At 67.8% G+C, this 57,449-nt stretch carries 47 protein-coding genes (2 of these 47 cut by a window edge); 19 read left to right on the top strand and 28 right to left on the bottom strand.

All coding sequences use genetic code 11. The features are described from left to right. The 3 genes from ABFG95_RS00205 to ABFG95_RS00215 all read right to left on the bottom strand — a co-directional run. A protein-coding gene (locus tag ABFG95_RS00205; protein ID WP_348995266.1) for a hemagglutinin repeat-containing protein crosses the window boundary here: on the bottom strand, positions 1-5,149 show its 5' portion. Its footprint begins 4,067 nt before the window's first position; the window shows 5,149 of its 9,216 coding nt (coding positions 1-5,149); the start codon lies at positions 5,147-5,149; its stop codon lies beyond the left edge, outside the window. A gap of 27 nt (positions 5,150-5,176) precedes the next feature. After that, the gene (locus ABFG95_RS00210; protein ID WP_348996073.1) at positions 5,177-6,826 is read right to left on the bottom strand and encodes a ShlB/FhaC/HecB family hemolysin secretion/activation protein; all 1,650 of its coding nucleotides are present in this window, start codon (positions 6,824-6,826) and stop codon (positions 5,177-5,179) included. A 293-nt stretch (positions 6,827-7,119) separates the two neighbouring features. Continuing rightward, positions 7,120-7,890: an SDR family oxidoreductase gene (locus ABFG95_RS00215; RefSeq protein ID WP_049073504.1), complete on the bottom strand. Its 771-nt coding sequence runs from the start codon at positions 7,888-7,890 to the stop codon at positions 7,120-7,122. Between the two features lie 279 nt (positions 7,891-8,169). Between ABFG95_RS00215 and ABFG95_RS00220 the strand changes: the two genes are divergently transcribed. The 5 genes from ABFG95_RS00220 to ABFG95_RS00240 all read left to right on the top strand — a co-directional run bounded on the left by ABFG95_RS00220 (position 8,170) and on the right by ABFG95_RS00240 (position 13,209). Continuing rightward, positions 8,170-8,895, top strand: coding sequence for a c-type cytochrome (locus ABFG95_RS00220; protein WP_068950312.1), 726 nt, complete (start codon positions 8,170-8,172; stop codon positions 8,893-8,895). Further along, positions 8,892-9,821 (top strand): c-type cytochrome, encoded by a 930-nt coding sequence (locus ABFG95_RS00225; RefSeq protein WP_348995267.1) that lies wholly within the window; start codon positions 8,892-8,894, stop codon positions 9,819-9,821. Before ABFG95_RS00220 ends, ABFG95_RS00225 begins: the two co-directional genes overlap by 4 nt. Before the next feature lie 188 nt (positions 9,822-10,009). Then, a complete protein-coding gene (gene gmk, locus ABFG95_RS00230; RefSeq protein ID WP_080977408.1) occupies positions 10,010-10,642 on the top strand; it encodes a guanylate kinase in 633 nt (210 codons plus the stop codon). Positions 10,643-10,688: 46 nt separating this feature from the next. Next, positions 10,689-10,892 (top strand): DNA-directed RNA polymerase subunit omega, encoded by a 204-nt coding sequence (rpoZ, locus tag ABFG95_RS00235; RefSeq protein WP_006394760.1) that lies wholly within the window; start codon positions 10,689-10,691, stop codon positions 10,890-10,892. Positions 10,893-10,914: 22 nt separating this feature from the next. Continuing rightward, positions 10,915-13,209 carry a bifunctional (p)ppGpp synthetase/guanosine-3',5'-bis(diphosphate) 3'-pyrophosphohydrolase gene (locus ABFG95_RS00240; protein ID WP_006394759.1) on the top strand — a complete coding sequence of 765 codons (2,295 nt, stop codon included), beginning with the start codon at positions 10,915-10,917 and terminating at the stop codon, positions 13,207-13,209. A gap of 135 nt (positions 13,210-13,344) precedes the next feature. Here ABFG95_RS00240 and glnQ read toward each other — a convergent pair whose 3' ends face one another. The 3 genes from glnQ to glnH form a co-directional block, all read right to left on the bottom strand. Further along, a complete protein-coding gene (glnQ, locus tag ABFG95_RS00245) occupies positions 13,345-14,073 on the bottom strand; it encodes a glutamine ABC transporter ATP-binding protein GlnQ (protein WP_049073501.1) in 729 nt (242 codons plus the stop codon). Beyond that, positions 14,070-14,726 carry a glutamine ABC transporter permease GlnP gene (gene glnP, locus ABFG95_RS00250; protein ID WP_035360348.1) on the bottom strand — a complete coding sequence of 219 codons (657 nt, stop codon included), beginning with the start codon at positions 14,724-14,726 and terminating at the stop codon, positions 14,070-14,072. Before glnP ends, glnQ begins: the two co-directional genes overlap by 4 nt. 168 nt (positions 14,727-14,894) lie before the next feature. Next, entirely contained in the window at positions 14,895-15,647 is a 753-nt protein-coding gene (gene glnH, locus ABFG95_RS00255) for a glutamine ABC transporter substrate-binding protein GlnH (RefSeq protein WP_020927507.1), read from the bottom strand. A gap of 165 nt (positions 15,648-15,812) precedes the next feature. On the opposite strand from glnH, the gene ABFG95_RS00260 reads away from it, so the two are divergent. Then, the gene (locus tag ABFG95_RS00260) at positions 15,813-16,874 is read left to right on the top strand and encodes a C45 family peptidase (RefSeq protein ID WP_263898922.1); all 1,062 of its coding nucleotides are present in this window, start codon (positions 15,813-15,815) and stop codon (positions 16,872-16,874) included. Between the two features lie 30 nt (positions 16,875-16,904). On the opposite strand, the gene ABFG95_RS00265 is transcribed toward ABFG95_RS00260, so the two are convergent. The 3 genes from ABFG95_RS00265 to nudC form a co-directional block, all read right to left on the bottom strand. Continuing rightward, the gene (locus tag ABFG95_RS00265; RefSeq protein WP_175146569.1) at positions 16,905-20,528 is read right to left on the bottom strand and encodes a hydantoinase B/oxoprolinase family protein; all 3,624 of its coding nucleotides are present in this window, start codon (positions 20,526-20,528) and stop codon (positions 16,905-16,907) included. An 84-nt stretch (positions 20,529-20,612) separates the two neighbouring features. Then, a complete protein-coding gene (locus ABFG95_RS00270) occupies positions 20,613-21,122 on the bottom strand; it encodes a winged helix DNA-binding protein (RefSeq protein WP_006388202.1) in 510 nt (169 codons plus the stop codon). A 201-nt stretch (positions 21,123-21,323) separates the two neighbouring features. Beyond that, entirely contained in the window at positions 21,324-22,094 is a 771-nt protein-coding gene (nudC, locus tag ABFG95_RS00275) for an NAD(+) diphosphatase (RefSeq protein WP_175204122.1), read from the bottom strand. Positions 22,095-22,378: 284 nt separating this feature from the next. Between nudC and ABFG95_RS00280 the strand changes: the two genes are divergently transcribed. From ABFG95_RS00280 to ABFG95_RS00295, 4 genes are all read left to right on the top strand, one after another. Continuing rightward, entirely contained in the window at positions 22,379-23,353 is a 975-nt protein-coding gene (locus ABFG95_RS00280; RefSeq protein WP_049073497.1) for a TRAP transporter substrate-binding protein, read from the top strand. A 7-nt stretch (positions 23,354-23,360) separates the two neighbouring features. After that, a complete protein-coding gene (locus ABFG95_RS00285) occupies positions 23,361-23,861 on the top strand; it encodes a TRAP transporter small permease (RefSeq protein WP_049073496.1) in 501 nt (166 codons plus the stop codon). Next, entirely contained in the window at positions 23,854-25,155 is a 1,302-nt protein-coding gene (locus tag ABFG95_RS00290) for a TRAP transporter large permease subunit (protein ID WP_049073495.1), read from the top strand. The genes ABFG95_RS00285 and ABFG95_RS00290 overlap by 8 nt, the downstream gene beginning before the upstream one ends. A gap of 338 nt (positions 25,156-25,493) precedes the next feature. Then, positions 25,494-26,561: a porin gene (locus tag ABFG95_RS00295; RefSeq protein WP_054416677.1), complete on the top strand. Its 1,068-nt coding sequence runs from the start codon at positions 25,494-25,496 to the stop codon at positions 26,559-26,561. Between the two features lie 90 nt (positions 26,562-26,651). On the opposite strand, the gene ABFG95_RS00300 is transcribed toward ABFG95_RS00295, so the two are convergent. The 13 genes from ABFG95_RS00300 to ABFG95_RS00360 all read right to left on the bottom strand — a co-directional run bounded on the left by ABFG95_RS00300 (position 26,652) and on the right by ABFG95_RS00360 (position 40,081). Next, positions 26,652-27,359: an ABC transporter ATP-binding protein gene (locus ABFG95_RS00300; RefSeq protein ID WP_049073493.1), complete on the bottom strand. Its 708-nt coding sequence runs from the start codon at positions 27,357-27,359 to the stop codon at positions 26,652-26,654. A gap of 4 nt (positions 27,360-27,363) precedes the next feature. Continuing rightward, positions 27,364-28,086, bottom strand: a complete 723-nt coding sequence (locus ABFG95_RS00305; RefSeq protein WP_278991054.1) for an ABC transporter ATP-binding protein — start codon at positions 28,084-28,086, stop codon at positions 27,364-27,366. Then, a complete protein-coding gene (locus ABFG95_RS00310) occupies positions 28,067-29,056 on the bottom strand; it encodes a branched-chain amino acid ABC transporter permease (RefSeq protein ID WP_278991055.1) in 990 nt (329 codons plus the stop codon). The genes ABFG95_RS00305 and ABFG95_RS00310 overlap by 20 nt, the downstream gene beginning before the upstream one ends. A 1-nt stretch (position 29,057) precedes the next feature. Then, positions 29,058-29,909, bottom strand: a complete 852-nt coding sequence (locus ABFG95_RS00315) for a branched-chain amino acid ABC transporter permease (RefSeq protein ID WP_049073490.1) — start codon at positions 29,907-29,909, stop codon at positions 29,058-29,060. A gap of 45 nt (positions 29,910-29,954) precedes the next feature. After that, a complete protein-coding gene (locus ABFG95_RS00320; protein WP_059270717.1) occupies positions 29,955-31,205 on the bottom strand; it encodes an ABC transporter substrate-binding protein in 1,251 nt (416 codons plus the stop codon). A gap of 300 nt (positions 31,206-31,505) precedes the next feature. Next, entirely contained in the window at positions 31,506-32,312 is an 807-nt protein-coding gene (locus ABFG95_RS00325) for a putative hydro-lyase (RefSeq protein ID WP_054416686.1), read from the bottom strand. A gap of 101 nt (positions 32,313-32,413) precedes the next feature. Then, positions 32,414-33,325 (bottom strand): LysR family transcriptional regulator, encoded by a 912-nt coding sequence (locus tag ABFG95_RS00330; protein ID WP_278991056.1) that lies wholly within the window; start codon positions 33,323-33,325, stop codon positions 32,414-32,416. A 183-nt stretch (positions 33,326-33,508) separates the two neighbouring features. After that, the gene (locus ABFG95_RS00335; RefSeq protein WP_348995268.1) at positions 33,509-34,855 is read right to left on the bottom strand and encodes an amidase; all 1,347 of its coding nucleotides are present in this window, start codon (positions 34,853-34,855) and stop codon (positions 33,509-33,511) included. 92 nt (positions 34,856-34,947) lie between these two features. Beyond that, a complete protein-coding gene (locus tag ABFG95_RS00340; RefSeq protein ID WP_278991059.1) occupies positions 34,948-35,631 on the bottom strand; it encodes a DUF2848 domain-containing protein in 684 nt (227 codons plus the stop codon). 71 nt (positions 35,632-35,702) lie between these two features. Beyond that, positions 35,703-36,986: a TRAP transporter large permease gene (locus tag ABFG95_RS00345; protein ID WP_049073484.1), complete on the bottom strand. Its 1,284-nt coding sequence runs from the start codon at positions 36,984-36,986 to the stop codon at positions 35,703-35,705. After that, complete coding sequence (locus tag ABFG95_RS00350) at positions 36,983-37,603, bottom strand: TRAP transporter small permease (RefSeq protein WP_100505163.1); 621 nt, start codon at positions 37,601-37,603, stop codon at positions 36,983-36,985. Before ABFG95_RS00350 ends, ABFG95_RS00345 begins: the two co-directional genes overlap by 4 nt. Before the next feature lie 87 nt (positions 37,604-37,690). After that, on the bottom strand, positions 37,691-38,737 hold the full coding sequence (locus ABFG95_RS00355) for a TRAP transporter substrate-binding protein (protein ID WP_054416692.1): 1,047 nt from the start codon (positions 38,735-38,737) through the stop codon (positions 37,691-37,693). A 435-nt stretch (positions 38,738-39,172) separates the two neighbouring features. Then, positions 39,173-40,081 carry a LysR family transcriptional regulator gene (locus tag ABFG95_RS00360; RefSeq protein WP_038503432.1) on the bottom strand — a complete coding sequence of 303 codons (909 nt, stop codon included), beginning with the start codon at positions 40,079-40,081 and terminating at the stop codon, positions 39,173-39,175. A gap of 86 nt (positions 40,082-40,167) precedes the next feature. Between ABFG95_RS00360 and ABFG95_RS00365 the strand changes: the two genes are divergently transcribed. After that, a complete protein-coding gene (locus ABFG95_RS00365) occupies positions 40,168-41,118 on the top strand; it encodes a DMT family transporter (protein ID WP_063588553.1) in 951 nt (316 codons plus the stop codon). A gap of 101 nt (positions 41,119-41,219) precedes the next feature. Continuing rightward, positions 41,220-42,416: an enoyl-ACP reductase FabV gene (gene fabV, locus ABFG95_RS00370; RefSeq protein WP_278991062.1), complete on the top strand. Its 1,197-nt coding sequence runs from the start codon at positions 41,220-41,222 to the stop codon at positions 42,414-42,416. A 92-nt stretch (positions 42,417-42,508) separates the two neighbouring features. Here fabV and serB read toward each other — a convergent pair whose 3' ends face one another. Beyond that, a complete protein-coding gene (gene serB, locus ABFG95_RS00375) occupies positions 42,509-43,243 on the bottom strand; it encodes a phosphoserine phosphatase SerB (RefSeq protein WP_175146563.1) in 735 nt (244 codons plus the stop codon). Between the two features lie 11 nt (positions 43,244-43,254). Beyond that, a complete protein-coding gene (locus ABFG95_RS00380) occupies positions 43,255-44,163 on the bottom strand; it encodes a LysR substrate-binding domain-containing protein (protein WP_054502662.1) in 909 nt (302 codons plus the stop codon). Positions 44,164-44,406: 243 nt separating this feature from the next. Between ABFG95_RS00380 and ABFG95_RS00385 the strand changes: the two genes are divergently transcribed. From ABFG95_RS00385 to ABFG95_RS00395, 3 genes are read left to right on the top strand one after another with little or no spacing between them, the layout of a single operon-like run. Then, entirely contained in the window at positions 44,407-45,483 is a 1,077-nt protein-coding gene (locus ABFG95_RS00385; protein ID WP_348995269.1) for an ABC transporter ATP-binding protein, read from the top strand. Between the two features lie 13 nt (positions 45,484-45,496). Next, positions 45,497-47,143, top strand: coding sequence for an iron ABC transporter permease (locus tag ABFG95_RS00390; RefSeq protein WP_049073477.1), 1,647 nt, complete (start codon positions 45,497-45,499; stop codon positions 47,141-47,143). A 22-nt stretch (positions 47,144-47,165) separates the two neighbouring features. Continuing rightward, on the top strand, positions 47,166-48,149 hold the full coding sequence (locus ABFG95_RS00395) for an ABC transporter substrate-binding protein (RefSeq protein WP_348995270.1): 984 nt from the start codon (positions 47,166-47,168) through the stop codon (positions 48,147-48,149). 106 nt (positions 48,150-48,255) lie between these two features. On the opposite strand, the gene ABFG95_RS00400 is transcribed toward ABFG95_RS00395, so the two are convergent. Beyond that, complete coding sequence (locus ABFG95_RS00400; RefSeq protein ID WP_059270739.1) at positions 48,256-48,927, bottom strand: ABC transporter ATP-binding protein; 672 nt, start codon at positions 48,925-48,927, stop codon at positions 48,256-48,258. On the opposite strand from ABFG95_RS00400, the gene ABFG95_RS00405 reads away from it, so the two are divergent. Beyond that, entirely contained in the window at positions 48,926-49,585 is a 660-nt protein-coding gene (locus tag ABFG95_RS00405; protein ID WP_059270741.1) for an arylesterase, read from the top strand. The two genes, ABFG95_RS00400 and ABFG95_RS00405, sit on opposite strands and share 2 nt — an antisense overlap. A gap of 43 nt (positions 49,586-49,628) precedes the next feature. Here the strand turns inward: ABFG95_RS00405 and ABFG95_RS00410 are convergent, their stop codons facing one another. Beyond that, the gene (locus ABFG95_RS00410; RefSeq protein ID WP_054416703.1) at positions 49,629-51,599 is read right to left on the bottom strand and encodes a SurA N-terminal domain-containing protein; all 1,971 of its coding nucleotides are present in this window, start codon (positions 51,597-51,599) and stop codon (positions 49,629-49,631) included. Between the two features lie 329 nt (positions 51,600-51,928). Here ABFG95_RS00410 and ABFG95_RS00415 point away from each other — a divergent pair, with 329 nt between their 5' ends. The 3 genes from ABFG95_RS00415 (at position 51,929) to rlmJ (ending at position 55,259) form a co-directional block, all read left to right on the top strand. Beyond that, the gene (locus ABFG95_RS00415) at positions 51,929-53,224 is read left to right on the top strand and encodes a M20/M25/M40 family metallo-hydrolase (RefSeq protein WP_348995271.1); all 1,296 of its coding nucleotides are present in this window, start codon (positions 51,929-51,931) and stop codon (positions 53,222-53,224) included. A 382-nt stretch (positions 53,225-53,606) separates the two neighbouring features. Further along, positions 53,607-54,356, top strand: coding sequence for a glycerophosphodiester phosphodiesterase (gene ugpQ, locus ABFG95_RS00420; RefSeq protein WP_006388171.1), 750 nt, complete (start codon positions 53,607-53,609; stop codon positions 54,354-54,356). A 12-nt stretch (positions 54,357-54,368) separates the two neighbouring features. Then, positions 54,369-55,259, top strand: coding sequence for a 23S rRNA (adenine(2030)-N(6))-methyltransferase RlmJ (gene rlmJ / locus ABFG95_RS00425; RefSeq protein WP_348995272.1), 891 nt, complete (start codon positions 54,369-54,371; stop codon positions 55,257-55,259). A gap of 64 nt (positions 55,260-55,323) precedes the next feature. On the opposite strand, the gene ABFG95_RS00430 is transcribed toward rlmJ, so the two are convergent. After that, entirely contained in the window at positions 55,324-56,760 is a 1,437-nt protein-coding gene (locus tag ABFG95_RS00430) for a dihydrolipoyl dehydrogenase (RefSeq protein ID WP_348995273.1), read from the bottom strand. Positions 56,761-56,963: 203 nt separating this feature from the next. Continuing rightward, positions 56,964-57,449 carry the 3' portion of a glutathione peroxidase gene (locus ABFG95_RS00435; protein WP_049073470.1) on the bottom strand. It continues 243 nt past the right edge of the window, so only the last 486 of its 729 coding nucleotides appear in the window; its start codon lies beyond the right edge, outside the window; its stop codon occupies positions 56,964-56,966.

Genomic DNA, 57,449 nt, shown 5'->3' on the forward strand with positions numbered 1-57,449 from the left:
TGTCGACGTTGTTTACGCCAGCCCGGACTTCCGTTATCTGTCCAGGGCCGATAGTGCCCGTGGCACGGACGAGGCCGCCCTCGATGGCGCTGCCGACCTGATGGTCCCGGCGGTCAGTCACCCTCAAGCCGCTGCCTGCGCCTGCGGCGTGTTGCGCGACGCTTGAAACATTGAGGTCGAACGTTGTCGCAATGTCCTTGGGGGCGTAGGCAATCTTTCCGCGCCATTTGCGCTGGTGGTAGCGTCTACCGCCACCGCGCCACCTTGAGTAGGTGTACTGGCTGGTGCCGGTCTGGTGGATTACGTGTTCGCCAACGGCGGCTACATTGTCGAGGCGATCCAGATCGCCCTGCAGAGTGGCGCCGGCGGCAATGCGGCTTTTGTCGTTGACAAGCCCGTCACCGCGCAGGGTCATATTGCCGCCCGCGCGGATGAGCGCCGGCGCGCTTTCGATCACCTGCGTTTGGTACTCGGTCTGCTTTACGTCGTATTGGGTCCAGTCGTGAATCTTCGCGCCAGTTTCCCTGTGGCGATAACGATTGGCATGGCTCCAGTGCTCCCAGCGGTATTCGCTGGCATCGTGTTTTTCGGGATCGCCTTCAGGCTGGATGTACAAATACCTGGTCGGGCCGCTGATCCGTGCCAGCTCCGTGCGGAAATGCAGGTTGCGATTAAGCAGGCGAGCGCTGTCGATGGTCAGCCCCCCCAGCGATTCGATGGTGGCGCTGTCGTTAAGGATGAGACTGGCGCGGCCAGCCGCCTGGGTGTCCGCGTCCAGCGTGCCGCCGATGTTCAAGGCATCGCTGCCGCCGCCCGCGCTGAATATCAGGGCATGCTCGCGGTTGTCGAGCGTGCTGGCGCCGATATCCAGCCGGCCGCGCGCGGCGATGACGGCGGCGCGGCCGCCTTCCTCGCGGTTGCTGACCGTGCCCCCCTTGATGGCCAGGTGGTCGCCATGGATGCGGCCGGTGCCGACGTTGTCGAGCGTGCCGGCCTCGATCCGGGCCTGGCCGCCGTCGATGAGGCCACGGTTGGTCAGGGTGTCGAGCGCAACGACCGTGGCGCGGCCGGCGCTCATTTCGCCGGTGGCGGTGTTGTGGACGTTGGCGCCGCGCGCTTCGAGGTCGCCCGCCCGAAGCAGGCCGCGGTTGGTCAGCAGGCCGGCGGTGCTGATGCGCGCGCGACCGTTGGCGGTGATCTCCTTGAGGTTGGTGAAGTCCTGCTGGAGGATGAGGCTCGAATCTCCCTTGGACAGCAGGCTGCCGTCGCCGCCCAGGCTGTCCGCGGTGACGCTGAGCGACTTGCCCGCCAGCAGCGTGCCGAGCGGGTTGAGCGCCCGGTTGACCCCCACCTCTATGCCGCCGCCGGCGGTGACGGTGCCGCGCGTGTTGTCCAGGACGCTGTCCGTGCCCGCGCCAAGGATCCCGACGTGGGTGTCGGCGACAATGGCGCCGGCGGTGTTGTCGATGCGGTTCGCGGACAGGGCCACGCTGTCGCCCTGCAAACCGAGGGGCTTGTTGGCCTGCGCGCCCTGCGTGTCGCGGTTGAAAATCCGCGCGGCGCTGACCGTCAGCCCGTCGCCGGCGGCCATCAGGCCAGCGTTGTTGTCCGCCACGCCTGATAGGTGGACGTTCAGGTCCCGGCCTGCCCGGACCCGGCCGCCACCGTTGCTGAGCGCGGCGCCAGCGATATCGACATGGGCATTGCCGCCCAGTTGGCCGGCAGTGTTGTCGATGCCGCCGCTACGGATGAGGGCATCGCCCTGGCTGTGCACGATGCCGCCGCGATTGTCCAGGCTGCCGCTGGCAAGCGCCAGCGCGTCGCCGCTGAGCACGCCGCCCGTGTTGCCGGCGCCGGTGTTGGCCAGCGACTGGCCGTGGGTGTCCACGCGCATCCCTTGCGCCGACTGCAACAGGCCGCCAGCGTTGTTCAGGACGCCGCTGTCCGCGCTGAGTGTGCCGCGGGTGCTGGCGATGGTGCCGCCGCCATTGTCGAGCGAGCCCAGCCGGGTATCGACTTCGACATTGGCCCCGAGCACCGTGCCACCGGCATTGCCGAGCCCCGCCGCGGCCACGCGGACATCGCCGCCGCCTTGCAGCGTGCCGCCTGCGTTCTCGATACGGCCCTGGGTATCCACGTCGAGCTTGCCGTCGGTGGAGACGATCAGGCCGGCGTCACGGTTGACCAGCGTGCCCGCCCTGACGGCGAGGTCTTCGGCGCTGACCAGCTTACCGCCCCGGTTGTCCACGGCATCTCGGACAATGGCGGTCAACGGGCCGGCGGCATTGACCGCGCCGCCACGGTTGTCCAAGGAGCCGGCGCTGACATCGGCCTTGCCGGCGCTGGCAACGAGGCCATCGCGCCGGTTGTCCAGCGTGCTGCCGATGTACACGGCCAGGCCGGCGGCGCTGGACGTCTGCACCTTGCCGCCCAGATTGGCCATTTCGCTCGCCGTGACGATGGCGGCGCCGGCCGCGACCAGGGCGCCACCGGTGTTGTCCAGCATGCGCGTCACATCGATGCGGGTCGCGGCATCGCCAGCCGCCCGCACCGTGCCGCCACGATTGATGAGCGCGCCAGCCTGGAGCGCCAGCGCGCCGTTGCCGGCCAAGGCGCCGTCAGTGTTGTCGAGTCGGTCAGTGACGGTGAAGTGGCTCGCGTCCGTGCCGGCGGCCGATACCGTGCCGCGGGCATTGTCGAGAGACTTGGCGCGGAGATCCACGGCGCCGTTGCCGGCGATAGTGCCGTCGCGGTTGTCCATCGCGCCGCGGACCGTGAGTTCCAGCGGCTGGCCGCCGCTGGCCACGAGCGAGCCCTTGGCGGTGGTCAGCGTGCCGGTGTTGACGGTGATGGCCTTGGCCCGCGTGGTGGCGCCGGTCAGGTCGGTCGTTTCGCCTTTCAGGCTCAACGCGCCGTGGCTGGCAATCGTGGCGTTCTCGCCGCGCAGCGTTTGGGCCTGGATGTCGAGGCGGCCGTCGCCAACTTCCAGGATGCCGCCCTCCGAATTGCGGAGGGCGCCGGCGCGAATGTCCAGGTCGGCATTGCTGGCGAGCGTGCCCCCGTTGCCGTTATCGAACATACCGGCCACGTCGATGCGGTTGGCCTGGTTGCCGCCGGCGAAGAGCTTGCCGCCACGGTTGTCGAATGACAGTGCAGCGAGGTCGATCCGGGCGGCGCTGAGCGTGGCCCTGCGATGGTCGCCGTCCCCCAGGCGCAGGGTGGCGGCACCGGCCGTGGCCGTCTCGCCGCCCACGCCGCTGAACGCGCCGGCATTGACCTGCAGGCCTCCGTCGCCGGCATGGGTGATGTGGCCACCGGTGTTGACCAACTGGCCGGCGTCCAGAGTCAGGCGCTTCGCATTGCTGGCCAGGGTGCCCTCGCTGTTGTCGAGTTGCCCCTTGACCTTGATGTGCGTGTCGGCCTCGTCGCTGTGCTGGAAGATGCCGGCGCGGTTGGAAAAGTCCTGCGCGCTCAGGGCAACGGGACCGGCCAGCTGCATCAGGCCGGCATCGTTGTTGAGTTGGCCCGCCGCGATGCGCGCCTCGGCGACCTTGAATTCGCCCTTGCGGTTGCCGAGGTCGCCGCCGCTCACGTCGAGCCGCCGCGCGCCAAGATGGCCGCCATCGTTGTTAAGGCCTGCCCTGGCCGTCACGTCGATATCGCCGCCGGCCAGGATGCGACCGCCGTCGTTGTCCAGCGCGGACGCGATGTTCAGCACGCCGCTGGCCAGCGGCGCGACGCCGGCGCCGGGCTGGCCACCGTCGCCGGTGCCTTCAGCCGGCGCACCGCTGCCGGTGCCCCCCGCTTTTCCGTCCGCTTCTCCGCCCGTGGCGCTGCCATTGCCCGTGTTGCCGTCGCTGTCCGGCGTAGCGCCGGTATCGGCTGCCGCCAGCCCGATACGGCCTCCATCGCGATTGCTCAGCCGCGCGGCGTGCAGCGCCATGTCCTGTGTGCCGGTCTGCTCGATGGCGCCGCCGCGGTTCTTCAGCGACTGGGCGTTGGCCTCGATACGCCGTGCATTGAGCGTGCCGTTGCTGTTGTCGATGTCCTTCGGCGTGCTGACCGCCAGTTCGCGGCCGGCGCTGACCGTGCCGGCATTGGCAAGGCCGCCGCTCGCGTCGATGCGGGTGTGGGTCCTGGCCTGCATCGTGCCGCTGTTTTCCAAGCGGCCATCGACGGTGACGACCAATTGACCGGCCTGAGCGCCGAGCGTGCCGGCGTTGCGCACGCCAACACCGTGCTCGGTGCCCACCAACACGATTTTCTGGCTGTACATGCCGCCGAGCGCGCCAACGTCCAGCGCGAAGGCCGGCGCATCGCCGCTGGCGGCGGTTTTCTGCACCTTGCCGTGGTCGGCGCTGACCTCGTTGGTCCCGGTGGTGACCTGGAGTTGCCGCGCCCAGATGCCGGCATTGGCCTCCACGGAACGGGCGATCAGGTCCGTATAGTTGGCGGCACTGGCGTCCATGCCTTTGCCGTCGACCCGGATGGCGCCGCCTGCCACGCGATAGCCTTCCAGCGATCCGCCGTTGATGATCGGCTTGCCGGTGGTGAGGGTGGCGCGGTCGGCGTTGATGAAGCCGCAGCCGTCGCAGGAAATGCCCGCCGGGTTGGCGATGACCAGTTGCGCGCGGTCGCCGGCCACTTCCACGTAGCCGCGCAATCGGCTCGGGTCGCTGGCGTTCACTTCATTGAGGATGACGCGGGCGGTGCCGCGCGCCAGCCACGGGTTGCCTTGTACCCAGCCGCCCAACTGCGTCTGCGTGTTGACGCGCGCGTTGTTGAGGATGGCGCCCTGCTGGTCGACGTCGAATTGCCTGTAGGTATTGCGCGAGACGCCAGCGGCGCTCGGCGTCTGGATGTTCACCAGGGGCACGCCGTTGGCGGCCTCCAGCACTGTCGGGCGCTGATTGCCGGGAGCGCCGGGGTCGGCCACGACCTGGGCGTTCGCCAGCGGCACGATGACGGCTTGGCCGAACGCGAGCGCCAGCGCAACGCGCAAGGGTCTTACTGTGGCAAGGAACCTGCTGCCGGCGGCGGCGACGTATGCGCGGCTCGCGCCCGGCCCATCGCGCCGGGCAATCTCCGCGACGACCTGGAACAGGCCCAACGCCAGGTTGAAAACGACGCGATAAAGGTTCTTGTTCATGTGATCACTGCCCTTGCCTGCGCGGATTCAGCAGGACCAGCCAAGGCTGAAGCCGACGGTGAGCGCGTCGGTCTTGAAGCCCTTGGGCCTGGAGAGCGGCGTGCCGGCGAAGAGGTCCCAATGGAATCCCTTGGCGCCGCCGCGCAGGCCAATGACCGAGCCGGCCAGGTTGCGGCCCCGCAGCCAGCGCGTTGACGGGCCGCCGACGTGGCCGTAGTCGGCGCCGAAATAGAGTTCCTGGCCGGCGCCAAGCAGCAGACCGAATTCGTTGCGCCAGACCCAGCCGCGCTCGCCCATCAGGGTCAGCTCACCGTCGAAGCCGCGCACGCTGTAGCGCCCGCCGATCGAGAAGCGATCCTGGGGCACCAACGGCGTGCGGTCCCATTGCGCCCGCCAGCTGCCGATGTAGCGGGCACGTTGCGACCCGAGCGACAGGGGAACCATGAGCTGGGCGTCGGCGGTGATGACCTTCATCCGCGAAGTGCCTTCGCCGAAGTCTTCCTCGGGCGCGGCCATCGCGTTGAAAGCACCGGTGCCGCGCCGGTAGGCCAGGCTCGCATCGAGCGTGCTTTCACCCAGGTATTCCCGGTGCGTCAGGCCCAGCTCCCAGCCGCCGGCGCGGCGGCGCTGGACCTCGATTTCCGTATCGTCGATGAAGTTGCTGGACCGGCGCAGCCAACCGCGGCCGTAGACGGCGGTCTTGCGCGTGGCATCGCGATGGACAAGCCGCGACAGGCGCAGCTCGGCGTTATGACTGGCGCCGCTGTAGACATAGTTCTGGCTATAGCCGGCGACCGCCTGGCGATACCCGTAGCCGCTGGCCGTGGCGCTGAGCGACCAATAGCCATGGGGCAAGCTGTAGTGCGCGGTGTAGCCCCTGGTGCCCTTGCGGTTGCCGTTGAACACGTCATGGCTGAGGTTGACGTAGAACAGGTCGTTCAGCATGAGGAGGCCGTCAAGGGAGACGGTCAACGCACCCTGGCGCTTGCCGGTCGCCTTGCTGCCGGCGTCATCCAGGGATGCGGACACGCGGATCGGGGGGGAGCGCTGCCGCCAGGCGATGACCAGGTCGCTTTGGCCGGGACGAGCATCTTCGCCAGCGGCGGGGACGATCTGGATGTCAGCCTCCACCGTCGGCACGCGCTTGAAGTTCTCCAGCGCCTGTTCGATATCGCGCAGATTGAGCAGGTCGCCACGCCCGACCGGCACGGCATTCCAGGCGGTGGCCGCGCGCGAAGTACCGGGCGCGAAAAAAATGGCGTGGATGCGGCCGGGCACGACGGTAAGCGTCAGCGTGCCGCTCGTCAGATCCTGGGGCGCGGCAAGGATGCGAGTGGTGACGAAACCCCTCGCAACGACGGCGTTCTGCACGCACGCTATGACCACGCTGATGCCCACGGCGCCAAGACAGCGCCCCGTGGCGGCGTCGCTCTCGGGGTCGGCGGCGCGCAAGGCCCAGAGAAAGCGCTGCGCGTCTTCGCCATCAAGACGGATACGGCCAATCGGAAAGCATGGCGTCTCGTCCCGAGGCAACAGGTCCGGCGATGGCGCGTGCGTCGACCGCGCCCGTACATTCGGCGCGGCTTCCTGCTGTTTGCGCAATATCCTTTCGCGCTCCTGCTGACGCAGCAGTTCCTGCGCGGCGCCAGCCTGCGTCTGTGCGGACGCCGACACCATGAACAGCAGCAGGCTGAACGAGATCCACGCGTGCTGCCACAACCAACCGACCATCCTCCCTCCCTATGTCTCCGTGCGCAGGTGTGCTTCGGGATTGGATGGCGGTAAGGCGGTTATGGGGATACGGCGAGCTGGTTTGTCAGACCAGGCGTTAGCCGTCACTAGCGATCTCGGATCACCTAACCTATCGGCGGTAAACTGCTGCCGCGCCGCAGGCGTCGGGCACGGCAAAAGAAAGCGACCCTCAACAAAAAAGCGCCCGAAGGCGCTTTTTGTTGAGGGCGAAGCCCCGGTCAGCCGCGGCCGACGAACGGCATGTTGGTCGCCATGATCGTCATGAACTGCACGTTGGCCTCCAGCGGCAGGCGCGCCATGGCGGCGACGGCCTGCGCGACGTGGGCGACGTCCATGCGCGGCTCGACCTTGGTGCTGCCATCGGCCTGCAGGATGCCGGCGGCCATGCGTTCGGTCATGTCGGTGGCGGCGTTGCCGATGTCGATCTGGCCGCAGGCAATGTGGTAGGGCCGGCAGTCCAGCGAAATCGACTTGGTCAGGCCGGTCACCGCGTGCTTGGTGGCGGTGTAGGCAATCGAGAACGGCCGCGGCGCATGCGCCGAAATCGAACCGTTGTTGATGATGCGCCCGCCCTGCGGCGTCTGCGCCTTCATGACCCGGATGGCGGCCTGCGCGCACAGGAACATGCCGGTCAGGTTGGTATCGACCACCTCGCGCCAGACCGCCACCGGCAGTTCCTCGATCGGCATGGCCGGCGCGCCGCGCCCGGCATTGTTGAACAGCACATCCAGACGGCCATATTCGCGCTGGGTGGTGTCGAACAGTTCGCGCACCGCCTGTTCGTTCGACACGTCGGTGGGCACCACCAGCGCCCGCACACCGTCCTCGCCCGCCGCCGTGCGCGTGGCCTCGAGCGGCTCGCGCCGGCGGCCGGCCAGCACCACGCGATAGCCTTGCGCCAGGAATTCCAGCGCCACCGCGCGGCCAATGCCGGTGCCGGCGCCGGTGACCAGCGCAACGCGGGGAGGGTCGATCTCGTTCGTGTGCATCGGATGCTCCTTGTTATCTGTCGGCGAAATGCTACCCGAATCATTCTGGCGATGGTGCAAGCGAACGTTCCATTCGCGACACGCGGCTCTCGGCCGGACAGAGGAGAAACCGGCGCCCGGGCCGGCGGGCGGATGACGCGCCGTCGCGTTGCCCGGTCGCCCTGTTGCGAATTGAGCGCAGGCAAATCAAGGGATCGAGCTTTGATCTGTCACAAATTTCCATATAATTTTGGGAAATTAACTTATTACCAAAATTCCAATAATCTTCGGAGTTCGACCATGGCATCACTGCCCTATTCCGCCATTCGCTGGGCGGGCGCGCTGGCCTTGGGGGCCGGCGCGCTCGGCGCATTGTCCGGTCCCGCGCAGGCCGCCGCCGACGGGCGTCAGATCAGCACCCAGGGCGCCAACGGCGCGCCGGCCTGTGTGACCTGTCACGGCGCCAATGGCGAAGGCAATCCCGCCGCCGGCTTTCCCCATCTGGCGGGCCTGGGCGCCGCCTACCTGGCCGAGCAGCTCGACGCCATGGCCAACGGCTCGCGCGTGAGCCCGGTGATGGCCGCCACCGCCAAGGCGCTGGACCCGGCGCAGCGCCAGGCGGTCGCCGCCTATTACGCCGGCCTGCCGGCGCCGTTGAACGTCGACCGGCTGGCGGCCACGGCCCTGCATCCGGTCAAGCCCGACGATACCGGCGCCTGGCTGGCCACGCGTGGCGCGTGGGACAAGAACGTCCCGGCCTGTAACCAATGCCACGGCCCCGGCGGCATCGGCGTGGGCGCCAATTTCCCCAGCCTGGCGGGTCAGCCCGCGGCTTACATCGCCGGCCAGTTGCGCGCCTGGCGCCAGGGCCAGCGTCCGCCCGGCCCGCTCGGCCTGATGCCGGCCGTGGCCACCCGTCTGACCGACGCCGAGATCGACGCCGTGTCCGCCTACTACGCGGGCCTGCCCAAGGCCGCCGACCTGCTTGCCGCGCAAGCCAACGCCGCCCCGGGAGCCAAGCAATGAATCCGATCCGCCACCCAATCGCCCGTCTCCTGCTCGCCGTCGCCGGAACCGGCGCGCTGCTGTCGGCCACGGCGGCCTTCGCCGCCGACACGCGTCCCGAATTCACGCCGCCCAGCGCCGCCTCGCTGCCCGACACGGAATTCGGCAAGATCGTTCGCCAGGGCGAACAGATCTTCCTGCACACGCCGCAGAATGCCGGCAAGTTCGTCGGCAATGACCTGAACTGCGCCAGTTGCCACCTGGACGCCGGCCGCCGCCCCGATTCCGCGCCGATGTGGGCGGCCTACGTGCTGTATCCCGCCTACCGCGCGAAGAACGGGCACGTCAACACGCTGGCCGAACGCCTGCAAGGCTGTTTCCGCTTCAGCATGAACGGCAAGCCGCCGGCGGCCGACGACCCGGTGCTGACGGCCCTGCAAACCTATATGTTCTGGCTGGCCAGCAAAGCGCCCACCGGCGTGCCGCTCAAGGGCCAGGGCTACCTCAAACTGCCCAAGCCGGCCCAGAAGGCCGACTACGTGCGCGGCAGCGAGGTCTACGCGCAGTACTGCGCCGTCTGCCACGGCGCCGACGGCAAGGGACAGAAGAACGGCGACCACTGGGTCTTTCCCGCGCTGTGGGGGCCGGATTCGTTCAACTGGGGCGCCGGCATGCACCAGATCGGCAATGCCGCCGGCTTCATCAAGGCCAACATGCCGCTGGGACAGGCTGGCATGCTGAGCGACCAGGAGGCCTGGGACGTGGCGTATTTCATGAACGCGCACGAGCGGCCGCAGGATCCGCGCTATACCGAGTCGGTGGCCAAGACCCGCGCCAAGTATCACGACTCCGAGGATTCGCTGTACGGCATCGAGGTCAACGGGCACCTGCTCGGCAGCGATTCGCCCGCCCCCGGCGGCAAGCTGGCGCAGGCGGCGGCGCGCTGACGCGGCCGCGCGCGGCGTCGGCCCGCCGGCGGGCCAGCGCCGCACGGGCCGCCGGACGGCCCGCCTCGATCGCCACCCCGTCCAGGTGGCGGCATGGCGCGGCGCGACAATGCGGCGGGGTTTTCCCCCTGCCGCGCCGCGCGATTTGCTATCCTTCGGGTCTCGGCATCACACGCTCGTCATATTCCATGCACGCCAATTCCGGCAATGTCTTCATGGTCGTCGCCCCCAGCGGGGCCGGCAAATCCAGCCTGGTCAAGGCCTTGCTGCAGCAAGACCCGTCCATCCTCCTGTCCGTCTCGTGCACCACGCGCGCGCCGCGTCCCGGCGAAGAAGACGGCCGCGAATACCGATTCATCGGCACCGACGAATTCAAGCAGATGCGCGACGAGCAGCGCCTGCTGGAATGGGCCGAGGTGCACGGCAATTTCTATGGCACGCCGCGCGACCGCATCGACGAAGCCACCCGCGAAGGCCGCGACGTGCTGCTGGAGATCGACTGGCAGGGCGCGCGCCAGGTGCGCCAGCGCTTCCCCGCCGCGATTGGCATTTTCGTGCTGCCGCCGTCCATCGAGGAACTCGAAAGCCGGCTGAAGGCGCGCGGCCAGGATGCGCCGCAGGTGATCGCGCGCCGGCTGATGGCCGCCGGCGGCGAAATCGCGCACGCGCCGGAATGCGAATATGTTATTATTAATCAAGAATTTAGCGTAGCCTTGTCGGAACTGACTCAAATCGTCAGCGCCGCGCGGCTGCGTTTTTCGTCTCAGGCCGCCCGGCACGCTGACTTGTTCGCGCAACTCGGCATCCCGGCGGCACACTGAAACGAAGCCGCATTCTCCCTTTCCACCATCAGCACCAGGTGTCCTAATGGCTCGCATTACCGTCGAAGACTGTCTGAATCAGATCCCCAACCGTTTCAAGCTCACGCTGGCCGCGACCTACCGCGCCCGCGAGCTGGCGCAAGGCCATGCCCCGCGCCTGGACAGCAAAGACAAGCCCACCGTCACGGCCCTGCGCGAAATCGCGGGCGGCCTCACCGGCGCGGAAATGCTGCGTAAAGTTCCCACCTGATATTTTCCGGGGGGCGGCAAGCATGGCTTTTCCCGGGCTGAAGTACGCTTCATCAGGTCTGCTTGCCGCGCTACGTGCCGGCTCCCGTCTCGGGCGCCGCACGGGCAAGAAAGACAAGAACTCCCCCACGCCAGCCTCCGTCGCCGCCCAAGAGGCGGCGGACGCGACCGCCTCGCCGGTCGCCTCGCTGGCGCCGCTGACCGAAATCATCGGCAGCTATCTCGACAAGAAAGATGTGGAGCGCGTGCGCGAAGCCTACCGCTTCGCCGACCAGGCGCACCTGGGCCAGTTCCGCGCCAGCGGTTCGCCCTACATCTCGCACCCCATCGCCGTCACGGAAATCTGCGCGGGCTGGAAGCTCGACGCGAACGCGTTGTCCGCCGCCCTGCTGCACGACGTGATGGAAGACCAGGGCATCGCCAAGCACGAGCTGGCCGAGAAATTCGGCCCTGAAGTCGCCGAGCTGGTCGATGGCCTCTCCAAGCTGGACCGCCTGGACTTCGCCACCAAGGCCGAGCAGCAGGCCGAGAGTTTCCGCAAGATGCTGCTGGCGATGGCGCGCGACGTGCGCGTCATCCTCATCAAGCTGGCCGACCGCCTGCACAACATGCGCACGCTGGACGCGGTCAACCCTGAAAAGCGCCGCCGCATCGCCCGCGAAACGCTGGACATCTACGCGCCCATCGCTCACCGGCTGGGCCTGAACCTGCTGTTCCGCGAACTGCAGGACCTGTGCTTCGCGGCCATGTACCCGAACCGCTATCAGGTGCTGTACAAGGCCGTGCTGGCCGCGCGCGGCAACCGCCGCGAGGTGATCGGCAAGATCGCCGATTCGGTGCGCGCCGCCCTGCCGGCCGCCGGCATCGAGGCCGAAGTCACCGGCCGCGAGAAGACGCTGTTCGGCATCTACCGCAAGATGGTCGACCAGAAGAAGTCGTTCTCCGACGTGCTGGACATCTACGGTTTCCGCGTCATCGTCCACACGCTGCCCGAGTGCTACCTGGCGCTGGGCACGCTGCACCAGCTGTACCGGCCGGTGCCCGGCAAGTTCAAGGACTACATCGCGATCCCCAAGGTCAACGGCTACCAGTCGCTGCACACGACGCTGGTTGGCCCCTACGGCACGCCGGTGGAATTCCAGTTCCGCACCCGCGACATGCATCACGTGGCCGAGGAAGGCGTGGCCTCGCACTGGCTGTACAAGGGCGCCGACCTGACGCTCAACGACCTGCAGAAACGCACCCACCAGTGGCTGCAATCGCTGCTGGACATCCAGAGCCAGACCGGCGATTCGGGCGAATTCCTCGAACACGTCAAGGTCGACCTGTTCCCGGACGCCGTTTACGTTTTCACCCCGCGCGGCAAGATCATCTCGCTGCCGCGCGGCGCGACGCCGGTGGACTTCGCCTACGCCATCCATACCGACATCGGCAACCAGGCGGTGGCCGCCAAGGTCAACGGCGAGTTCGTGCCGCTGCGCACGGAACTGAACAGCGGCGACACGGTGGAGATCGTCACCTCCCCCGCTTCGCGCCCGAACGCGCAATGGCTCAACTACGTGCGCACCGGCCGCGCCCGCTCGGAAATCCGCCACTACCTGCGCACCGTCAAGTACGAGGAATCGGTGGCCTTCGGCGAACGCCTGCTGGGCCAGGCCCTGCAGGAGCTGCACATGCCGCTGCCGGCCACCGACGATCCGGCCTGGCAGAAGCTGGCGCGCAGCACCGGCGCCAGCTCGCGCGAGGAAATCCTGGCCGACATCGGCCTGGGCAAGCGCCTGGCGGCCGTGGTGGCGCGCCGCTTCGCGCCCGAGCACCAACTGGTGGCCACCACCGCCGCGGCGGTGGACGAGCTGACCTCGGCCCGCAGCGCCCCGATCCTGATCCAGGGCAACGAGGGCCAGGCGGTGCAACTGGCGCCGTGCTGCGGGCCGCTGCCCGGCGACCCGATCATCGCCGGCATGCGCATGGGCCACGGCCTGGTGGTGCATACCGCCGACTGCCCGGTGGCCATGCGCCAGCGCCTGCGCGAACCGGAACGCTGGATCAACGTCGCGTGGGACGCCCACACCGCCAAGCACCTGGCCACGCGCCTGGACATCGTCACCCGCAACGAGCGCGGCGTGCTGGGCCGGCTGGCCGCGGAAGTCACGGCGGCCGACGCCAACATCATGCATGTGACGATGCACGATGACGCGGTCTCGACGGTGTCGCTGCACCTGACCATCCAGGTCGACAGCCGCAAGCACCTGGCGCAGGTGATCCGCGCCATCCGCCACGTGCCGCAAGTGCAGAAGATCGTGCGCGTGAAGGGCTGAGGGCGGAGCCCACCCCCGAAGCGCTGCGCGCTTCCCCCTCAAGGGGGCATGTCTACGGACCGGCGGAGCCGGATCCGTGACATCCCGCTTGGGGGCGCTCTCATTGCGGCCTTTGAAGCGTGGAGCGATCCGTGCTCAGGCCACGTGTTGCAGGAAGTCCTTCAGGCGCTGGCTGGGCGGATTGTCCAGCAGCTCGGCCGGCGGCCCGTCATGGGCGATCTTGCCGGCGTCGATGAAGATCAGGCGGCTGCCGACCTTGCGCGCGAACTCCATTTCGTGCGTGACCACCACCATGGTCATGCCCTCCTCGGCCAGATCGCGCATCACCTTCAGCACCTCGTGGCGCAGTTCCGGGTCGAGCGCCGAGGTCGGCTCGTCGAACAGCATCAGCTTGGGCTTGATGGCCAGCGCGCGGGCGATCGCCACGCGCTGCTGCTGGCCGCCGGACAGCTCGGACGGATAGTGGTTCATGCGCTCGCCCAGCCCGACCTTGCGCAGCAGCTGCTCGGCCAGTTCGCGCGCCTCGTCGCGGCCCTGGCCGCGCGTGTGGATCGGCCCGAACATGACGTTCTGCAGCGCGGTCATCTGCGGGAACAGATTGAACTGCTGGAACACCATGCCGGCCTCGCGGCGGATCTCGCGCACCTGGGCGGCGCCGCCATGCACGCTCAGGCCGTCGACCAGCAGGTCGCCGCCGTTGATCGTTTCGAGCACGTTGATGCAGCGCAGGAAGGTGGACTTGCCGGAACCGGACGGCCCCACCACCACGACCACCTCGCCCGCGTCGATATTGAGCGAGATACCGTTCAGGACCGTGGACTCGCCGAACGTCTTGGTGACGTCATGAAATTCAACCATGCTCATAGTATGCGCATCCTCTTTTCCACCAGGTGCAGGATCAGCGCCATCGTGCCCGTCAGGATCAGGTAGACGATGGCGATGGCCGACCAGATCTCGACCGCGCGGAAGTTGCTGGCCATGATCTCCTGGCCCTGGCGAGTCAGTTCCGCGACGCCGATCACGATGAACAGCGACGAATCCTTCAGGCTGATGATGCACTGGTTGCCCAGCGGCGGAATCATGCGGCGGAACGCCACCGGCCCGATGATGTGGAACAGGATCTTGTGAAACGGCAGGCCCATCGCCTGCCCGGCTTCCTTCAGGCCCTTGTGCACCGACAACAGCGAGCCGCGCACGATCTCGGAGATATAGGCGCCCGAGTTGATGATGAGCGTGACGATGGCGGCCCACTCGGCGTCCACCCGGATGTTGGCCAGCAGCGGCAAGGCGAAATAAATGAACATCACCTGCACCACGATCGGCGTGCCGCGGATCACCGCGACGTACACCTGGGCGATGCCCGACAGGATCGGATGCCCGTAGGCCCGGGTCACGCCGGAGAGCGCGCCCAGCAGGAACCCGCCGAACAGGCCCCAGAAAGTGATCTTGATGGTCATCTGCGTGCCCACCCACAGGTTGGGCAGCGCATCCATCACTACATTCCAGTCAAAATCCACGAATTACCCCTCAATGGCGCGCCTCGCGCGCCGCATCCTGGCGGGAACGCCCGGCGCCGCAAGCGGCTCGGGGCCGCCCCGTCCCGGGCCCGGCGTCGCCGGAGCGAAGCGCCGGGGCCCCAGACTGCCGGGCGGCCCCGAAATGCAACATCAATCCGGCGAAAAAGCTCAGGGCTTCTTGCCGAACCACTTTTCGTAGATGGCGTCGTACTGGCCGTTGGACTTGAGCGTGGCCAGGGCCTTGTTGACCTGCGGCACCAGTTCGCTGCCCTTGGGGAAGGCGATGCCGTAGAAGTCGCCGCTCTTGACCGAGCCGACCACCTTGACGCGGCCCTTGCCGGCCGTGTTGGCGTAGTACTGGACGTTGGGCGTGTCGTGCACGGCGGCGTCGACCCGGCCGGTGGCCAGTTCCAGGTAGGCGTTGTCGATGTTGGGGAACAGCTTGAGCTTGGCGTCCGGCACCTGGGCCTTCAGGAAGTCCACGGTGGCCGTGCCGGTCTTGACCGCGACGGTCTTGCCGGCCAGCGACTTGGCGTCCTTGATGTCGGTGTTCTTTTCGCCCACCAGGATGGCCAGGCCGCTTTCGTAGTAGGGATCGGAGAAGTCGATCACCTTCTTGCGGTCATCGCGAATGGTGATGCCGGCCAGCGCCACGTCGATGTTCTTGGTCTGCAGGCCCGGGATGATGCCGTTGAAGTCCATCGGCTGCAGCTTGTACTTGACGTTCAGTTCCTTGGCGATGGCGGCCCACAGGTCGACGTCGAAGCCGGTGTAGGTGTTGCCCTGCTTGAACTCGAACGGCACGAACGCCGTGTCGGTGGCCACCACCAATTCCTTGCCTTGGGCATAGGCGCCGGAGGCGGCGCCGAACATGGCCACGGACAGGCCGACCAAGGCGGCGGCGACTTTACGTTTAATCATGAAACTCTCCTCTTGGGGCTGATAGCGCCCGGGGTTGCAGTTGGAACATGATGCGCGGGCCACGCCGGGATCACCGGAGCAACTTACGGCGCATGTTAACGCATCCGTCCCCACCGCAGAGAGCTTAGAAAAATTACAATCCGCATGACACCCCGGAGAATCCCCATGCCCTACAAGTATGTACGCATCGCCGGCAACCGGCGCCAGGTCGGCGTGGCGCTGGGCAGGCTGGCCCGCCCGCTGATGGCGACCTACCTGGACCAGAGCGCCACTTGGAAGGCGCTGCGCCCCTGGCGCGGCCATCCTTACGTGACGGAACTGGGCGAGCAGGCGCGCGCCGCGCTGCCGGCGATCTGGGAGGAACTGGAGGGGCTGGCCGAAGGGCTGGGAATGCCGCTGGCGGACGTGTTGCTGTGGAATTGCCGGGGTGACTTGCTGCATAGCAGCGGCAGCGGCGACGGCTGCACCTCGGTGGCGCTGAAGGCGGCCGATGGCACCCGCTGGATCGGCCACAACGAGGACGGCGATCCGTTCCTGTACGGCCGCTGCCATCTGGTGGACGTGGCGCTGGACGACGCGCCGGGCTATCTGAGCTTCTATTACCCGGGATCCCTGCCCGGCCATACCTTCGGGGCCAATCGCGCCGGTCTGGTGCAGACCATCAACAACCTGCGCACGCGCCTGCGCCAGCGCGGCCTGCCGCGCATGCTGCTGGCGCGCGCCGTGCTCGACTGCGCCACGCTGGACGAGGCCGTGGCGCTGCTGCGCGACGCGCCGCGCGCGGGGGGCTTTCACCATACGCTGGGGTCGGCGGCCGACGCCCGCATCTTCAGCGTCGAGGCGACGCCGGGCGCCGCGTCAGCGCAGGAGATCGGCACCCGGTATGGTCACGCCAACCACATGGTGCATCAGGCCAGCCGGGGGCAATCGCAGATCATCACCGACTCGTCGCGCGAGCGCCAGCGCCGCATCGAGGGCATCGTCGACACCTGGTCCCCCGCCACCATTGGCGCCGACCTGCTGACGGCGCTGCATGACACCGAGGGCGAACTGCCGATCCTGCGCACCGATCCCAAGGACCCTGACGGCGAAAACACGCTCGCCACCGCGATCTTCGAGATCGGCGATGGCGAGGTGACGCTGCGGGTCTATGACCGCAAGGCCAAGGCGGACATTGTGCTGGATGTGATGAACGATCCGGACGATCCGGCGCCCGAACCCGCCTGAACGGGCTCGGGCGCCGATGACGGGCGGCGCTTAGGCCGCCCCGTAGCCCCCACCTCCCGGCGTTTCCACCACGAACACGTCGCCCGGATGTAACTGGGCGCTGTCCTGCGGACCGAGTTCCTCGACCGTGCCGTCCAGCCTTTCGACATAGTTGCGGCCCATCGCGCCCGGCTCGCCACCGGCCAGGCCGAACGGCGCATAGCGGCGGTTGTTGGACAGGATCGCGGCGGTCATGTCTTCCAGGAAGCGGATGCGGCGCACGCCGCCGTTGCCGCCCGGATAGCGCCCCGCCCCGCCCGAACCGTGGCGGATCTCGTACGACTCCAGCCTCACCGGGAAGCGGAACTCCAGCACTTCGGGGTCGGTGAGGCGCGAGTTGGTCATGTGCGCCTGTACCACCGAGGTGCCCGGGAAGCCTTCGTCGTGGGGACCGGCGGCATCGATGCGCACGGGACCGGCGCCGGTGCCGCCCGAGATGGTCTCGTAGTACTGGTGACGCGCGTTGCCGAAGGTGAAGTTGTTCATGGTGCCCTGGCTGGCGGCCAGCACGCCGAGCGCGCCATAGAGCGCGTTGACGATGCACATGGACGTTTCGACGTTGCCCGCCACCACCGAGGCCGGCGGGTTCGGGCGCAGCATCGAGCCTTCCGGCAGGATGATCGACAGCGGCACCAGGCAGCCGTCGTTCAGCGGGATGTCGTCGTTGACCAGGGTGCGGAACACGTACAGCACCGCGGCCACGGCGATGGCGCCCGGGGCGTTGAAGTTGTTGTCCAGCTGGTCCGAGGTGCCGGTGAAGTCGACCACGGCGCTGCGCGCCTGGTTGTCCACCCGCACCGCGACGCGGATGACCGCGCCGTTGTCCAGCGGATACTCGTAGCTGCCGTCCTTGAGCACCGAGATCACGCGGCGCACTGCTTCTTCGGCGTTGTCCTGCACGTGGCCCATGTAGGCCCGCACCACGTCCAGGCCGAAGTGATCGCACATGCGCAGCAGTTCCTGCACGCCCTTTTCGTTGGCGGCGATCTGCGCGTGCATGTCGGCGATGTTCTGGTCCGGATTGCGCGCCGGCCAGCGGCCCGAGCCGAGAATGTCGCGCGCGGCCTGTTCGCGGAACTCGCCGCCCTTGACCAGCTGGAAGTTGGTGAACAGCACGCCTTCGTCTTCGACCGTCTTCGAATCCGGCGGCATCGAGCCCGGCGTGGTGCCGCCGATGTCGGCGTGGTGGCCGCGCGAGCCGACGTAGAACAGGATCTCGCTGCCGTTGCGGTCGAACACCGGCGTGATCACCGTGACGTCCGGCAGGTGGGTGCCGCCGTGGTACGGGTCGTTGACCACGTAGGCGTCGCCCGGCTGCATGCGGCCGGCGTTGGCGTTCATGACGGTGCGCACCGATTCGCCCATGGAGCCCAGGTGCACCGGCATGTGCGGCGCGTTGGCGATCAGGCGGGCCTGGGCGTCGAAGATGGCGCAGGAGAAGTCCAGGCGTTCCTTGATGTTGACCGAGTACGCCGTGTTCTGCAGGCGGTAGCCCATCTGTTCGGCGATCGACATGAACAGGTTGTTGAACACTTCCAGCATCACCGGGTCGGCCTGGGTGCCGACAGCGCGGCGCTCCGGGCGGGCCTCGACGCGGCGGATCACGAAGTGGTCCTGTTGCGTCAGCTCGGCCTGCCAGCCGGGCTCGACCACGGTGGTCTGGTTCGGCTCGGAGATGATGGCGGGGCCCGCCACCACGTCGCCGCCGGCCATGTCTTCACGCACGTACAACGGCGTGTCGCGCCAGGCGCCGCCGCTGTACATGCGCACCGCGCGGCGCGGCGCCAGCGCGCCATCGCGGCTGCGCGAGGCGGGCGTCTCGGTGACGCGCTCGCCGCCGCCGGTGGCTTCCACCGAGATGGTCTCCACCACCAGTTCGCGGTTGGGCATGAGGAAGGAATAGCGCTGGCGATAGGCCGCCTCGAAGTCCTTGCGAGCCTGGTCCAGGTCCGAATACGGCACTTCGAGCGCGGTGTCGGTGCCGCGGTACTTCAGGTGCAGGCGGCGCTGCACCTGGATGTCGCTGTCGGCCACATGCTGGCGGCGCAGTTCGCCCACGGCCTGCTCGGCCAGCGCGTCCAGTTCGCCTTGCAGCTCGGCCATCAGCGCGGCGTCAAGCGTTTTTTCGACGGTCTTCTGGCGCATGTCGGTCTGGTCGGCCAGGCCCATGCCGTAGGCCGACAGCACGCCGCCCAGCGGGTGCGCGAACACGGTGGTCATGCCAAGCGCGTCGGCCACCAGGCAGGCGTGCTGGCCGCCGGCGCCGCCGAACACGGTCAGCGCGTATTCGGTGACGTCGTGGCCGCGCTGCACCGAGATGCGCTTGATGGCTTCGGCCATGTTGCCGACGGCGATTTCCAGGAAGCCTTCGGCCAGTTGTTCCGGCGTCATGTCGCGGCCGGTGGCGGCGCGGACCTCGTCGGCCATGGCCTGGAAGCGCTGCACGACCGCGTCGCGGTCCAGCGGCTCGTTGGCGTCGGGGCCGAAGACCTTGGGGAAGAAATCGGGCTGGATCTTGCCGAGCAGCACGTTGCAGTCGGTCACGGCCAGCGGGCCGCCGCGACGGTAGCAGGCGGGGCCAGGGTTGGCGCCGGCCGAATCCGGGCCGACGCGCAGGCGCGCGCCGTCGAAATGCAGGATCGAGCCGCCGCCGGCCGCGACCGTATGGATGCTCATCATCGGTGCGCGCATGCGCACGCCGGCCACCAGGGTCTCGAACTCGCGCTCGAATTCGCCGGCGTAGTGCGACACGTCGGTGGAGGTGCCGCCCATGTCGAAGCCGATGATCTTGTCAAAACCCGCTTGTTCGCTGGTGCGCACCATGCCGACGATGCCGCCGGCCGGGCCGGACAGGATGGCGTCCTTGCCGCGGAAGCGGTGCGCGTCGGTCAGGCCGCCGCTCGATTGCATGAACATCAGGCGGATGCCAGGCAGCTCGCTGGCCACCTGGTCGACGTAGCGCTTGAGGATGGGCGACAGGTAGGCATCGACCACCGTGGTATCGCCGCGCGAGACGTACTTGATCAGCGGGCTGACCTCGTGCGAGGCCGATACCTGGGTGAAACCGATCTCGCGCGCGATGCGGGCGGCGCGCTGCTCGTGGCCGGTGGCGTGCCAGGCGTGCATGAAGACGATGGCGACGGTGCGGATGCCGCTGTCGTACGCCGCCTGCATGTCGCGGCGCAGCGCCGCTTCGTCCAGGTCGCGGATCACTTCGCCATCGGCGGCGACGCGCTCGTCGGCCTCGACCACGGCCTCGTAGAGCATTTCCGGCAGCAGCACGTTGCGGTCGAACAGGCGCGGGCGGTTTTGGTAGGCAATGCGCAGGCCGTCGCGGAAGCCGCGGGTGGTGACCAGCAGCGTGCGTTCGCCCTTGCGTTCGAGCAGCGCGTTGGTGGCGACCGTGGTGCCCATCTTGACGCATTCGACCTGCTCGGCCGGCACCGGCTGGCCGGGCGCGATGCCCAGCAGCTTGCGGATGCCCGCCACCGCCGCGTCGCGGTACTGCTCGGGGTTCTCCGACAGCATCTTCGCGGTGGTGGTGGTGCCGTCGGGGCGGCGCGCCACGATGTCGGTGAAGGTGCCCCCACGATCAATCCAGAATTGCCACTTCATATTCATCCTCGGGTACAAGAAGCCGCCACGGCGCTGCCGGCCGCGGCGTGCGGGTGGTGGTACGGGAAGGATCCCGCGTATCGGTTACAGGGAGGTCGCGGCGCGCGCGGCCTGGTCGTACAGGCCGGACAGGGCGCGCAGCGTGTGCGCCAACTGGCGGCTGAATTCCAGGCCGCCCCCGCCCGGCGCGTCGAGGCCGGCGGTGAGGCATTGTTCGCGGATTTCGCCGTAGCGCTTGATGATGGCCGCGCCCTCGGGCGTGACGCTGTAGAACACTTCCTTGCTGGCGCGCTCGCCCTTGACCACGCCCAGGCGGTCGAGCTTTTTCAGCGCGTAATTGACGATGTGCGTGTCTTCGACATTGAGCGTGAAGCAGATGTCGGCCAGCTTCTTGGGGCGCTGGCGATGGAACACGTGGTGGAACACCATGACGTCGGTGGGCGTCAGGTCAGGCAGGCCCGCCGCCGCCATGCAGCGCACGGTCCAGCGGTCAAAGGCGTGGCTGGCGATCATCAGGCCGAATTCGACTTCGGACAGATCGGGCGCGCTGCCCCCGGCCAGGTGGGCCGACGAGGCGATCAACGTGGAGGTCATAACGGCCGCGCAACAAGTTTATCTGCGCGAAATACTAATAATTTATCTATATTTCATCAATAAAAAATAAATCAGGGACACAAAAAAACCCTCGTTTCGAGGGAATACCCTAGCTCCCGGCCCCCGGCTGACAGGACCGTCCGTTCCGCGCCAGGGCGTTCGCGGCAGAGGCCCACCGCGGCGCCTGCCCTCAACAAAAGACTACGGCGCGTCCCAGCCCGCCGGCAGATTCGCGCGGATCAGCGACCCCGCGATGGAGATGCGCGGCGCGATCTCGGGCATCGGGTCGCCCGGGCCGAACCAGCGCGCATCGGCGATCTCGTCCTCCTGCACGCGGATGTCGCCGGACATGTACTCGGCCGTGTAGGCCACCATCAGCGAATGCGGGAACGGCCAGGACTGGCTGCCGAAGTACTTGAGGTTGCCGACCTTCAGGCCGACCTCTTCCAGCACCTCGCGGTGCACCGTCTGTTCGATGCTCTCGCCCGGTTCGACGAAGCCGGCCAGCGCCGTGTAGCGCCCGGCGGCGTTGGCGGTGTGGCGCGCCAGCAGGATGCTGTCGCCCTTGCGGATCAGCACCATCATGGCCGGCGAAATGCGCGGATAGGCCGAGAAACCGCAGGCCGGGCAGCGCTGGCAGAACTCGCCGCTGACGCGCGTGGTGGGCGTGCCGCAGGCGCCGCAGAAACGGTGGGTGCGGGCCCATTCCGCGATCTGGTAGGCGCGCCCCGCGAGCGCCATGCGTTCCTCGTCCAGCACCCCGAACAGGGACCGCAGCTTCTTGAACGCGTAGCCATGCGGCGCTTCGATGCCCGGCTCGACATGCGCGGCGCGGGCCGGCGATTCCGGCGCGGCCCAGACCGGCTGCAAGGCATCGGCCCCAAGCCCGGCGCGCACACAGGCGTCCAGGTCCGGCAACACGCTGGTGGCTTCCTCGACCAGCAACTCGTCACGACGAAAAACGAAATTCACACGATCCTCTGCGGCACGACTGCGATGACGAGATCTTAGAAGAAAAAAGCCCCGCCGCAAGACTTCGTCCGGCCCGTGGGCACACTAGTTCAATCTTCAAGCAATCCGCGCGCGCCAGCCTAGGAATTACCCGTAAACGCGCATTTACAGGCACTTTGTGACCAATTGGCAACATAGAATGGCACGGCTTTTCAGCCTGGCGTCATGCCACGCCGCGCGCTCTTTTCGCAATGCCTAACCGGGCCAAGACGTCCCGCACTCCTCATTCGCAAAGAAGGACCATCATGTTCAAGAAGCTCTCGCTGTTGACCGGCAGCCTCATCGTGGCGTTCAGCGCCGGCGCCCAGGCCCAGACCAAGTGGGACCTGCCCAGCGCCTATCCCGCCAGCAACTTCCACGTCGAAAACCTGACGACCTTCATCAAGGACGTGGACACGCTGTCCGAAGGCAAGCTCAAGATCACGCTGCACAACAACGCCTCGCTGTACAAGGCGCCCGAGATCAAGCGAGCGGTGCAAGGCAACCAGGCCCAGATCGGCGAGATCCTGCTGACCAACTTCGCCAACGAAGATCCGATCTACGAACTGGACGGCCTGCCCTTCCTGGCCACCGGCTACGACGCCTCGTTCAAGCTGTACCAGGCGCAGAAGCCGTTCCTGGAAAAGAAGCTGAACTCGCAAGGCATGACGCTGCTGTACGCGGTGGCCTGGCCGCCCCAGGGCATCTTCGCCAACAAGGACATCAAGCAGATCAGCGACATGAAGGGCCTGAAGTGGCGCGCCTACAGCCCGGTGACGGCCAAGATCGCCGAGCTGGTCGGCGCCCAGCCGGTGACGGTGCAGCAGGCCGAACTGTCGCAGGCCCTGGCCACCGGCGTGATCGACTCGTACATGTCGTCGGCCTCCACCGGCTACGACACCAAGACCTACGAGTACATCAAGAAGTTCTACGACACCCAGGCCTGGCTGCCCAAGAACGCCGTGATCGTCAACAAGAAGGCGTTCGACGCGCTTGATCCGGCCACGCAGGAAGCCTTGAAAAAGGCCGGCGCGCAGGCCGAGGAACGCGGCTGGAAGCTGTCGCAGGAAAAGAACAAGTGGTACCAGGAAGAACTGGCCAAGAACGGCATGGAGACCATCAAGCCGACCGTCGAGCTCAAGGAAGGCCTGTCGGTGATCGGCAAGCGCATGCTGGATGACTGGCTCAAGAAGGCCGGCGCCGACGGCCAGGCCATGATCGACGCCTACCGGAAGCAGTGATACGACCATGCGCCGCTTTCTGGATGGACTTTACGGCGCGGCCGGCCTGCTGGCCGGCCTGTGCACGATCGGCGTGCTGGTGGCGGTGCTGGCCGCCATCATCGCCCGACAACTCGGCCTGAACATTCCCGGCACCGACGCCTACGCCGGGTATTTCATGGCCGCCGCGGGTTTCCTGGCGCTGGCCAGCACCTTCAAGCATGGCGAGCACATTCGCGTAACGCTGCTCCTGAACGCGCTGTCGCCGGCCGCCAGCCGCCGCCTGGATATCTTCGCGCTGGGCATCGGCTGCCTGATGGCTGCCTCTTTCGCCTTCTTCAGCGTCAAGCTGGCCTACGATTCCTGGCAGTTCAACGACATGTCCACGTCCAACGACGCCACGCCGCTGTGGATTCCGCAGCTGAGCATGGCCGTGGGCACGGTCCTGTTCCTGGTCGCCCTGCTCGATGAGCTGGTTCGCCGTTCACGCGGCCTGGCCGCCGCCACCTCGCAGCAAACCCATGAATGAACTTCTCGTCATTACCCTGCTGGTCGTCTCGATCTTCGCGTTCCTGGGATGCGGCGTCTGGGTCGGCCTGACGCTGGCGGGCACCGCCTGGATCGGCATGGAGATCTTCTCCAGCCGTCCCGCCGGCGATGCCATGGCCGTCACCATCTGGGGCGCCTCGTCGAGCTGGACGCTGACCGCCCTGCCCCTGTTCCTGTGGATGGGTGAAATCCTGTTCCGCACGCGCCTGTCGGAGGATCTGTTCAAGGGCCTGGCGCCGTGGCTCAACCGGCTGCCTGGCCGGCTGCTGCACACCAACGTGATCGGCTGCGCCATCTTCGCGGCGGTGTCTGGCTCGTCGGCGGCCACCTGCGCCACGGTCGGCAAGATGACCATCCCCGAGCTGACGCGCCGCGGCTACCCCGAATCGAAGATCCTGGGCACGCTGTCGGGCGCCGGCACGCTGGGGCTGCTGATCCCGCCGTCGATCATCATGATCGTCTATGGGGTAGCGGCGGACGTGTCGATCGCCAAGCTGTTCATCGCCGGCATCGTGCCGGGCATCCTGCTGGCGCTGCTGTTCATGGGCTACATCGCCTGGTGGGCGATCCGCAACCCGGACGAAGTGCCGGCCGCCGATCCCGGCCTGACGTTCATGCAAAAGCTGTCGCGTTCGCGCCACCTGATTCCGGTGATGCTGCTGATCGGCGCGGTGCTGGGCTCGATCTACACCGGCCTGGCCACGGCCACCGAAGCGGCGGCGGTGGGCGTGGTCGGGGCGTTGATCCTGTCGGGACTGCAAGGCTCGCTGAACCGTTCCACCTTCATGCAGTCGCTGCTGGGCGCCACCCGGCTGTACTGCATGATCGCGCTGATCCTGGCCGGCGCGCAGTTCCTGACGCTGGCAATGGGCTACATCGGCCTGCCGCGGGCGCTGGCCGAATGGATCGGCGGGCTGGGTCTGTCGCAGTTCGGGCTGATCATGGCGCTGATGGTGTTCTTCATCGTGCTGGGCTGCTTCCTGGACGGCATTTCCATCGTGGTGCTGACCATGGGCGTGCTGCTGCCGACCGTGCAGGCGGCCGGCATCGACCTGATCTGGTTCGGCATCTTCATCGTTTTCGTTGTGGAAATGGCACAGATCACGCCGCCGGTGGGCTTCAACCTGTTCGTGCTGTCGGGCATGAGCGGGCGCGAATTGCCCTACATCGCGCGCGCCTCGCTGCCGATGTTCTTCCTGATGATCCTGGCGGTGCTGCTGCTGTACCTGATCCCGGGCATCGCCACGTGGCTGCCGCTGCATATGACGCTCTGACCGGCCCCGGCCAATCCGAAACCCCGTTCCTGGAACGGGGTTTTTTTTGGAACAATCCAGGCATTGTTTCACCAATCGCCTTTTTTGCCATTCTGTAAACCCAGGGAAAACGCGAAAAAGATAAACGCACTACACAAGCCGTAACTTTTTTAGAATCCCCGTGGCATTGCCGTGCGGCACCAAGTTGGCGCATGGCATGCACACAGGGCCCACGCTCCGGACCCGCGCCAACCCCTGGCGTCGGTGCAACGGCCCAGCTCCAGGCGAACCGCCCGGCGCGTCCCGTCGAGCCACAAGCCCGACGCACGCTAAGAACAGAAACATTAGGAGAAGCCTTCGTGAAACGCATCACCCTCTCGCTCGCTGTTGCCGGCCTCGGCCTGGCCGGCGCCGCTTCGGCGGAAACCAGCGTCACCCTGTACGGTATTGCCGACGTCAGCATGCGCTACGTCAACACCAGCTCCGGTTCGACCGGCGTGGACGGCAGCCGCTTCTCGATGGAAAACGGCGCCATCTCCAACAGCCGCTGGGGCCTGCGCGGCTCGGAAGACCTGGGCGACGGCAACCGCGCCTTCTTCCGCCTGGAGCAAGGCTTCAACGTGCAGAACGGCCAGTCGTCCAGCGCTGGCAAGACGTTCAACCGCCTGGCCTATGTCGGTCTGGACGGTGGCAGCATCGGCGCCCTGACCCTGGGTCTGCAGAACACGGTGATCCAGGACCTGATGGCGGACTACTTCGATCCGCTGACCGTGGGTAACTACAACGAGAACTCGTGGCTGCCCGCCGCCATGGGCCGTGTGCGCAACAACAACACCGTGCGCTACTCGAACACGATCGGCGACCTGGCCGTGATCGCGTCGTGGGCCAACGGCGACCGTTGGGACGACAAGAAGGCTGGCCAGCAAATGGGCATCAGCCTGCGCTACACCGTCGGCCAGCTCGGCCTGGGCGGCGCGTTCATGAAGACGTACCAGGGCGACAACTCCGACCTGCGCCAGCAAGTATGGAACCTGAGCGCCTCGTACCAGTTCGAAAGCGCCAAGATCTTCGCCGGCTACTTCAATGGCAAGGACCAGACCGGTTGGGTCAACGCCGTCATGGGCGGCACCACCACCGCCAACCTGGACCGCAAGGACAACGGCTACTTCGCCGGCGTGACCTGGCAGGCCACCCCGCGCTGGGCCATCACCGGCGCCGCCTACTACGACCAGAGCAAGAACATCGTGGAAGATGGCGACAAGGGCAAGCGCTACGCCCTGGTGGCCGTGGCCGAGTACGCGCTGTCCAAGCGCACCCAGGTGTACGGCACCGTGGACTACAACAAGGTCCGCGACGCCGCCACCGGTGAAATCGCCGGCCGCACCAGCCAGGTTGGCGCCGGCGTCGGCATCCGCCACATCTTCTAAGTCCCGCGCGACTTACGGCCCGCCCCCGGCCGCATAGCAAAAAAGCCCGTCGCTCGCGCGACGGGCTTTTTCCTGGGCCACTGCCTCGGCCTACATCCCCAGATAGGCCTTGCGCACTTCGTCCGAGGCTGCCAGCTCGGCCGCGTCGCCCGATAGCGCCACGCGCCCGCTCTGCATGACGTAGGCGCGCGCCGCCACTTCCAGCGCCTGCGCCATGTTCTGCTCGACCAGCAACACCGACAGGCCGTCATCGCGGTTCAGCGCGGCCAGGGCGTCGAACACCTGCTCGACCAGCAGCGGCGACAGGCCCAGGCTGGGTTCGTCGATCAGCAGCAGCCGTGGCCCGCTCATCAGGGCTCGGCCGATGGCCAGCATCTGCCGTTCGCCGCCGGACATGGTGCCCGCCAACTGTTCGCGGCGCTCCTTCAGGCGCGGAAACAGCGTGTAGACCTTGTCCAGCCGCTCCTGGTAGACGCGTTCGTCGCGCACCGTGTAGGCCCCCAGGCGCAGGTTCTGCTCGACCGGCTGGCGCGCAAACACCCGCGCGCCTTCCGGAATCATCGCAATGCCCTGCTTGACCAGCTGGTCCGGCGGCGTTCCGGTGATGTCGCGCCCTTCGAAGACGACGCGACCTTCCCGGGGCTTGACCGAACCGATGATGGCCAGCAGCGTGCTGGACTTGCCGGCGCCGTTGGCGCCCAGCAGCGCGGCGATTTCCCCCTGGCGCACCTCCAGCGACAGGTCGCGCACGGCCTGCACGCCGCCATAGGCCACGCTCAGGTTCTCTACCTTCAACATCACGTCAGGCACGGTGCTTCCTCCCCAGATAGGCTTCGATCACGGCGGGATTGCGCACGATGTCCTGCGGCGCGCCCTCGGCGATCATCTGGCCGAAGTTCAGCACCAGCACCCGTTGCGCCAGCCGCATCACCACCTCCAGCACGTGTTCGACGATGATCAGCGTCACCCCGGCGGCGTGGATGCCGCGCAGGATCTCGGCCAGCGCGATGGCTTCGGCGGGGTTCAGGCCGCCGGCCACTTCATCCAGCAACAGCATGCGCGGCTCGGTCGCCAGCGCGCGCGCCAGCTCCACCCGCTTCTGCCCCGCCACGTTCAGCTCGGCCGCCAGCGTATCGGCCCGATCGGCCAGCCCCACCAGCTCCAGCACCCGCGCCGAGGCGCGACGCGCGTCGGGCAGGCGCGGATGGCGCAGCAGCGCGCCGACCATGGCGTTCTCCAACACCGTCATCTGGCCGAAGCTGCGCGGGATCTGGTAGGTGCGCACCAGGCCCATGGCCGCGACCTGCTCCGGCCGCCGGCCGATCATGGACTCGCCGGCGAACGCCACCGAGCCCGAGGTCGGCTCGTGATGGCCGACCAGGCCGTTGAACAGCGTGCTCTTGCCCGCGCCGTTGGGACCGATGATGGCGACGATCTCGCCCGCCTCGACCGACAGCGAGATGTCCTTGTTGGCGACCAGGCCGCCGAAGCGCTTGGTCAGGTTCTTAACGTCGAGCAGAGCCACGGCGCCTCCTCAATGTCACCAGACCGCCTGGCAGGAACAGGGTGACGAGCAGGATCGCCAACCCGAAAATCAGCAGGTCCAGGCCCAGGCCCGAACTGCCCCACAGCACCCGCGTGCCTTCCGACAGCGGCAACAGCACCGCGGCGCCCAGCCACGGACCGACCAGCGTGCCGACCCCACCCAGGATGGCCACCAGCACCACCTGCACCGACATCGTCAGGCTGAACATCGACTCAGGATCGATGAAGCCCACGTACATGGCGAAGAAGCCGCCCCACACCCCGGTCATGCCGGCGGACAGCACGAACGCCAGCATCTTGTAGCGGTCCGCCGGCACGCCCAGGCTGCGCGAGGCCGCTTCGTCGCCATTGATGGCGCGCCAATAGAAGCCGGTCTTGGAATGCACCAGGAAGTACGTGGCGCAGAACGTCAGGAACGCCAGCCCCACCGCGATCCAGTAGTACGGCACCTTGCTGCGGAACAGCAGCATCCAGGCGGCGTCGCCGATCGGCGCCTCCAGCCCGACCGCGCCGCCGGCCCAGTCCCAGTTGATCATCAGCAGCAGCCCGATCTGCAGCAGCGCGATGGTGGCCATGGCGAAATAGTGCCCGGACAGGCGCAGCGTCGGCCCGCCCACCAGCCAGGCCAGCGCCGCGCTGATCAGCCCGCCCAGCGGAATGCCAAGCAGCGGCGTCAGTTTCAGATGATGCAGCAGCAGCAAGGTGGTGTAGCCGCCCACGCCCACGAACACCGCGTGGCCGAAAGAGATACGCCCGAGAAAGCCGCCCACCAGGTTCCAGCATGCGCCCAGCGCGCCGAACATGATGGCCAGCAGCAGCACCTGCAGGGTGAACGAGTCGGTCACCACCAGCGGCACCAGCGCCAGCAGCACCGCCGCCGCCAGGGCCGCGGCCACCGGCCATTTCGGCACGCCCGATGAGGCGCCGTCGATTTTTCGTGTCGTCGTCATGTCACCACCGCCCGAACAGGCCGCGCGGCCGATACCAGAGAACCAGGATGAAAAGGATGAAGACGCTGACCGTCTTCAGCGCGGGCGCCACGAAATAGCCCGTCATGGCCTCGATGACGCCGATCAGGATGCCGGCGATGAAGGCCCCGGGCAGCGAGCCGAAGCCGCCCATGCAGACCGCCACGAAGGCCAGCAGGCCGAACACCGTTCCCACCGAGGGGAACACATAGAAGAACGTGGTCAGCAGCGCGCCGGCCAGGCCGACCGCGGCGCTGCCCAGCATCCACACCTGGGCGTTGACGCGGTCGGGCGAAATGCCCACCAGCGCCGCCACCTGGCGGTCTTCGGCCACCGCCTGCAAGGCATGGCCCCAGCGCGTGCGGTACACCAGCACGAACAGCGCGGCCACCACCACCAGCGCGATCAGGCCGGTCACCACCTGCGGACGGCCCAGCGAAATGCCGGCCACCGTGACGCTGCCGGACACCAGGGTGTCGGGCAGGCTGCGATAGTCCGGGCTGAACGCAATGAACGCCAGCTGGCGCAGCACCAGGCCCAGGCCGAAAGTGGCCAGGATCACCGCCATGGCGGGGCCTTTTTGCAGGCGCTTGATGATCAGCGCATAAGTGAGGAAACCGACGAAGGCCAGCACGATGGCGACCAAGGGCGCCGACAACGTGGGGTCGATGTGACCCAGGGTATAGAGCCAATAGGCGGCATACATGCCGAGCATCAGGAATTCGCCATGGGCGAAGTTGATGACGTCGGTAATGCCCCATATCAGCGCCAGCCCCACCGCCACCGCGGCATAGATCAGGCCATTGAACAGGCCTGCCGAGAGAGCTTCGAACATGGAGTGCTCCTGTGGCGGGCCCCCGCGGCCCGCCACGGCTGATGATTACTTCCAGGAGAACGGCAGCGTGGGCAGCGACTTGTCGGTGCGGTACTTTTCCGGCCATACCGTCTGGTAGGACGAGCCCTTCAGTTCCAGGATCAGGCCGGAACCCTTGGTGTTCTGGCCCTTGTCATCGAACTTCACGCCGGCCCAGGGCATGGCCACTTGCGCCTCGCCCAGATCGGTGGCCGCCAGCGCCTTGCGGATCGCTTCCGGATCGGTGGAGCCGGCGCGGTTGATGGCGTCGGCCAGCACCAGGACGCCCTGCATCGACCGGGCGTTGTTGCCGTTCAGGTCCTTGCCGGTCTTGGCCTTGTACATGTCGTTGATCTTCTTCAGGCCGGCCTTGGCGGCGGCGACGTCGTTGCCCCAGACGTCGCGCGTCAGCACGCCCTGCACCTGCGGACCCACTTCCTGCACGAAGCGCGAGTCGATGAAGCCGGCGTCGTTGGCCAGCAGCACCGGCGGCGCGTACTTGCTTTCGCGCATGGTGCGCACGAACAGCATGGCGTCCGAGGTATAGCTGGCGAAGATCGCCACGTCGGGCTTGGCCGCGGCCAGTTTCTGCACTTCGGCGGTGACCGAGGCCGAGCCGGCGCTGTAGGCGATATTGGCCACCACCTCGCGCTTGTACTGCTTGGCGAACTTCTCGACCGCCTTGTAGGTGTTGACGCCGAAGTCGGTGTTCTCGTAGACCACCGCGATCTTGGCGGTTGGCGTGCCCTTCACGCCGTCCAGGAACTGCATCATGTTCTCGACGAAGGTGTCGTCGTTGGGCGAGGTGCGGAAGAACCACTTGTAGCCGCGCTCGGTCAGGTCCGGGCTGCTGGATTCGCCGTTCAGGTAGGGAATGCCGCGCTGCTCGGCGATGCGGCTGGCGGTCTTGGTGACGGCCGACTGGTAGGCGCCGGTCAGGGCCACCACTTTCTCCTGGTCGATCAGGCGCTGCGCGTCGGCCAGGCCCACTTCGGGCTTGCCCTGCGAATCGCCGAACACCACCTCGATCTTGGCCCCGCCCAGCGCCGGCAGGCCGGCGCCCGCGGCCAGCGGGATCCCTTCGAGTTCAGGATGCGGATTATTGATGATGTCCACCGCCAGTTCCACCGCGGCCTTGATCTCGGCGCCGGTGGACGCCAGCGCGCCGGACAAGGGATAGATCGCGCCGATCTTCACGGTCTTGACCTGCGCCTGTGCCGGCGCGGCGGTCAACAATGCCAGACTCGCGGCGACACCCGCAATGAGCTTCATCTTCATTACCAGACTCCTGGAAAAATCCCACTGTGAAAGCAATGCAAAACGCGGGGCGCACGGCCCCGGGCCCGGTGGATCCGGGCCTGCGGCGATCCGCCACCCGCCAATCGGCCGGCGGGCGGTGGACCTTGAACTTTTGTCGCCTTTTCCCCTTGTCCTTTCATGGATCGTTCTGGAGGCAAAACCAAAGCTGCTGACGCGCCCGCGTCGCGGGCGCTTTGTAAAACGGGTACGGCTACGGCATCGAGACTGGGATTTCTAGCGTTTTTCCGCTGACGGTTGACTGAGATTGCAACGCGAGGATTACAGGATGGCCATCCGACTGTTGACGAGGTCCGTGACCAGCATGTGTCCGGGCGCGTGCGTGATGCAGAAATCGGGGCGCACCGCGGCCACCACCGATTGCGGCGTCACGCCGCAGGCCCAGAACACGGGCATTTCGCCAGGGCGGATTTCCACCGGATCACCATAATCCGGCTGGTGGATGTCGGCAATCCCGATCAACGCCGGGTCGCCGATGTGCACCGGCGCGCCATGCACCGAGGGAAAACGCGAAGTCACCTGGATGGCGCGGATGGCATCGGCGGCCTTCAGCGGCCGCATCGACACCACCAGCGGACCGCCGAACACGCCGGCGGCATGGGTCGGGATGTTGGTGCGGTACATCGGCACGTTGCAGCCCTGCTCGATGTGGCGGACGGGCAGCCCGTTGTCCAGCATCGCTTCCTCGAACGAAAACGAGCAGCCGATGAGGAACGACACCAGGTCGTCGCGCCACAGGTCGCGCACGTCGGTGGGCTCGGCCACGAGTTCGCCGTTCTGCCAGACGCGATAGCGCGGGATGTCCGTGCGGATGTCGATGTCATGGCCCAATTCGGGCAGCGCCGGGTCGCCCGGCTCCGACATCGCCAGCAGCGGACACGGCTTGGGATTGCGCTGGCAGAAGTGCAGGAAATCGGCCGCCAATGCGCGCGGCAGGATCGCCAGGTTGGCCTGCACATGGCCCGGAGCCAGGTTCGCCGTGGGGCCGGTCAGCTTGCCGCTGCGGGCATCGAGCCGCGCGCGGCGTGCCAGTTCCACGCTGCTGCGGGCCGCCGTATCCAGTGCCATGTCAATTCCCCTTGCTTCAATGTTGGAATGGGGACATTGCACAGGAAGTCGGCCGCAACGTCTAATCACATGTTGCGATAGACCCCGATCAGAATTCCTTATCAGGGTTTTGCCGGATGGCGCAGCGCCTCTTCGCGCGCGATCTGCTGCGCGGCCTCGGCCACGGTGCGCGGCACCTGGCTGTCGGGCCCCTGCATCCAGCAGGCGGTGTAGTGCAGCGGCGGCAGCGGCGGCGCCTTCACGTCGAGCAGCCGCAATTCGCCTTGCGCCAGTTCCTTATGCAGGATGACGGGCGCAATCACCGCCGTGCCGATGCCGTCCAGCGCCATCCGCACGATCACGCTCAAGGCGGAACTGCCGTACATGCGCGGCGCATCGACGCCGGCCTGCTGCAGCACGTGCCGCACCGCGCGGTGCGGATCGGTCGTGGACGAATAGGTGATCACCGGCCACTGCCCCAGCCGCTTCAGGCTGATCGGCTGGCGTCCCACCTTGAGCTTGGGGCTGGCGACCCAGCTGAGCGGGTAATTGCACAGGTACAGGTTTTCGATGCGCGGCTCTTCCATCGGCCCCAGCAGGAACGCCAGGTCGATCTGGCGCGAGGCCAGCTGGGTCTTGAGCATGGTGGTGGTGTCGACCTGGATCTCGACCATCAGCGCCGGATAGGCGTCGTGCAGATACTCCATGAGCGTCGGCAGCCAGGTGTGGACGATGGTCTCGGACACGCCGAGCCGCAGCGTGCCGCTCATCACGCTCTTGGCGCGCGCCGCCTCCTGCATGTCGCGCCGCAGCTGCAGCATGCGCTCGGCGTGCGACAGCAGCTCGCGGCCCTTGCCGGTCAGCTTGATGCCGCGCACATCGCGGTCGAACAGGCGGATGCCCAGGTCGGACTCCAGCGACGCGATGCGCTGGGAAATCGCCGGCTGGGTGGCGTTGAGCTTCTCGGCCGCGGCGCGAAAACCGCCCAGCGTGGCCACCCAGAAGAACGTCTCGATATTGCGCAGATCTATCATGGCGCCCGTATCCTGCCCCGTTGCGCGGCATGTCCAGCCGCCATCTTAGCGTCGCGGGGACAAAGCGGATATGGCGGAAAACACCGCCCTGCCCGCTCGCGCGGCGCGCTGCCGGACCCGCCGGCCGGCGCCGCGACGCTGGCGGCGAACCGCCGGGCCGCCCGAGCGCGGCCCGGCGCGCCTTCAGCCGGCGAGCAATTCCTCGACCGCCAGGCCAATCGCCAGCACTCGGCGATCGGCGCCGTTGCTGGCGGCGATCATCAGCCCGACCGGCGCGCTGCCGTCGGCGTGGCACGGCAGCGACAGCGCGCAGCCGTCCAGGAAATTGATCAGGGTGGGATTGCGCAGGATCAGGCCATTGGCGGCGTAATAGGCTTCGTCCGCGGCTTGCAGGTCGGCCACCGCCGGCGCCACGATGGGCGTGGTCGGCATGATCAGCGCATCGTAGCCGGCAATGCGGCGGTCGACCGCCGCCACCCAGGCTTCGCGCGCGTCCAGCAGGTCCAGGTAGTCGGCGGCGCTCATGTCCTTGCCGCGCAGGATGCGCGACACCACGCGCGGGTCGTAGCGCTTGCCGGCGCGCGCGATCAGGTCGCGGTGCCAGGCCCAGGCCTCGGCGGCCGTGAAGCCGCCCTTGGCATTGATGTTGGCCAGTTCGGCGAATTCCGGGATGGCGATCTCGTCGACCAGGGCGCCGGCTTCCTTCAGGCGCGCCACGGCGCGGGCGAAGGTATCGGACACGTGCTTGTCCATGCCGTCCAGCGCCAGCGTCCTGGGCACCGCCAGGCGCAGGCCGCGCAGCGGCAGCGCCTCGGGCACCGGGCCGCCGTCGCCCGACAGGATGGCGTCCAGTTCGGCGCAGCAGCGCACGCTGGCGGCAATGGGGCCGATGGAGTCCAGGTTGGCCGACAGCGGCAGCACGCCTTCCATCGACACGCGCCAGGCGCTGGGCTTGAAGCCGGTCAGGCCGCACAGGGCGGCGGGAATGCGCACCGAGCCGCCGGTGTCCGAACCGATGGCGGCCACCGCCATGCCGTCGGCCACCGACACCGCCGCGCCCGACGAGGAGCCGCCAGGAATGCGGCCCGTGGCGCGATCCCACGGGTTCAGCGGCGTGCCGTAATGGGGGTTGATGCCCAGGCCCGAATAGGCGAATTCGGTCATGTTGGTGCGGCCGATGATGACCGCGCCGGCGGCGATCAGGCGCTGCACCACTTCGGCGTTGGCGTCGGCCGCCGGTTCACCCTCGCGCGCCACCGAGCCGGCCATGGTGGTCTCGCCTTCGATGTCGAACAGATCCTTGATGCTGATCGGCAGACCCTCGATGGCCGAGCGCACGATGCCGGCCGCGCGCAGCGTGTCCGAGGCGCGGGCCTGGGCCAGCGCCGACTCGGCGTACAGGCGGGTGAAGGCGCGGGCGCCCTCGCCGGCCGGATCGTTGGCGCGCGCCAGGGCGGCCTCGGTCAGTTCAACGGAAGTGGTGCGGCCGTCGTTCAGGGCGGCGGTCAGGTCATTCAGGGTCGAAAGCATACGGTTCCAGGGGGCCGCGGGGCGGCATGAAAAGTGTTGGACCGGCGCGCCCCGCCGGGGCGCGTCATGGCAATCAGGGCGCCTGCCGGGCGTCAGGCCACCACCGGCAGGATCTCGACATGATACCGGTGGCGCAGGCTGCGTTGGCGGCGCGGATCGAACAGTTCCATGGTGAATTCGGCCGACGGGCGGATGCCGCCGATGGCGCCGACGGTGCCGCAGGTCATGCCGGCGCCTTCGGGCAGCGTGGCGGCGCCGCCGGTGTAGCCGGCGATCAGGTCCTGCGGCGTGCGCAGCGAGGCCAGCGGGCCTTCCTGGTACAGCACCTCGGCGCCGTTCTCGACGATGTACGAGCGGATCACCAGCTCGTCCCAGTATTCGGCCACGTCGGCCAGGCGCCAGGCCGAGGTCGCCACCGGCTTGACGCAGACCTGCTTGGACATGGCCACGCTGACCGTCTCCAGCTTGCGGTCGGTGTGGTCGGACGCGATGCTGACGTACATCTCGCCGTCGGCCGCGAACACGAAGGTCTCGACCTCGCCGGACGAATCGCCGCCCACCGCCTGCACCCGTTCGGCCTGGGTCAACTGGTTGTCGGCGATGCGGTAGTACAGCGGCACGCTGGTGGGACGCGGCACGCCGATGGCGGCCAATTCCTCGATGTGGTGCTCGATGGCGGCGATGTCGCGCCCGGCCCAGCCGGCCACGATGAGGGTATTGAAATCCACCTCGACCTGGCGGGGGGAATCGGCTTCGATCTGAAATATGGCTTTCATGAAAAGTCCTGCGGAGGTAAACGGGGAAGAATGGGCACGGCCGCGCGGCCGTGCCCGAAGGGATACCGGGGCTAGCCGAACACGCGCGGCAGCCACAGGGCCAGGTCGGGCCACCACGCCAGCAACGCCAGCATCACGAACATGGCCGCCACGAACGGCAGGCTGCCGGTGATCACGGCGCTCATCGAACCGCTCTTGCGCAAGCTCTGCACCACGAACAGGTTCAGCCCCACCGGCGGCGTGATCAGCGCGGCCTCGACCAGGATGATGATGATGATGCCCAGCCAGATCGGGTCGTAGCCCAGCGCGATCATGATGGGCGCGACGATCGGGATGGTCGTGATCATCATCGACAGGGTCTCCATGAAGCAGCCCAGCACCAGGTAGAACACGATCACGATCAGCAGCATCCAGCCCGGCGACAGGCCCAGCCCGGTAATGGACTGGGTCAGCGCGTCGGTCAGGCCGGTGGCGGACATGACGAAGTTCAGGAAGCTGGCAGCCACCACGATCAGCATGATCATGGCGGTCGAGCGCATGGTGCCTTCCATCGCCTCGCGCAGCATGGTCCAGGTCAGGCGGCGGAACCAGGCGGCCAGGATCAGCGCGCCCAGCACGCCCAGCGCGGCGGCCTCGGTGGGCGTGGCCAGGCCGGCGTAGATCGACCCCACCACCAGCAGGAAGATGCCCATCGGCGGCGCCAGATGCACCAGGCTGGCCAAGCGCTGGCCCCAGGTGGCCTGGATCTTCTTGCCGCCCCAGGACGGCTTGACCACGCAGGCGATCATCACCGTCAGCATGAACAGCGCCGCCATGGCGAAGCCCGGGATGATGCCGGCGAGGTACAGCTTCGGCACCGACGAATTGGTCAGCACGCCATAGATCACCAGGTTGATCGACGGCGGGATCAGGATGCCGAGCGTGCCGCCCGCGGCCAGGCTGCCCAGGAACAGCGGCTCGTTGTAGCCATACTTGCGGATCTGCGGAATCGCCACCGTGCCAACGGTGGCGGCGGTGGCCACGCTGGAGCCGGACGTGGCCGAGAACAGCGTCGAGGCGCCGATGTTGGCGTGCATCAGGCCGCCCGGCAGCCACGACAGCCACAGGCTCATGGCGCCGTACATGCGTTCGGCGAAGCCGGCCCGCAGCAGCACCTCGCCCAGCATGATGAACAGCGGAATGGCGACCAGCAGGAATTCGTTGTTGGTGCTCCAGGAGATCTCGCCGATCGCGCGCGACAGCGGCAGCATCGAGAACATCGGGTCCAGGATCAGGCCCAGCACCCCCAGGGCCGCGCCCACGGGGATCGACAGGCCGATCAGGACCAGCAACAGAGTCAGGGCGGTGGCGATCATGCGGCGGCTCCCTTGACCATGCGCTCGCCGGCGGCGGCTTCCTCGTCGGCTTCTTCCTGCGCGGAACGCACGCCGCAGATTTCCTTGACCAGTTCGATGTCGCCGGTCACCAGGGCGGCCGAGGCGCGCGCCAGCATCAGGGCGACGGTAATGCACATCCAGCCCAGGCCCAGCAGCCACAGGCCTTGGGGAATCCACAACGGCGTGGCCAGCGGCGTGTTGGCGGCGGACTTCTGCGCCCACGACATCTGCACCACTTCATAGGCGTAATAGGTCAGGAACACCATGAAGACGGCCAGCGCCACCATGGAAACCCAATCGAGCACGGCCGACACGCGCACCGGCAGCTTCTGGTAGAGCACGTCCACCCGCACGTTGGCGCGCTGCAGCGTGGCGAAGGCCAGCGCCCAGGAGGTGCTGATGGCGAAGGCGTAGCTGGACAGTTCGTCGGCGCCGCCGGTGGTAAAGCCCAGGAACTTGCGGGCCAGCACGTCGAAGGAAATGAGCAGCACGCTGGCGATGGTCAGCGCGCCGCCCGCCCACACCGCGACGCGCGAGAAGGTCTCGGCGCGACGCAGCAGCCCGCCCAGCAGGCGGAAGTGTTCGGATCGGGTCATTAGGGAACCTCTGGGGCCGGCACGGCGGCCCGGATGATGAATCGCAGGCGCGCCGCCGCCGCAACGGCGGACGGCGCGCGTTCTCGCTTACTTGCTGGCGGTCACGCCCAGCGTCTTGCCGACGGTGGCATTGAAGTCCTTGACGCACTGCGCCGAGCAACGCGCGGCCCACTTGGGCAACACGGCTTCCTGCGTCACCTTCTTGAGCAGTTCGCGGTCGGCGTCCGAAGGCTGCACCAGCACCATCTTGCCCTTGACCGGGAACGGGCACGCGGCCGCGCCGGTGTTGCAGTCATAGCCTTCCTGGGTCTGGCGCGCCGCGGCATCCCAGATGTTGTCGACCAGCGTCTTGACGTTGGCCTGCAGGAAGGTGCGCACGTTGGGGTCGAGCTTGTCCCAGGCCTTCTGGTTGACGGCGTGGATCTGCTGGTTCCAGTTGATCGGCAGCGCCACCAGGTGGGTCGACACTTCGTACCACTTGGCCGAGTAGCCCGACAGCGAGCCGGTGATGGCGCAATCGACCACCTTGTTCTGCAGCGCCGGCACCACTTCGCCGAACGCCATGGTGACGCTGGAGCCGCCCAGCGCTTCCACGAATTCGGCGGTGGTGCGGCTGCTGGTGCGGACCTTCTTGCCCTTGATGTCGGCCAGGCCCTTGATCTCAGCGTTGCAGAACAGCACCTGCGCCGGATAGGTGGAGATGCCCAGCAGCTTGACGTTGCTGCCCTCGCCATACAGGCGCGCGTAGACCGGCTCGAAGGCGTTGGTCACCTCGCGCGCCGTCTTCACGTCCGGCGCCAGGCCGGCCAGGTCGATGGCCTCGTTGATCGGGTTGTCGCTGGCGAAGTACGAGAGCGTGGCGGTGCCGAACTCGACCACGCCGGTCGACATCAGGCGCAGCAGTTCCGGGCCCTTCAGGCCCATTTCGTTGAAGCCCTTGATGTCCGCGGTGACCTGGCCCTTGGATGCTTCCGGAATGGTCTTGGTCCAGAACGGCTTTTCGTAATCGTTGTAGGCGGTCAGGTTGGACAGGCCGCCCACCACCTTCAAATGGGTCTTGGGCAGGTCTTGCGCCTGGGCGGCGCCGGCCAACAGGCTGGCGGCGATGGCGGCGAGAGCGAGCGACTTCTTCATGGACAAAACTCCTGGCTGGCGGGATGGTCTGGCGCGCGCGGGTCCCCGTTACCTTGAGCGCGCGGGTAGGAATCGGAACGTCAGAGGAGCAAAGGTTTTCCCCCGCGCCTGTGTTTCCAGGCGATCTTCTTGATGTGCCGCCATTGCAGCGTCAGGGGCGCCGAGCGTCCAATCGTATGTTGCGATGTGGGGGTATAAATATTTTTTGGGTCTCGCCGGCAAGCCGCCCGGCGCCGGCCGCAGAGCCAGCAACCATGCGGCCTGGCGCGGGATCGCGGGGTCTGACGCAGGCGCGCCGCGAGCGCTTCGCCTGACCGCCCGCGCGCGCGGCGCTGGGGAAAACACCTAGGCGCGCGCGCCCCGGCGGATCATGATGCGCGCCGTTGCCGGCGCGGCCCGGGGTCCGTGCGCGGCTTGCTTTCGCGCGGACAGGCCCTAGGACGACGCCACGCCGTCGCCCGCCTGCGCGGCCACTTTCTGCGCCATCTGCGCGATCAGGCGCGCCGCATGGCTGTCGGGTCCCTGCACCCAGGTGGCCGTGAAACTCAATTCGGGCAGCGGGTCGGCGTCGACCCGCAGGATGCGCAGTTCGCCGCGCGCCAGTTCCTTGCCCAGGAACACCGGCGCGATCACGCTGGTGCCGATGCAGTCCTGCGTCATCCGCACCACCATCGACATCGAGGCGCTGCCGTACATGCGCGGCGACACCACGCCGGCGCGCGTCAGCATGTCGCGCACCACCCGGTATGGCGCGCTGTTGGACGGATAGGTGACGATGGGCAGGCGGCCGATGCGCTCCAGCGTCAAGGGCTCGGGCCCCAGCTCGAGCAGCGGGCTGGCGACCCAGGCCAGCGGATAGGTGCACAGCGGCAGGTTCTCGACCCGCGCCTCCAGCACCGGCCCCATGAGGAAAGCCAGGTCGATCTGGCGCGACATCAGGTGCGAGCGCAGCACATGGGTGGTGTCCACCTCGATCTCCAGCACCAGCGCCGGATACGCGGCGTGCACCAGCTCGATCAGCGTCGGCAGCCAGGTCTGCACGATGGTCTCGGCCACGCCGATGCGCACCGTGCCCGTCATGACGTTCTGCTCGCGCGCCGCCTCGAACATGTCGCGCCGCACCTGCAGCATGCGCTCGGCGTGCGACAGCAGTTCATGACCCTTGGCGGTCAGCTTGACGCCGCGGGCGTCGCGCTCGAACAGGCGCACGCCCAGGTCGGCCTCGAGCGAGGCGATGCGTTGCGAGACCGCGGGCTGCGTGGTGTTGAGCTTGTCGGACGCGGCGCGGAAGCTGCCCAGCGTGGCGACCCAAAAGAATGTTTCTATGTTGCGTAGTTCGATCATGAACCTTTCCCCCTGCCGCGATGAGCGTATCATGTCAGCCGCCCCGTGGCCCCTCCACGGCCCCCTAGCGCACAAGGAGCCTGTCCATGTCCCCGGCCGATACCGGTCGCCCGCGTCCCGCCCCCAGCGGCCCGCTCGTCGGGATCCTGTTGCTGGTGCTGTCGATGTGGACGCTGTCCTGCCTGGACGCCAGCGGCAAATGGGTCATGAACGCGGGGGTGCCGCTGCTGGTGCTGTCGTGGTTCCGCTACGCCGTGCACCTGGTGCTGGTGCTGGCCCTGGTGCTGCCCACGCGCGGCACAGGCATCCTGCGCAGCAAAAAGCCGCGTGAACAGCTCCTGCGCGGCGGCTCGATGTTCCTGGCCACGCTGATGTTCTTCACCACGCTCAGCTACATTCCCCAGGCCGAAGCCACCGCCATCAACTTCCTGGCGCCCTTGCTGGTGCTGTCGCTGGCGCCGTGGATCCTGAAGGAGCCGGCGCGCATGTCGCGCTTTGTCGCCGCCGGCATCGCCTTCGTCGGCGTCATCATCGTCATCCGCCCGGGCGGCGGCCTGCATCCGGTCGGCACCATTTTCGGGCTGCTCACGGCCTGTTGCTTCGCGGCCCAGTTCATCGCCACGCGCCGCGTCGCGGGCGACGACCCGTTCACCTCGCTGATCTGGAGCGGCGCGGTCGGCACCGGCTGCCTGACGCTGGCCCTGCCCTTCATCCTGCCGCCCGCCCTGCCGGTGCTGCGGGCGCTGACGCCGCTGGACTGGACGCTGCTGATCTCCACCGGGGTCACCGGCGGCCTGGGCCACCTGTTCCAGATCGCCGCCTACCGCCGCGCGCCGGCCTCGACCCTGGCGCCCTTCATCTACCTGCAGATCATCAGCGCCACCACGGTCGGCTGGCTGGTGTGGGACCACTTTCCGGATCCCCTGACCTGGCTCGGCATCGCCATCATCTGCGCCAGCGGCATCGGCATCGGCCTGGTGGAGTGGCGCCGCAGCCGCGCCCAGGCGGCCGCGCCGGCGGGCGCCGGCGCGCGCTGACACGCCCCGGGCGGCCAGCGGCCGCCCCGCCTCCCGTACAATGCCCGGCGCCGCCCGCCTGTGCGCGGCGGTCTTCCCCGCATTTCCAGAACGAGGGCTCCATGATCATCAAACCCCGCGTGCGCGGCTTCATCTGCGTGACCACCCATCCCGTCGGCTGCGAAGCCAACGTCAAGAACCAGATCGACTACGTCCGCGCCCAGGGCCCGATCAGCGGTGGCCCCAAGCGCGTGCTGGTGATCGGCGCCTCCACCGGCTACGGCCTGGCGGCCCGCATCAGCGCCGCCTTCGCCTGTGGCGCCCAGACGCTGGGCGTGTTCTTCGAGCGCCCCGGCGAGGCCGCCAAGGCCGGCACCCCGGGCTGGTACAACAGCGCCGCCTTCGACAAGTTCGCCAGCGCCGAGGGCCTGTACGCCAAAAGCATCAACGGCGACGCCTTCTCCGATGCCATCAAGGCCCAGACCATCGCCGCCATCAGGCAGGACCTGGGCCAGGTCGACCAGGTGATCTACAGCCTGGCCGCGCCCCGCCGCACCCATCCGGTCAGCGGCACGGTGTTCAACTCGACCCTCAAGCCGGTCGGCCAGGCGGTCACGCTGCGCGGCCTGGATACCGACAAGGAAGTCATCAAGGAATCGGTGCTGGAACCGGCCACCCAGGAAGAGATCGACGCCACGGTGGCGGTCATGGGCGGCGAGGACTGGCAGATGTGGATCGACGCCCTGCTGGAGGCCGGCGTGCTGGCCGAGGGCGCCACCACCACCGCCTTCACCTACCTGGGCGAGAAGATCACCCACGACATCTACTGGAACGGCTCGATCGGCGCCGCCAAGAAAGACCTGGACCAGAAGGTGCTGGACATCCGCGCCAAGCTGGCCGCGCGCGGCGGCGACGCCCGCGTCTCGGTGCTGAAGGCGGTCGTGACCCAGGCCAGCTCGGCGATCCCGATGATGCCGCTGTACCTGTCGCTGCTGTTCAAGGTCATGAAGGAAAAAGGCACGCACGAGGGCTGCATCGAGCAGGTCTACGGCCTGTACCGCGACAGCCTGTGCGGCGCGGCGCCGATCCTGGACGACGAAGGCCGGCTGCGCGCGGACTACCTGGAACTGGACCCCGCCGTGCAGGCGCAGGTGCAGGCGCTGTGGCACCAGGTGACCGAGTCCAACCTGTATGAACTGACCGATTTCGCCGGCTACAAGCGCGATTTCCTGCGCCTGTTCGGGTTCGAGATCGATGGGGTGGATTACAACGCCGATGTCGACCCGGACGTGAAGATCCCCGGCCTGATCAGCGCCTGAGGCGAGTTCGGGTCCGCAGGGGGCCGCGTTCGCGCCTCGCTCGCGCCCCCTCGCGCCCCCTCGCGCCTCGTTCGCGCCGCGGTGGCGGCCTGTCAGCCCCGCGCCTGCGCCTTGCCGGCGCTGAACAGGCGCAGCAGCTGGTCCAGCCCGCCCTGGTCGATCGCCACCTTGGCCTCGCGCCGCACCGCCGGCTTGGCGTGATACGCCACCGATAGCCCGGCGGTTCGCAGCATCGGCAGGTCGTTGGCGCCGTCGCCCACCGCGATGGCGCGCTCCGGTCCGACGCCCAGCGCCGCGCACACCTCCAGCAACTTGCGGCGCTTTTCCTCGCCGTCGCACAGGTCGCCCCACGCTTGCGGCAGCAGTCGCCCAGTCAGGCGGCCATCGACGATCTCCAGCACGTTGGCGCGCACGTCGTCCAGCCCCAGGCGCGCGCGCAGCCGGTCGGTGAAGCAGGTGAAGCCGCCCGTCACCAGCAGGCAGAACAGGCCGGCGGCCTTGCAAGCCGCGATCAGCGTTTCCACGCCCGGGTTGAGCGCCAGGCGGTGTTCATACACCTCGTCCAGCGCCACCGCAGGCATGCCGGCCAGCAGCGCCACGCGCTGCCGCAGGCTCTGCTTGTAGTCGACGATCTCTCCCTGCATCGCCGCCTCGGTCAGCGCGGCCACCTCGGCCTTTTTCCCCATCAGGTCGGCCATCTCGTCCAGGGTCTCGATGGCGATCAGCGTCGAATCCATGTCGAAGGCGATGACCTTGTAGTCCGACAGTGTCAGCGGCGGCGCGATACCGCGCCAATGCAGGCCGGCGTCGCTCTGGAACTCTTGCATGGGCAATCCTTCTATTGCTCGGGTGGCGGATGGCCGGCCTCGCGGCCCAGCCAGTCGATGAAATGGCGCGCCGCGGCCGCGGCCGGCGCGTCCGGGCGGAACAGCGCATGCACGCCGGCGTTGGGCAGGCGCGGCTGCAGGAACAGCGGCCGCAGCCGGTCGGCGCGCAGGTCGTCCTGCAGCAGGCACCACGGCGCCAGGGCGATGCCCAGGTCGTTCATGGCGGCCTGCATGCACAGGAATTGATGGTCGAACACCGGCCCGGGCAGTTGCGCCGGCACGTCCACCCTGGCCAGCGCGAACCAGCGCGGCCAGTGGTCCATGCCGCCCGCGACCTTCAGCAAGGGGTGCCCCAGACAGTCGGCCGGCGTGGCCAGGCGGTTGCGCTCGATGAAGCGCGGCGACGCCACCGGCACGTGGAAGTCGTCCAGGCAGTGCACGCAGCTCATTTCGGCGTGCGCCACGAAGCCATGGCGGATCAGCACGTCGCCGCCGGCCTCGTCGCCGCGATCCAGGAACGAGCGCCCCTGCGTGGTCAGCTGCACGTCGATGCCCGGATGCAACGCCTGGAACGCCGACAGCCGGGGAATCAGCCATTTCATGGTCAGCGACGGCGTGGCGCTGACGCGCAGCACGCCGCCATGGCCAGGCGAGCGCAGCTTGGCGGTGGCCGCCGCGATGCGCTCCAGGCTGGCCTGGACCTCGGGAAAATACGCCTGCGCGCACGGCAGCAGCGTGACGCCGCGGGCCTCGCGCGCGAACAGCGGCTGGCCGACGTAGTCTTCCAGGATGCGGATCTGCTGACTGACCGCGCTGTGCGTGATGCTCAGTTCGTCGGCCGCCGCCGTGAAACTGCGCAGGCGCGCCGCGGCCTCGAATACCCGCAAGGCTTTCAGCGGCGGCAGGCTCGGGCCCGCCATCTCAGGCGCCGTCCGCCCGCGCGCGCCCCTGGCGCAAGGCTTTGCTGCGTGTTCCCACGATTTCCCTTGTCATCTGTTCTTGCCGGCGCGGGGCTTGGACCGCGCCGTTGCTATGAGCCGCATTCTAGGGGATTGCGGCGCCGCCGACCTCTTAGAAAAACTAACGCCAGCCCTTAAAAAACACCGCTGGTGGCGGCGCGGCCGGGTTCCTATGATGCGTCCAATCCCAGGCAGGAACCTTTCATGGCATCGATCACCGTAGACGGCATCATCAAGACATTCGGCGGCCAGCAGGTGCTGCGCGACCTGTCGCTGCACATTCCCGACGGCGGGTTCTACACGCTGCTGGGCCCCAGCGGCTGCGGCAAGACCACCCTGCTGCGCTGCATCGCCGGCTTCTACGCGCCCGACGGCGGCCGCCTGCTGTTCGACCAGGACGACGTCACGCACGTGTCGGCGCACCGCCGCGACATCGGCATGGTGTTCCAGGACTACGCGCTCTTTCCCGACAAGACCGCCTTCGACAACGTCGCCTACGGCCTGCGGGCCCGTGGCGTGGCGCGGGCCGAGATCAAGCGGCGCGTCGACGAGGCGCTCGACAAGGTCGGGCTGGCGGCCCTGGCCGACCGCTACCCGGCGCAGATGAGCGGCGGCCAGCGCCAGCGCGTGGCCCTGGCGCGCGCCCTGGTGATCCGGCCGCGCGTGTTGCTGATGGACGAGCCGCTGTCGAACCTGGACGCCAAGATGCGCCTGCAGATGCGCGACGTCATTCTCGACCTGGTGCGCGAGGCCGGCATCACCACCGTGTTCGTCACCCATGACCAGGAAGAAGCCCTGGCCATGTCCGACCGCATCGCCATCATGGACCACGGCAGCATCGCCCAACTGGGCACGCCCGAAGAACTGTACGGCACGCCGGTCAACGCCTATGTGGCCGACTTCATCGGTTCGGCCAACGTGATCCCGGTGCCGGCGCGCGGCGGGCTGCCCGGCGCGCCGGCCGGCCACGTGCGCTATGAGCTGTGCGGCCTGGGTTTCGACGGCACGCTCGGCAGCGACACGCTGGCCGAACGCGCGGTGCTGATCGCCCGCCCCGAGGAACTGGCCCTGATGGCGCCGGCGCCCTACGTGCCCAACACGCTGCCCGGCAAGGTGCTGCGGCGCCAATACCTGGGCTTCAAGACCGCCTACCGCATCGCGCTGCAGGACGGCTCGGAGATCCGCGTGGAGCTGCACGCGGGCAACATGGTGGCGCAGTTCCAGCCCGGCGAGGCCGTGCAGGTGCTGATTCCCGCCGACAGCCGCGTCGTCAACGCCTGAGGACCGCCACGCCATGAAAATCAAATGGTGGCCCTGGGGCATCCTGACGGCGATCAGCCTGGCGCTGCTGCTGTTCTTCGTGCTGTATCCGCTGGCGGTGCTGTTCAGCAACAGCGTCACCGGCCAGGACGGCGGTTTCTCGCTGGAGGGGTTCCGCGCCCTGCTGGCCGACTCGCAATACCTGGAGGCCTTCGGCAACACGCTGGTGCTGGGGCTGGTGGTGACCGCCTGCACCATCCTGGTGGGCGTACCGTTCGCCTACATGGTGGCGCGCTACGACTTCCCGCTCAAGAACCTGGTGGCGATCCTGCCGGTGCTGACCATCGTCATTCCCGAGATCATCGTCGGCCAGTCGTGGCTGCTGGTGCTGGGCAACAACGGCATCCTGACCAACCTGCTGGGCGACGCGGGCATCTCGCTGCCGTCGTTCTACGGCTGGACCGGCATGGTGTTCTCGATGACGCTGGTCTACTACACCTACATCTACCTGGGCGTGCTGGCCGCGTTGCGCGGCTTCGACGGCCAGTTGGAGGAAGCCGGCCTGAGCCTGGGCACGCCGCCGCTGCTGACCCAACTGCGGGTGCTGGTGCCGGTGCTGCTGCCGGCGGTGCTGGTGAACGCGCTGGTGGTGTTCACGCTGGTGGTCGGCAACTTCGCGCTGGCGATGCTGCTGGGCAGCCGCGTGCCGCTGCTGTCGGTGATGACCTACAACACCTTCGTCAGCGAAATGGGCGGCAGCCCGACGCTGCAGAGCGCCATGTCGGTGGTGTCGATCGCCATCGTCGCCATCGTGCTGTTCGTGCAGAAGCGCGTGGTCGAGCGCAAGGTCTACACCATGACCCAGGGCCGCGCGCCGGCGGCGCGCCGGGTGCGTTCATGGCAGGCCATCCTGTACACCGGCGGCGTCGGCCTGGTGATCCTGCTGTCGCTGCTGCCGCTGATCGTGGTGTTCATCGCCGCCTTCACCAAGACCAGCGGGCCGGTGATGCACTGGGGCTCGTGGTCGCTGGCCAGCATGCAGCGCGCTCTGCACGGCGCGCCCGAGCCGATCCTGAATTCGCTCAAGTTCGCCTCGCTGGCCACGGTGACGGGCGTGGCCTTCGCGGTGCTGGTGAGCTACCTGACCATCAAGAAGCGCAGCGCCTTCACCCAGGTGCTGGACTACATCGTGGTACTGCCGCTGACCATCTCCGGCACGGTGCTGGGCATCGCGCTGGTGCAGACCTTCAACACCGGCTGGCTGGTGCTGGCCGGCACCTCCGGCATCATGGTGCTGTGCTACGCGGTGCGGCGCCTGCCCTTCGCGGTGCGCAACGCCTCGTCGGTGCTGTTCAACATTCCCGACTCGATCGAGGAAGCCTCGATCAGCCTGGGCGTATCGCCGCTGATGACCTTCTTCAAGGTGATTCTGCCGGCCATGAAGGCCTCGATCATCTCGGCCGCCATCCTGATGTGGCTGACCACGATTTCCGAGCTGTCGGCCTCGATCGTGGCCTACAGCGGCGGCCTCGAAACCATGCCGATCGCCATCTTCCGCCAGGTCGACGGCGGGCGCCTGGGCATGGCCTCGGCCTATGGCGCGGCGCTGGTCACGGTGATCGTGCTGCCCATCATCGTGTCGGTCAAGGCATTCCGCATCAAGCTGTTCTCCGGCAAATAACCCGCATCCACAAAGGCTCACCATGCACCTCAAACACTTCCTGCAAACCGGCCTGCTGGCCGCCACCCTGGCCGCGGGCGCCGCGCAGGCACAGAACGTGGTCCTGTACTCGTCCAACAACACCGAGACCATCGAGACCGCGCTGGACGCCGTCAAGAAGCAGTCGCCCAAGCTGAACGTGCAACCGGTCACCGGCGGCACCGGCACCATGATGAAGCGTATCGAGGCCGAGGCCCAGAACCCGCGCGGCGACCTGTTCTGGAGCGGCGGCTTCGGCACGCTGGGCGCCTACCGCCAGCACCTGCAGCCCTACCGCCCGGCCGATATCGACAAGATCCCGGCCGAGTTCCGCGGACCGGACGATCTGTGGGTCGGCACCAACGTCCACATCATGGTGCTGATGGTCAACGAACGGCAGTTGAAGGGCCTGGCCGCGCCGGCCACCTGGTCCGACCTGATGCAACCGCAGTGGAAGGGCAAGTTCGCCATCACCGATCCGTCCAAGAGCGGCACCGCCTACATGCTGGTCTACGGCCTGTATAAGCAGTTCGGCCAGGAAGGCCTGGACAAGATCGCCGCCAACGCCGTGGTCACGGCCTCGTCCGGCACCACCTACAAGGGCGTGGCGGCCGGCGAATACGCGGTCGGCATGACGCTGGAATACGCCGCCCAGGAATACGTGGCCGGCGGCCAGAAGGAGATCAAGCTGGTCTACCCGACCGAGGGCAGCTACCTGGCGCCGGAAGGCATGTTCATCATCAAGGGCGCCAAGAACCCGGAGGCCGCCAAGGCGCTGTACGACGGCCTGCTCAGCAAGGAGGCGCAGGAAGCGCAACTGGTGAAGAACTTCCGCCGCCCGACCCGCAGCGACATCGCGGTGGCCAGCCTGACCACCCTGCCCGACTTCAACAGCATCAAGATCTTCCCGGTGAGCCAGGACGCGGCAGCCAAGGAGTACGAAGCCGTCGTCGCCGCGTGGAACCAGGCCGTGGCCAAGGCCAAGTAAGGTCCGCGCCAGAGGTCTGCGCCAAGCAAAAACGCCACCTTCGCGTGGCGTTTTCGTTTCAGGCTTGCGCCGCTGGCGCGGGCCGCAGCGGCCGGTCGCATCCCGACTACGCGGCCATGCGCCCGGCCGCCAGCACCACCTGGCGGCTGCAACGCGCCGCCAGCTGCGGGTCGTGCGTCACCAGCACCAGGGTGGTGCCGTGCTCGCGGTGCAGGTCGAACATCAGGTCGATGACCGTGACGCCGGTGGCGGCATCCAGGCTGCCGGTGGGTTCGTCGGCGAACAGCAGGTCCGGCTGCACCACGAAGGCGCGCGCCAGCGACACGCGCTGCTGCTCGCCGCCGGACAGGGTGCGCGGATAGTGATGCAGGCGCGCCCCCAGCCCGACGCGCTCGAGCATGGCCTGGGCCGCCTCGCGCGCCGGCTGGCCCGCCAGTTCCAGCGGCAGCATCACGTTTTCCAGCGCGGTCAGGTTCGGCAGCAACTGGAATGACTGGAACACAAACCCCACGTGATTGGCCCGCAGGCGCGCGCGGCCGTCCTCGTCCAGGGCGAACAGGTCCTGCCCGGCCAGGCGCACGCTGCCCGCGCTGGGAACATCCAGCCCGGCCAGCAGTCCCAACAGGGTGGACTTGCCCGACCCGGAGCTGCCGGTGATGGCCACGGCGCTGCCCGCCGCCACCGTAAAATCGATGTCTTCCAGGATAGACAGCGTCCCGCCGGCATCGGCCACCCGCTTGCCCAGCCCTTTCACCTCGATCGAATTCTTGCTATCCATGCGCCTGATTCCCCTGATTCGCCGTTCACTACTAATATCCACGCTGGCCACGGCCACCCTGATGGCGCCCGCCCACGCTCAGACCGCCCCGGCGGCCCAGGGTTCCGCGCAACGCACCGTGCTGGTGGTGGGCGACAGCCTGGCCGCCGAGTACGGCATCAAGCGCGGCACCGGCTGGGTGCCGCTGCTGTCCGCGCGGCTTTCCGAACAATACCCGAAGTACAAGGTCGTCAACGCCAGCATCAGCGGCGACACCACCAGCGGCGGCGTCGCGCGCCTGCCGGCGCTGCTGCGCCAGCATGAACCGGCGGTGGTGGTGCTGGAGCTGGGCTCGAACGACGCCCTGCGCGGGCTGCCGCTGAACATGACGGAGCAGAACCTGCGCACCATGGCGCAGGCGGCGCGCAAGGCCGAGGCCGAGGTGGTCATCGTCGGCATGCAGATCCCGCCCAACTACGGCCGCGACTACACCCAACGCTTCGCCCAGGTGTTTCCCACCGTCGCCAAAGACGAAAACGCCCGGCTCGTGCCCTTCCTGATGGAAGGTATCGCAACGAACCGGGCGATGTTCCAGGCCGACGGCATCCATCCCAACGAGGATGCCCAGGCCCAACTGCTGGACAATGTCTGGCCGGCGCTGCGACCCTTGCTGCAGTGACTTGACGCGGGCCTGGGCGGCCCGCGATCCGCCTCGCGGAAGATCAGCCCGCCGCCTGCTGCGAGGCGTCGCCGCCGCGGATGGCGTCGGCGGCCGCCGGCAGCACCTGCACCTTGTATTCCTCGCGCAGCATGCGCACCAGCGCTTCGTTCTCGGCCTGGCCCCAGGCGCCCGCCAATTGCTGCGCCAGGCGTTCCTTGTCGGCGGCCTCGACCGTGCCGGCCTCGACCTTTTCCAGGCGCACCAGCGTGTAATCGGCGCCCGACTGCACGCCGGTGTAGGCCGGCAGCTTGGCGGCCGGCAGGCGCATCACGGCGTCCAGCACCGAGCGCGGCAGGTTCTTGGGATCCTGGCGCGACACCACCAGCGGACCACCGAAGCCTTCCGGCGCCGCGGCCGGGTTGGCCTGATCGGCCGCCAGCGCGGCTTCGCCGGCTTTCTTGGCGGCTTCGGCCGAACGCTCGTCCAGCAGCTTGGCGCGGATCGAATCGCTGACCTTCTCCAGCGCCGGCACGTGGGCCGGTTCCACGGCGGCCACGCGCACCGCCAGCATGGTGTCGGGCGACAGCTCGATCACGCCGGAGTTCTGCTTTTCACGCAGCACGTCGGGCGAGAACAGCACCTGGCGCACGCGCGGGTTGTCCAGCAACGACGCGTCCGGGCTGTCCACGGCGGAACCGGGGCCGGCCTGGTCGGCCGGCAACAGGCCTTCGCGCGTCACGCCCGAGGCGGTGCGCAGCTTCAGGCCCACCGCGTCGGCGGCCGGCTGCAGGCTGTCGCGCTGGTCGTAGACCTGCTTGTTCAGCTGGCTGGCCATCTCCGAAAAGCGCACGGCGGCCAGTTGCTTGCGCACTTCGGCGGTGATCTGGTCCTTCACCTCGGCCAGCGGCTTGATCGCGGCGGGCTGGATCTCGGTGACCTTGACCACGTGGAAACCCGACGGGCTTTCGACCACGCCCGACACCTGGTCCTTGGACTGGCTGAAGATCGCCTTTTCCAGCGGGCCGGACAGCATGCCCGGCGCCAGCCAGCCCAGGTCGCCGCCATTGGCGGCCGAACCGGCGTCCTGCGAATTCTTGCGGGCCAGCTCGGCGAATTGCGCCGGGTTGGCGGCGGCCTGCGTGGCCAGGGCCTCGGCCTTGGCGCGGGCGGCCTTGCGCGCATCTTCCGAGGCGCCGGCGGGCACTTCGATCATGATGTGGCTGGCGCGGCGGCGCTCGGGCTGGCCGAAGCGGTTCTTGTTCTGTTCGTAATACGAAGCCAGGTCCTCGTCCTTGACCTGCACGCCCTCGGTCGCGGCGGCTTCGTTCAGCACCAGGTACTGCACCTGGACCTGCTCGGGAATCTGCAATTGCTGCTTGTTGGCGTCGTACCAGGCCTGGATGTCGGCCGGGGTGACGGTGACTTGCGAGCGGAAATCGGCGGCGGCGAAGCGGCGCAGTTGCACCGTGCGCTGCTGCGTCAGGGCGGTTTCCAGCGACGCCACCACTTCGGCGGGCGCGCGGGCCGACTGCCCGACCGGTTCCAGCACGCGGGCCACGGCCAGGTCACGGCGCAGGCCGGCCTCGAACGAGGTGGGCGACATGCCCTGCGCCGCCAGCACCTGGCGATAGCGCTCGGGCGAGAAGCGGCCGTTGTCCTGCACTTCCGGAATCGCGGCAATGGTATTGCGCAGCGTTTCGTCGGACACCGAGAAACGGTTGTCCACGGCCACGTTCGCCAGCAGGCGCTGGTTGATCAGCTGGTTCAGCAGCGCTTCGCGCAGCTGCGGCGTGTCGATCACGGCCGGGTCGAACTGCGCGCCCAGGCGCTGGCGGTATTGCTCCAGCTGGTTGCGGTGCGCCTGGTCGAACTCCGCGCGGGAAATCGGCTGGCCGGCGACCGTCGCCAGTTCCGGCTCCTTGCGCATGAAGCTCTCATAGCCCTGGATCCCGACGAGGAAGAAGGACGGCACAATCAGAAGCAGCAGGATGAACTGCATCCAGCGCCGGTGGCTGCGAATAAATTCGAACATGGAATCCCTGTTGCCGCACTCGGGAGGAAACTTCCGCCCGGGGCGCACGAAAACGCATAAAAAAAGGCGAATCTTATTCGCCCTATTCCCATACCGGTCAAACCGGGTCAGCGGGCGGATTTTAGCATTTCTCATTCGTCCCGCAGCGTCTGCTTACATCGGCCCGCCCGTCGCCTGCGGCGAGGGCTTTTCCCCGCATGGAAGCGGGCCCCGGTCAACCGGGGAAACCCCGGTTCCCGCCTTCCGTCCCCGCTCGTATCGTCAAAGCCGGACCCGACGCCGCGCCGCCGGCTCCCCCCTTCCCCCCTTCCATGCAGAGGTGACTTTCGATGCCGTTCCCGCTCCCACGTCCGCTTGTCCTGCGTGCCGCGCTCGCCCTGGCCTTCCTGGGCGGCGCCTCCTGCGCCGCGCTGGCCGCCCCGGTCGCCGCCGTGCACGACGCCGCCGAGCAACAGAAGCAGGCCATGCTCGACACCATGCGCGACCTGGTCAATATCGAATCGGGCAGCCGGGACGTGGAAGGCGTGGAACGCATTGCCGCCCTCATCGGCGAGCGTCTCAAGGCCCTGGGCGGCAAGGTCGAAATCCTGCAGCCCACCGGCATCTCCCGCCTGGACGACACCCCCGAGCGCGTCGGTCCCATGGTGCACGCCGAATTCAAGGGCAGCGGGCAGAAAAAGATCATGCTGATCGCGCACATGGACACCGTCTACCGCAACGGCATGCTCAAGGACCAGCCTTTCCGCATCGACGGCGACCGCGCCTATGGCCTGGGCATCGCCGATGACAAGCACGGCGTCGCCCTCATCCTGCACACTGTGGCCCTGCTGCAAAAACTGGAATTCAAGGATTACGGCACCCTGACCGTGCTGATCAACGGCGACGAGGAAATCAGCTCGCCGGGCGCCCGCGCCACCATCACCCGCCTGGGCGCCGACCAGGACGCCGTCTTCTCCTTTGAAGGCGGCGGCGCCGAGGGCCGCCTGACCCTGGCCACCAGCGGCATCGGCGCCGCCTACCTGACCGTGCAGGGCAAGACCTCGCACGCCGGCGCCCGTCCCGAGGGCGGCGTCAACGCCCTGACCGAGCTGTCCCACCAGATCCTGCAACTGAAAGACCTGTCCAAACCCGAGGAAGGCCTGAAACTGAACTGGACCGTGGCCCAGGCCGGCACCAACCGCAACGTCATCCCCGGCCAGGCCACCGCCCAGGCCGACGCCCGCGCCCTCAAGGTGTCCGACTTCGACGCCCTCGAACGCACCCTGCAGGAACGCATCCAGAAGAAACTGCTGCCCGAGGCCAAGGTCAGCGTCAAATTCGAAGTGCGCCGCCCACCGCTGGAAGCCACCCCCGCCTCGCGCGCCCTCGCCAACCACGGCGTCGCCATCTACCAGGAACTCGGCCTGCCCATGAAAGTCATCGACCGCGCCAGCGGCGGCGGCACCGACGCCGCCTTCGCCGCCCTCAAGGCCCGCGGCCCCGTCATCGAAGGCATGGGCCTGAGCGGCTTCGGCGCCCACTCCAACGACGCCGAGTACATCCAGATCCCCTCCATCGTCCCCCGCCTCTACCTGGCCGCCCGCATGATCATGGACGTCTCCCAGGACAAGGCCCCGATGAAATAAGCGCCGGGCGTCTGCGGCGGTCCCCGCCCTCCCAACCCGCGGGCGCCGGACAGACGGCCCCAGCAAGCAGTCCCTCCGCCATCAACTCCCCACCTCCCCCGGGAGGATGCGCCCACCGCAAGCAACCCCCACGTATGTCCGGCCAGGCCGCGCAGGGCGGCCTGGCCGGACGGGCGCCAGCAAATCTTTCAGCCCCCCAACCCTTCCCACAAAGCCCAAGCACACCGCCCGCCCCAGCGACGCCCCGAACTTTCCCCACCGCGCCAAAAGAACCGAACCCGCGACACAGGCACGAAGCAAGCCCCCCGCACGACAGGAAAGGAACCCCCAGAACAGAGTATCCTTCCACCCTGTCCCAAAGAACCCCAAAAGCATCAAAGAAATGACCGCATCCCTCCCCACCTGGCCCTATTCCCGCCACATCGCCCACCGCGGCGGCGGCCGCCTGGCCCCGGAGAACACCCTCGCCGCCATGCGCGTCGGCGCCGAACACGGCTTCACCATGTTCGAATACGACGTCAAGCTCAGCCGCGACAACGTCCTCGTCCTGATGCATGACGACGACGTCGACCGCACCTCCAACGGCCACGGTCCCGCCGCCGCCAAGACCTTCAGCGAACTGGCGCAACTGGACTTCGGCAGCTGGCACTCCGCCGCCTACGCCGGCGAACCCCTGCCCACCTTCGCCGCCGTGGCCCGCTACACCGTCGCCAACGGCATCGCCAGCAACGTCGAAATCAAGCCCTGCCCCGGCCGCGAGGCCGAGACCGGCGCCGCCGTCGCCCTGGCCGCCCGTGAACTCTGGAAAGGCGCCGCCGTGGCCCCGCTGCTGTCCTCCTTCGCCGAGGAAGCCCTGCAGGCCGCCAAGGACGCCGCGCCCGAACTGCCGCGCGCCCTGCTGGTCGAGAAGGTGCCCGCCGACTGGCTCGACCGCCTGGTCAAATACGACTGCGTCGCCCTGAACATCAACCAGAAGGACGCCACGCGCGAACTGATCGACGCCGTGCACGCCGCCGGCTACCGCATTGCCGCCTGGACCGTCAACGACCCCGAGCGCGCCCGCCTGCTGCTGGACTGGGGCATCGACGGCATCTTCACCGACGAACTGGCCGCCATCCGGCCGGCCGCCTGAGGCCCCCGCCCCGTGTTCAGCTATCGCCACGCCTTCCACGCCGGCAACCATGCCGACGTGCTCAAGCACGCCATCCTGGTCCACACGCTGGACTACTTCAACCGCAAGGACGCGCCCTACTGGGTCATCGACACCCACGCCGGCGCCGGCCTCTACAGCCTGGACAGCGACTGGGCCGCCAAGACCTCGGAATTCGCCGACGGCATCGGCCGCCTGTGGGAACGCGACGACCTGCCGCCCCTGCTGGCCGACTACGTCGCCCGCATCCGCGCCTTCAACACCAACGGCCGCCTCAAGCGCTACCCCGGCTCGCCCTGGCTGACGCTGGACGCGCTGCGCCCGTCCGACCGCCTGCGCCTGTTCGAAATGCACCCGACCGAGATCGACACCCTGGTCGGCAACCTCGAACACATGGACCGCACCGCGCAGCGCCAGACCACCATCTACGGCGACGACGGCTTCGAGGGCGTCAAGGCCCTACTGCCGCCGCCGACGCGCCGCGGCATGGTGCTGATCGACCCGTCCTACGAGGACAAGAACGACTACCGCCGCACGCTGATCACCGTCAAGGAATGCGTCAAGCGCTTCGCCACCGGCACCATCGCCGTCTGGTACCCGCTGGTGCAGCGGCGCGAGGCCAGCGAAATGGCGCGCCACTTCGAGAACCTCAAGGTCAAGAGCTGGCTGCACGCCACGTTGACGGTCAAGAAGGCCACCATCGACGGCTACGGCCTGCACGGCAGCGGCATGTTCCTGATCAACCCGCCGTGGACGCTGCACGAGGCCCTCAAGCAGGCCATGCCCTACCTGGCGCGTGAGCTGGGCCAGGACGAACGCGCCGGCTTCACGCTGCAATTCCGCGAGAATCCGTTCCCCGCGCCCAAGAAGCAGTCCGACGACTGATTCCAGGCAGGAACGAAAAAAAGGGCTGCCCCGAGGGGCAGCCCTTTTTGCTTGGCAACCGCGTTCAGGCCGCGGCGTCTTCCGCCTCCACCTGGCGCAGCGCCTCCTGCGCCCGCGCCAGCTTGGCTGCCGCGTCGCGCAGCGCCGTGCGCAGGCCTTCCTCGATGACCGGATGGTAGAACGGCATTTCCAGCATGCGCGCCACGGTCAGCTCCTGCTGCACGGCCCAGGCCAGCAGATGACCGATGTGCTCGGCGCTGGGGCCGACCATCTCCGCGCCCAGGAAGCGGCCGCTGGCGATATCGGCGTACACGTGCAGCAGGCCGCGATTCTTCAGCATCACCCGCGAACGGCCCTGATCGCCGAAATCAACCTCGCCCGTCACGAAGGTGCCCGGCGTCAGGCGGGCGTGGCCCTGCCCGGCCAGCGCGATCTGCGGATCCGAGAACACCACCGCCAGCGGCGCGCGGCGCAGGCCCTGGCGCACCTCGGGGTAACGCGCCGCGTTCTCGCCGGCGATGCGGCCTTCGTCGGCCGCCTCGTGCAGCAAGGGCGCGTCGGCGTTGGCGTCGCCGGCGATGAAGATCGCCGAATCGCCCGCCTGCATGGTGTCGCGGTCGAACAGTGGTACGCCCTGCGCGTTCAGTTGCAGGGAGGTGTTCTCCAGGCCCAGGCCGTCCACGTTGGGGCGGCGGCCGGTGGCCACCAGCGCGTAGTCGAAACGCTCGGTGCGTTCGGTGTTGTCCAGCGCCACGTAGCGCACCTCGACCTCGTCGCCCACTCGCTGGGTTTCCAGCACGCGCGCATCCGGGTCCAGGTAGAACTCCTGCTGGAAGATCTTGCGGGCGCTGTGGCGCACCTGCGGGTCGCTGATGCCGCCCAGGCTGCCGCTGACGCCGAACACGCGCACCTCGACGCCCAGTCGCGCCAGCGCCTGGCCCAGTTCCAGCCCGATCACGCCGGGGCCGAACACCGCCACCCGGCGCGGCAGGTCATCCCAGGCGAACACATCGTCGTTGAGCACCAGGCGGTCGCCCAGCCCCCGGAACGGCGGCGGCACCGACGGCCGCGAGCCGGTCGCGATCACCACGCGGGACGCATGGATCTCGGTGTGGTCATCGACCCGCAGCACCGTGTCCGATTCAAAGCGGGCATAGCCGCGGATCTTGTCTTCCGCCGGGATGTTCTCCACGCCCTCCAGCACGAAGCCGACGAAACGGTCGCGCTCGCGCTTGACGCGGTCCATCACCTCTTCGCCGTTGACCGTGACCTCGCCCTCGACATGCACGCCGAACGGCGCGGTATGCGCGGCGTGATACGCGGCCTCGGCGGCCGCGATCAGCAGCTTGGACGGCATGCAGCCGACGCGGGCGCAGGTGGTGCCATAAGGACCGCCTTCGATCAGCAGCGCGCGCTTGCCCGCGGCCTTGGCGGCGCGATAAGCGGCCAGGCCGGCGGTGCCGGCGCCCAGGACGGCGATATCGGTGTGCAGAGTCTTCATGAGTGGGATCCCCCGGTGTAGCGTGGAGCAAACATTGTCAAAGGCGGATTCCGCCTTGTTGCGCATCCTCCGGACGAAGCCCGTCCCGCGGCGCCCGCCGGGGCCGCGCGAAGATGCGGAAAAAGGGAAACCGGCGCGCCGGACCACTCCTTGCGGGAGCGGCCGCGGCAAGGGAAAGGGACCCTGTCCCCTTCCCGCCAGCATCAGGCGAAGTGCGCCTTCAGGTCGTCCAGGCCGCCGATCAGCGAACCGTTGATGAACACCTGCGGAGCGGTGCCCTTGCCCGACACGGCGCCGATCACGCGGCCGCGCACCTTGTTCTCCAGCGGGATCTCGATCGGGGCATAGCCCTTGTCTTCGAGCAGCGCCTTGGCTTCCACGCAGAACGGGCAGCCGGGCTTGGAGAACACCACCACCTGGTCGGGCTTCTTGGCCGTCGGGGCGACGTGGGCCAGCATGGTGTCGGCGTCCGACACTTCAAACGGGTCGCCTTCCTTCTCGGGCTCGATGAACATCTTCTGCACCACGCCGTCCTTGACGAGCATGGAGTAGCGCCAGCTGCGCTTGCCGAAGCCCAGGTCGCTCTTGTCGACCAGCATGCCCATGCCTTCGGTGAATTCACCGTTGCCGTCGGGCAGCAGCGTGATGTTGGACGATTCCTGGTCCTTGGCCCATTCGTTCATGACGAA

It is taken from the genome of Achromobacter sp. HNDS-1 (assembly GCF_040084795.1).
GTDB classification, from domain to species: domain Bacteria; phylum Pseudomonadota; class Gammaproteobacteria; order Burkholderiales; family Burkholderiaceae_B; genus Achromobacter; species Achromobacter ruhlandii.

Excerpts from the sequence above, each read along its gene's own strand:
- ABFG95_RS00410 (WP_054416703.1), bottom strand. The coding sequence starts at position 51,599 with ATGTTCGAATTTATTCGCAGCCACCGGCGCTGGATGCAGTTCATCCTG.
- ABFG95_RS00270 (WP_006388202.1), bottom strand. The coding sequence starts at position 21,122 with ATGACCTCCACGTTGATCGCCTCGTCGGCCCACCTGGCCGGGGGCAGC.
- ABFG95_RS00405 (WP_059270741.1), top strand. The coding sequence starts at position 48,926 with ATGCGCCTGATTCCCCTGATTCGCCGTTCACTACTAATATCCACGCTG.
- ABFG95_RS00315 (WP_049073490.1), bottom strand. The coding sequence starts at position 29,909 with ATGTTCGAAGCTCTCTCGGCAGGCCTGTTCAATGGCCTGATCTATGCC.
- ABFG95_RS00210 (WP_348996073.1), bottom strand. The coding sequence starts at position 6,826 with ATGGTGTCGGCGTCCGCACAGACGCAGGCTGGCGCCGCGCAGGAACTG.
- ABFG95_RS00320 (WP_059270717.1), bottom strand. The coding sequence starts at position 31,205 with ATGAAGATGAAGCTCATTGCGGGTGTCGCCGCGAGTCTGGCATTGTTG.
- ABFG95_RS00285 (WP_049073496.1), top strand. The coding sequence starts at position 23,361 with ATGCGCCGCTTTCTGGATGGACTTTACGGCGCGGCCGGCCTGCTGGCC.
- ABFG95_RS00340 (WP_278991059.1), bottom strand. The coding sequence starts at position 35,631 with ATGAAAGCCATATTTCAGATCGAAGCCGATTCCCCCCGCCAGGTCGAG.
- ABFG95_RS00330 (WP_278991056.1), bottom strand. The coding sequence starts at position 33,325 with ATGATAGATCTGCGCAATATCGAGACGTTCTTCTGGGTGGCCACGCTG.
- ABFG95_RS00345 (WP_049073484.1), bottom strand. The coding sequence starts at position 36,986 with ATGATCGCCACCGCCCTGACTCTGTTGCTGGTCCTGATCGGCCTGTCG.
- ABFG95_RS00355 (WP_054416692.1), bottom strand. The coding sequence starts at position 38,737 with ATGAAGAAGTCGCTCGCTCTCGCCGCCATCGCCGCCAGCCTGTTGGCC.
- ABFG95_RS00380 (WP_054502662.1), bottom strand. The coding sequence starts at position 44,163 with ATGGCGGGCCCGAGCCTGCCGCCGCTGAAAGCCTTGCGGGTATTCGAG.
- ABFG95_RS00350 (WP_100505163.1), bottom strand. The coding sequence starts at position 37,603 with ATGACCCGATCCGAACACTTCCGCCTGCTGGGCGGGCTGCTGCGTCGC.
- ABFG95_RS00280 (WP_049073497.1), top strand. The coding sequence starts at position 22,379 with ATGTTCAAGAAGCTCTCGCTGTTGACCGGCAGCCTCATCGTGGCGTTC.
- ABFG95_RS00225 (WP_348995267.1), top strand. The coding sequence starts at position 8,892 with ATGAATCCGATCCGCCACCCAATCGCCCGTCTCCTGCTCGCCGTCGCC.
- ABFG95_RS00220 (WP_068950312.1), top strand. The coding sequence starts at position 8,170 with ATGGCATCACTGCCCTATTCCGCCATTCGCTGGGCGGGCGCGCTGGCC.
- ABFG95_RS00365 (WP_063588553.1), top strand. The coding sequence starts at position 40,168 with ATGTCCCCGGCCGATACCGGTCGCCCGCGTCCCGCCCCCAGCGGCCCG.
- ABFG95_RS00310 (WP_278991055.1), bottom strand. The coding sequence starts at position 29,056 with ATGACGACGACACGAAAAATCGACGGCGCCTCATCGGGCGTGCCGAAA.
- ABFG95_RS00260 (WP_263898922.1), top strand. The coding sequence starts at position 15,813 with ATGCCCTACAAGTATGTACGCATCGCCGGCAACCGGCGCCAGGTCGGC.
- ABFG95_RS00390 (WP_049073477.1), top strand. The coding sequence starts at position 45,497 with ATGAAAATCAAATGGTGGCCCTGGGGCATCCTGACGGCGATCAGCCTG.
- ABFG95_RS00430 (WP_348995273.1), bottom strand. The coding sequence starts at position 56,760 with ATGAAGACTCTGCACACCGATATCGCCGTCCTGGGCGCCGGCACCGCC.
- ugpQ (WP_006388171.1), top strand. The coding sequence starts at position 53,607 with ATGACCGCATCCCTCCCCACCTGGCCCTATTCCCGCCACATCGCCCAC.
- ABFG95_RS00290 (WP_049073495.1), top strand. The coding sequence starts at position 23,854 with ATGAATGAACTTCTCGTCATTACCCTGCTGGTCGTCTCGATCTTCGCG.
- ABFG95_RS00335 (WP_348995268.1), bottom strand. The coding sequence starts at position 34,855 with ATGCTTTCGACCCTGAATGACCTGACCGCCGCCCTGAACGACGGCCGC.
- ABFG95_RS00325 (WP_054416686.1), bottom strand. The coding sequence starts at position 32,312 with ATGGCACTGGATACGGCGGCCCGCAGCAGCGTGGAACTGGCACGCCGC.
- gmk (WP_080977408.1), top strand. The coding sequence starts at position 10,010 with ATGCACGCCAATTCCGGCAATGTCTTCATGGTCGTCGCCCCCAGCGGG.
- glnH (WP_020927507.1), bottom strand. The coding sequence starts at position 15,647 with ATGATTAAACGTAAAGTCGCCGCCGCCTTGGTCGGCCTGTCCGTGGCC.
- ABFG95_RS00395 (WP_348995270.1), top strand. The coding sequence starts at position 47,166 with ATGCACCTCAAACACTTCCTGCAAACCGGCCTGCTGGCCGCCACCCTG.
- ABFG95_RS00360 (WP_038503432.1), bottom strand. The coding sequence starts at position 40,081 with ATGATCGAACTACGCAACATAGAAACATTCTTTTGGGTCGCCACGCTG.
- glnQ (WP_049073501.1), bottom strand. The coding sequence starts at position 14,073 with ATGAGCATGGTTGAATTTCATGACGTCACCAAGACGTTCGGCGAGTCC.
- ABFG95_RS00400 (WP_059270739.1), bottom strand. The coding sequence starts at position 48,927 with ATGGATAGCAAGAATTCGATCGAGGTGAAAGGGCTGGGCAAGCGGGTG.
- ABFG95_RS00415 (WP_348995271.1), top strand. The coding sequence starts at position 51,929 with ATGCCGTTCCCGCTCCCACGTCCGCTTGTCCTGCGTGCCGCGCTCGCC.
- rpoZ (WP_006394760.1), top strand. The coding sequence starts at position 10,689 with ATGGCTCGCATTACCGTCGAAGACTGTCTGAATCAGATCCCCAACCGT.
- ABFG95_RS00215 (WP_049073504.1), bottom strand. The coding sequence starts at position 7,890 with ATGCACACGAACGAGATCGACCCTCCCCGCGTTGCGCTGGTCACCGGC.
- ABFG95_RS00300 (WP_049073493.1), bottom strand. The coding sequence starts at position 27,359 with ATGTTGAAGGTAGAGAACCTGAGCGTGGCCTATGGCGGCGTGCAGGCC.
- ABFG95_RS00240 (WP_006394759.1), top strand. The coding sequence starts at position 10,915 with ATGGCTTTTCCCGGGCTGAAGTACGCTTCATCAGGTCTGCTTGCCGCG.
- fabV (WP_278991062.1), top strand. The coding sequence starts at position 41,220 with ATGATCATCAAACCCCGCGTGCGCGGCTTCATCTGCGTGACCACCCAT.
- ABFG95_RS00265 (WP_175146569.1), bottom strand. The coding sequence starts at position 20,528 with ATGAAGTGGCAATTCTGGATTGATCGTGGGGGCACCTTCACCGACATC.
- ABFG95_RS00385 (WP_348995269.1), top strand. The coding sequence starts at position 44,407 with ATGGCATCGATCACCGTAGACGGCATCATCAAGACATTCGGCGGCCAG.
- serB (WP_175146563.1), bottom strand. The coding sequence starts at position 43,243 with ATGCAAGAGTTCCAGAGCGACGCCGGCCTGCATTGGCGCGGTATCGCG.